We start from the raw sequence: 57,671 nt of genomic DNA, 5'->3' as shown, positions 1-57,671 counted from the left end.
ATTCAGCAAGGGGCGTGTGCCTAATGAAATGCTGGGATCGGAGAGGCGCAGCTAAAGTTAGCACCGCGTCTCGCAAGTGATTGGTCGTAGGACTGCGCGTCAACGCGCGAGCTGACGCCTTAACGACGAAAATCGACGCCCCGCCGCTCGACTGTGCGGACCAGCCCCTCCCATTCCAGCAGCCCGTAGTTACGCGTGTTACGGATCGTCTTCATACGGTGTGCGGCTCTGGCAATGACGGCATCATCCATCAACACCGGCGGCTCGTCCAGCTGGCGAGCGATCAGCTCAAGTTCACACGCGCGCTCAAGCATATAGAGGCGCTGCAGCGCGCCATGAATTGTCGGACCGTGCGTGAGCAAGCCATGGTTGAGGAGCACGACACAACTGCCAGCGGCGCAGGACTTGCCGAGCGCTTCGCATTCATCGTCGCTCGACGGAATTCCGTAGTGGTGGTAGACAACGTCGTCGATAACTTCCATGACATCCTGGCTGATCGGGCGAAGCCCCTTCGCCATCAGGGACACCCCGGCGCCGGCGCGGGTATGGGTGTGCATCACGCAATTGGCGTCCTGACGGGCGTTATAGACGCTGCTATGGATGGCAAAGCCGGCCCGATTGAACTTTCCTCGCTCGCCGACATAATAATCTTGGTCGAACTTCCCAGGCTCGCCGACCATGTCGCCGTCCAGTCTAATCTTAATCAGACTCGATGCGGTGATCTCCTCGAACATTTCGCCGTATCGGTTGATCAGAAACGTACCCGGATCATCCGGCACCCGTGCGCTCATGTGGGTATTAATTGTGTCGGTCCATCCCAGATAGTTGACGACGTGATAGAGCGCCGCGAGGTCGCAGCGCGTCTGCCACTCGGCTTCGGATATGGGTGTCTTGTTCACGTTCAAAGCCGGCGTCATGAGCTCAATTCCGTGTTGGCGCGCGCGCTCCGACAGTTGGACTGTCGCTAGATCAACTGTCACGTTGGCGTCGCGGTAGGATTTAGCCGATCACCGATCATTTAAAGACGCCTAATGCGCAAAGGCTGCAAAAAAATGCCTCCTAAAGGAGAAATTCGGCAACTATCCGGATTTGGTGACTTGATGGCTCGTTGCGCGAGCGCGCTTGAGACGAAGAAACTGCTAGGATCAACTCGGCTGCGCGTCACCCGCCCGGGGAGCTCAGTCATTCATCAATAGCTGCTTTGAAGCGGGCTACCGGTTGTCGAGGTCTTTGAAAACTCTTTGATTGTATCGGAGTTGATTTCGATTCCGAGACCGGGTCCGCTGGGAATCTGGACCCATCCGCTTTCGTGCTCCAAAGGGTGAGTTAGGATCGCTTGCCGGAAGGCGTGTTCGGTCCTGTCGAATTCAAGAAGGGGTTCACAGGGATTAATGCGCGGCGGATTGTCTGGGAGAACAGCCAAAAGTTGCAGCGCCGCTGCCAGACCGATTCCTGTTCCCCAAACATGTGGCACGTAACGAACGCCAAAGGCTGTCGCCATATCCGCGATCTTTTTGCATTCCGACAAGCCACCCGCCGCGCAGGTGTCCGGCTGTAGAATGTCGATGGACCTGCTCGTCAGGGCGTTCAGGAAGCCCCAGCGGGTATACTCACACTCACCCCCGGCGATCGGAATCGGTTGCGCCATCTTGACCTCGCGATAGCTCGCAAGGTCCTCCGGCACAACCGGCTCCTCGAACCATTCTATGTTCTGGTCCGCGATCTGGCGCCCTAGGGCGATCGCTTCGATCGTGTCATAGCCGTGATTGGCATCGATCATCAGCTTCCGGGAAGGACCGATCGCTTGCCGAACGGCCTTTACGAGCTCCGCATCTTCTCTGACATCGCGACCAACCTTGATCTTGATGCCGGAAAAGCCCTGAGCCGCGTACTCCTTGACCTCCCGGATGGTATAGTCGAACGGGTCTCCATGATCCAAGCGGAAGCCACCGCTCGCATATGCTTGCACGCGGGTGCGCAGCGGTCCTCCCATCAGGCGGTAGATAGGGACTCCCTGCGCTTTTCCCCGGATGTCCCAAAGCGCGATGTCGACCCCGCTCAATGCCGCAATGATAATTCCTTTCTGGCCCCTGTCCCTGAACTGATTATAGATGGTCTGCCAGATCGCCTCAGTCGCGCATGGATCGGCGCCAAGGAGATACGTGCCAAATGCGCGCACGGTTGCGGCATTGATTCCGGCGGGACCCAAGCACTCACCCCAACCGATCAGGCCATTGTCAGTCTCTATCTCGACCAAACAGGCTGATCGGGTGGCGCTCGTGCCAAATGAGTGTCCCAGCGATTGGCTGAGCGGCGCTTCTAAAACGTGAGTTCTGACGTCAATGATTTTCATTTCCGTGATCCGCAAATGCAAGTCGCACATTCCGACCTGCGCAGGCTTACCAGCACCGCCACCGCAAGTTCTACGGCGAACCGCTCATGTTCTGGAGTTTGCGTCCATCGTTTCATTGATGGCGCACATTTCACTGAAAAGAGAGCTGCTCCGCCAAGGCCAGAATATTCGCGGCATGCCAGTCATTTTCTGAGCGCGGCGAAACGTCCTTGGGCCGCAAGGCGCCGAACTCTAGGGGACGTTCGATGTAAGCGGTCTGCAGCCCACAAGCGCGGGCGCCCGCGAGGTCCTCGTGATGCGCCGCCACCAGCATCACCTCTCCAGGCTCGACGTCGAAGACGCGAGCTACACCGAGATAGGTGGCGGGATCGGGCTTGTAGGCTCGGAACACCTCAGCGGAAAGTATACAATCCCAAGGCAGTCCCGCGCGCTTAGCCATGTTTGTGAGCAGCCCGACATTGCCGTTGGATAGCGTGCAGATGGTGAAGCGCGATTTCAGCCGCATTAGTCCTGCGACCGAATCGGGCCAAGGATCGAGGCGGTGCCATACACGATTCAGATGCTTCTTTTGGCTCCCGGTCAGATTCACGATACCAAACCGCACGAGTATTTCGTCCAGAATCATCCGGTGCAGGTCATCAAGCAGTGTCCAGCCGAGCTCCCCTGACATGACGCGTTGCATGGCAGGCCCATACTCGGCGCGCCAGGCCAGAGCGAACTCGTCACCGCTTACGCCCAGGTCCATCGCATCGATTTCGCGGACGAGGCTTGTGTGCCAGTCGACGACGGTGCCAAACACGTCAAAAGCCAGAACTTGAGGAAGTGGTGTCATCGTAGCCCACCGGAGAACTGCATCGGTTGATGCATGAAAGACCGCCGCAGTCGAACGTCTATCAAGTAGAGCACCGGATCGTCCTTCTCTCGAAACTATCTCAGAGCATCATCGAAATGGGCTTGGCCCTGAAGAGTGTCGCATCGATACAAGACATTCTTCACGTCCGGCTAGTCAACCGTTCTTGGCTGCGGGCGCTCAGTGCCAACCTCGTATCGACGATGGGATCGGATCGAGTGGAATGCGGTAGACTTCAGCGTTCTCAGCGGTGGTGACCCGAACGGAGCAACCTGTCGTTTTCAGCTCCGGGCGCACAACGCACAGTTCAGCGGCCAGCTGCGCGGCGCGATCATAGGCGAGCTCGAGATCTTCGAGGATGAGACCACCTTGCGTCTCGTACTGTTCCCCAATCACAAGGTCGAAAGAGTAGTAAGGCATTTGGGAGTCTCCATCGCATCCGACGCGACCCGGTCATGCAGGTCACTGAGCCCCGCAAACGCCCGACGGCGTCTAATCAATCGCTGAGTGCGAAGCCATCCCGATTGGTTTCCTTCGCATCAGGCCGAACAACTCTCAGCGTTACTTATCTGCGAGTATTAGCGAGGCAGATGAGCGGAAATCCGCAAAAGTCGCGTCGGCAAGCGAAGAAATGCTGCGCCCGATGGGGGTGAATAGGTCGATCTCATGCGCCCAATCGTCAATTGTGCGCGATCAGCCGATCCGCCTGAGAAGAGATCTATTCGAAGCAATCCGTGTGTGAACGGACCGTTGATCGGCGACATGTATTCGGTCTCAAGTGTGAATAACCCCTCTATCTGGTGGACGTGCGCTACTCCAGTTGCTCGATCGTTCAACAAGTGTGATAGCCCGACGTATCTACCCCCCATCCCGCGGCCTTGATCGCCGCAACACGCGCCGATTTCTATTGCGGGGAAGACCGGGCTTGCTCGAGAACATCGCGAATTGCTGGTAACTCACAGCACCTTGCCCGGGTTCATGATACCGAGCGGGTCAAGCGTCGCCTTGATCTGTCGCATCACCTCGATGGCGATCTTGTCCTTTACAAGAGGTAGTTCGCGGCGCTTGAGCACACCGATCCCGTGTTCAGCGGAGATCGATCCGCTGAGGTCGCGCACGATTTCGAACACCAGTTCGTTGACATCACGCCAGCGCGCCAGGAAGTCTGCGCGGCTAACGCCGATCGGCTGGCTCACATTGTAATGAATGTTGCCGTCCCCGAGATGCCCGAACGGCACCGGGCGCGCGCCAGGAATGAGCTTGCCCACCGCGATATCGGCCCGCGCGATGAACTCTGGCACAGCCGCGACAGGCACCGAGATGTCGTGTTTGATCGACCCGCCTTCCGGCTTCTGCGCTGCCGATATTTCGTCTCGCAGCTTCCAAAATGCGAGCCGCTGGCTTAAATTGGCGGCGATTGCGGCATCATCGACGATTTTGTCCTCAAACGCTTGCGTAAGAATCGCCTCCAGGCTTGTCTGTGCTTCATCGCGAGGCGAGGACAATTCCATCAGCACATACCACGGGTGCTTGCCGGCAAGCGGATCGCGGACGCCGATAGCGTGACGGATTGTGAATTCGACCGCGATCTGCGACAGCAGCTCGAAGCCCGTGAGCAAGCCGGCCGCCTCGCTCCGCGACAGCGCCAACAGCTTGAGCGCCTGCGCCGGCGATGTAAGGCCAACGAACGCCGTCTCGATTTCGCGCGGTTCGGCAAACAACCGTAATGTTGCTGCAGTGATGATGCCGAGCGTACCCTCCGAGCCGATGAAAATGTTACGCAGGTCGTAACCGGTGTTGTCCTTCTTCAACTTCGACAAGAGGTTCAGAACCCGACCATCGGCGAGCACGACCTCCAACCCCAGCGCCAAATCGCGGGCAACGCCATAGGCGAGCGCGGTAGTTCCACCCGCATTCGTCGATAGATTGCCACCGATGGTGCAACTGCCTTCAGCGCCTAGCGAGAGCGGGAAGAGACGATCGACCCCCGCTGCATGCTGCTGCGCGATCTGGAGCACCACGCCTGCTTCGCAGGTCATCGTATTGGAAGCGGTGTCGACCTCGCGAACTTTATTGAGGCGCCGCAGTGAGACGACCACTTCGCCGTGATGTGGTGTCTGGCCGCCGACCAGCCCTGTATTACCGCCCTGCGGCACGAGCGCGACTTTATGTTCAGTGGCAAGCCTACAAATCGCCGAGACTTCCGCGGTGGAGGCTGGTCGCAGAACAAGTGGCGACCGACCATGGAATAGGCCGCGCTCTTCGGAGAGATAAGGCGCAACGTCGCCGTGATCAATCAGCGCATGTTTGTCGCCAACAATCGTCTTGAACTTCGCAAGTAGCTCCGGTGGAAGCTGCTGTCCTTCTGACCGTCCTATACTCATTCTTCTGTCCCGGTCATTTCCGCCGAGCTCCTGCGGGGCTCCGCCCGTCAACGATAGTCTCGCTCAGATTCTTCGCTGGAATGAGCAATAATCTCGTGGCTTGCGGGCCCCATCCCTCGTGCACGCAAAGATGTCCCAAACGGCGGCGCGTCTTGCAAGCGACATGTCCGGGCATTCGATCGCTCGCTGGAAGTGCTGGGCCGATCGCCGACTGGAGAACCAGAGTCGCGTGCCGTGGGCGTTGATTGGATGTTCGCGTGCAATGAGGGGGCGGCATGCATGCCTCGGCCTACCGCCCTGCACCTGTTTCCGACGTCACTTATATCGTTAGATCGGGCACAAGACCCCATTGGACTCGCAGCAGTATCGCCGAGCCCGGGCAATCAGCCCGCGCTGATCATCCGCTCCCCTGCCAAACTCAATATCCGCGTTTCAGATCGACCAAATTGTTCAGTGTTTGCCCCTTGAGAAACCTTCCGATATTCTCTCCGAATATCGAGAAGACCCGCTCTGTATAGTTTGTTGGACTTCCGGCCACGTGGGGTGTCGCAATTACGTTGGGCATTCCCCACAACGGGCTGTCTTGCGGCAGTGGCTCTCGCTCAAACACGTCAAGCATCGCTCCCGCGATTGCGCCTGCCATCAATGTGTTGATGAGTTCGGCTTCAGCGATGACATTGCCGCGAGCGATGTTGATCAAATACGAGTCGCGCCGCATGAGCGACAACTCAGCTGCGCCAAACAGGCCCACTGTTTCGGAGGTTGCGGGCAGCGCGAGGACCACGAAGTCGCAGAGGGGGAGCAAGGCGTGAAGCGCATCGGAGGCGAACAGCTTATCAACGCCTTCGACGGGAGCAGATACGTCGCGCTTGGAGCCGAGGACCCGCATTCCTGTGCTCTTCGCGCGGCGGGCGATGGTTGCACCGATCGAGCCGAGGCCGACAACGCCGAGCGTCTTGTCGGCCAATGGAGCAACGTAGCGCGGGTTCCACTTTCGCTCCGCCTGCTCGCGATCAAACCTGCGAAAATTCCAGTGCAGCATTGTCGCCCCAGCCATCACATAGTCTGCGATGACATCACCATGGATTCCCCGTGCATTGGTTACAGTGATGTGAGCGGCCCTGTCCCGGATCGCGAGAATTGAGTCGACCCCGGCAAGAGTTGATTGAAACCACCGTAGCTTCTTCGCCTGATCGAATAGTTCGACGGGGAAGCGGCTCGCAAGTAGCACGTCCGCTTCCCCGATGTGCCGTCCGAGGCGCTCGGGATCAGGCGCTGCAATTGTTCGGACTTGCGGGAAACGCTCGGCAATGAGTCGCGCATAAGCGTCAGCTGCCGTGTGGTGGAGAACAATTGTCAAGTCGTTGCTTTCAGCGGCCATGTTTATCTCCGTCGGTCTAAATAAGTGGCGAGTGGCGTCGTCGTAGGCCGATACGGCTTGACTAAGCGTTTGAGAAATTTTGCCGGGTTATTGTGTCAGGATGGTTGCATCGTTGGCCGCCCAAGAGGCGACGCAGGCATCGCCGATGCCCGGCATGCAGTCGGCCGAGATGTTGAGCACCTTGGAAGTCAGCTGCAGGCCTGAATCGCTGCGAAATTCCAGGATCGTCGCATCTCCAACGAACATCATGTCGGTGACGCGTCCTCGGACCCCGCCGGAATTCGGACTGATGGCCCGCTCGAGGCGCAAATGTTCTGGCCTTACGCAAAGCGTCGCATCCCCGTCCACGGCAGGACAGTGCGCCGCCGGCAACCGCTCGCCTGCTGGACCCTGTACAACACCGGATGTGAACTTGACGGGAATAAGGTTGACCTCGCCGACGAAGCCCGCGACGAACAAATCGGCTGGCCTGCGATAAATGTCCTGCGGTGCGGAGACCTGCCTAATCCGGCCCTCATGCATTACGGCGACCCGATCGGACATGGCGAGCGCCTCATCCTGATCGTGCGTGACATAAATCATTGTCTTGCCGACCTGCTTATGCAGGGTCTTGATCTCGTTCCTAAGATGGTGGCGCAGCTTCTTGTCTAACGCACCCAGCGGCTCGTCGAGAAGGAGAACGGGCGGATCGAAGGCCAGGGCCCGGGCGATTGCCACTCTCTGCTGCTGACCACCGGACATCTGGTGTGGATAGCGCGAGGCCAAGCTATCGAGATGCACCTGCTCGAGGACGCGACGGACGCGCAATTCGAGCTCCGCCTTTCCCACGCGCCTCATACGAAGTGGATAGGCAACGTTCTCGGCAACGGTCATGTGCGGGAACAAAGCATAGTTCTGGAAAATCACGCCGAGCTCGCGACGGTGCGCCGGCAGGCGCGTGATCTCCTTGTCGTCCAGCAGCACCTGACCGCTGTCCGGCATCTCAAACCCCGCGATCATCATCAGGGTTGTTGTCTTTCCCGATCCGCTGGGCCCCAACAGCGAGATGAACTCCCCGGGTGAGATAGAGAGACTGACATCGTCGACCGCCACTGCGCCGGCATAGCGCTTTCGCAGGTTATGCAGCGCAATTCCGCCGGTCTTCACGTCCGTGCCGCTTGCCCTGGCTTTCATCAACATTGCAGCTCCCTAGAACGAATTGATCTTTGCTTCTCTTTGACCTGGGCTCAGGTCCGGGCCGTCCGGTTTTTCTTTTGTTGGCCTACCAGAGTGCCCGCCACGATGACGAGCGCCGCGAACGCCATCTGCAGCGTCGCCACGGCCGCAATGGTGGGATTAATGTCCTGGTTGATCCCGTCCCACATGCGCATCGGTAGGGTCGTTATCCTTCCGATCCCGAGAAACAGCACGTAGACGACATCGTCGAACGAGGTCAGGAAAGCGAAGAAGGCGGCGACGATCAGGGCCGGCATAACCAGCGGGGCGACGATGGTTCGGAAGGTGGCCAGAGGATTGGCCCCCAGGCTGCGGGCGGCCCGCTCGTATGTCGGGTTAAGATCGCGCAGATTAGCGACTACGATCACTACTACGAACGGAATGGCCTGAACGGTATGGCCAAGCGCCAATCCAAATTCGGTACCCTGAAGACCCACCTGCACCAACAGGAAATAGGTCGCGACCGCCACGACGATGGTCGGCATGATAATAGGTGAGAGCACAAGCGCGACCATTGCTCCGCGACCACGGATATTGCCGCGCGACAACCCGAAGGCAAGCATGCCCCCGAGCAAGGTAGCCAAACCGGTCGTCATCACGGCTACGCGCACGCTGGCAAACGTTGCACGTATCCACAATGAATTGGAAAAATAGCCGTAGTAGTTGCGCAGCGAGTATCCCGGCACGGGGAAGACGAAGTAGGGAGAAGAGCTGAACGACAGATACGCAACGACCAGGACCGGCAGCAAGAGAAGCATTCCCAGTAAGCCGGCCAGGATCGGAATACCCCGGCCGCCAAACGAAGGCAGCCAACGATCAATCGTGTTGGCGGCGGAGCCTACGCGCATAAATAATTGCGTGCCGAGCTGTCGCCGCACCGGCCTGCCCGCTCCGGCCTGTTGATCCGAGAATCCCAGAAGCTGCTCGATGGGGAAGAACCGCGAGCCGATCCACAGCATGAATAGGACGACTGCCAGCAGGACCATGGCCAGTGCGGAACCAAAATTCCAATTAAGCTGGTCTACGATCTGGGAGCTGATCGCCATCGTAATGGTGAGATCGGATACGCCGCCGAGCAAGGCTGGCGTGATGTAGAAGCCTAGACAATAAATAAAGGCGAGCAGCACCCCGGCGACGACACCCGGCAGGCTGAGTGGCAGGAAGACGGTAAGAAAAGCGGCGATCGGGCTCGCCCCGTTGGCCCTTGCCGCACGCAGCAGCTTCTGGTCGATGCCCGACATCACCGTATACATCGGCAGGATCATCAGGGGCATGATGATGTGGGTCATGCCTACGATGACGCCGAAGCGGTTGTAGAGCAAGGCGACCGGTTGGGAGACCCAGCCGAGTTCGAGCAGGAATCCGTTAACGACCCCGTTGCGGCCGAGAAGTAGGATCCAGGCGAAGGTCCGCGCCAGCGCGCTGCTGAAGTACGGCAGCACGACCGCGACGAGCAGGAGCGTGCGCAGTATCGCCCCCCTGGTTGCCAGGGCGTAGGCGATGGGATAGCTGAGGATGAAGGCGAGCGCGGTCACCGAAACGCTGATCTGCACGGTGGTGCGGAACACGGACAGGTAGGCCGGGGTCTCAGCGATACGCAGGAAGTTTGCCAAGGTCCAGTTTGGCATGCCAAAAGCAAGCAATGACAGCCCAACGAGGGGGACCACGAAAAGCGTCAGGAGATAGATGCTTCCGGGCAGCAGCAGCCAGGCCCACGGGGTGGGCCGGGCCGCGGGAGGTGGCAAGGACGAGCGCCCCTCGAGTGTGATTGAGCTCATTGTGTCCGCCATGCCAGCCACCGCTCCTGAACATGATCTGCATTGGTCTTGCCGTCCGCACGCTTGGCCGCAAGCCAGCTAGAGTCCTCAAGAACATACTTGGTGGCATTTTGCGGGTTGATGCTGACAAGCGGGTTCAGCTCCGCCGGCAAATATTTGAGCTGGTTGGTATTCGGGCCGGGATAGCCGGTCCCTTGCGTAAATCCCGCAGCGATCTGGGCGCGGTTTACGAACGCGATCAGCTTTTGCGCGTTTTTGCTGTTCGGGCCGCCTTTGAGAACCGTCCAGTAGTTCTGATTCATATAGGCGCCCTCCCACACAATGCGAACGGGGCCGCCCTGCTGGATGGCGGCGATGGCACGGCCATCGTAGCAGCTCGCCATCGCGTATTCGCGATTGATGAGCTTCTGTGCGGGCTCCCCTCCTGCCGTCCACCACTTCGCCACCTGTGGCTTGATCTGGTCGAGCTTCTTCAGCGCTCGGTCGATCTTGTCGTCTGTCAGCGGCCAGATGTCGTCGTGAGCGAGGCCATCTGCGATCAGCGCAAACAAGATGCTCCGCTTGCCGAGAGGAGCATCGAGCCCCCGCGGCCCCGGGAATGTCTTGACATCCCAAAAGTCCGCCCAGTTCTTCGGACCATCCTTTGGGAACGAGCGCTGATCATAAGCGAGCAGGGTCGCGGTTTGCAGACCAACGACCATATCGTCGTGCCGGGCCGTTTTGGGCGTACCCTGCAGCGACTCCTCGTCCCACAGACTGTAATCAATCGGCAGAAACATGCCGACCTCGTGCATCGCCGGATAGTTGTAAGCCTGGATGAAGGCGGTGTCCCAATCGACCCGTCCGGCCTGGCTCATGGCCCGCACCTGCGGCTCGGAAAAATCCGCGATCACGTCCACAACAGAGATCCCCGTCGCCTTCGTGAACGGCTCATAGACCTGCTTGCGAATACCTTCGGTGAACGACCCGCCATAGCTGAACACGACGACCTCGCCGCTGCCGGCGAGCTTCTCCTGTGCAAAGGCCGCCGTCGCCTTGGCCACGAACGGTACGCTCAACAAGGCCGCCGCCGATTGAAGAACCGAGCGTCGGCTCACCGCTCGTGGACACTCCTCAGAAGCTCGTTTTGTCATGACACCCTCCGGCCAATAGATAAACAAGATCGATCTTAGTGCGCGTCGCCATAGATCAATTAAAAGCTCCCCAAGCTCCGAAATTACGCAAAAATCGGGAGGATCTCGATGAAATACTGCAGCAGCTTAGAAAAGAAGTGTGTTTTTCGCCATCCGCTGGGCTCGCCGGTCCGTAGACACCGCCTTCCGCTGTCCAATCGCCCTCTCGGATTTGTCTGGTCAGCCGCCTCACCGGAAGTGAATAGTCGAAGTGAATGTATCCTCGCCTATTCGGGCTTGATCAGATCGCAATCAGAGAGCCTAGGGTTTTGGATCTGAGTAAACCGAAGCTCACCAGCTGTGGGGTGAGGGAATTCAGCGGGTACCAACGTTTGCAGCACGGAACAGGCACTCCCGATCAGCTCGCCCGGGACGCGTCGCCCTGGCAAATCGGTCAAAGATGATAGCCGCAGTTCGACCGGCAGCCCAATTGCAGAATTTCAGCGGCCGACCGTCATACATCAATGAAATTGAGCTGCAAGCGCCCAGTACGATGACGATCTCGTACTGGGTCGCGCCCGACTCTCGAGATACGAGATCCGATGGAGCCATGACAATGATGATCAGCAAAGGACCACAGGCATTCCCGCGATCAGAATACCTGCGAAGGCTTGCTGCAGTGAAATCAGAAATGTCACGGCGCGGAATCGATGCAGTCGTCCTGAGCAACTCGCGCAGTATCACATACCTGACTGGCTATACAGCCAGATCAGCTTACGTCCCGCAAGCTTTGGTCGTGTCGAATCAAAAAGAGGAACCCACGTTTATCTTGCGTCGCATGGACGCGCCAGCAGCAATCCATCAGTCATTTCTCGCGCGTGAGAACGTGGTTGGCTATCCAGAAAATCTTGTCGGTAACGGCGACGTGGATGGGTTCGACATGGTGATCGACTTCCTCCATGAACTTGGTGTGACCAACCGTGGCTTGGGGCTCGAGCTGGGCGACCTTTCGGCTCGGGCAGCAGAAAAGTTCAAAGTACGGCTGCCAAAAGCGATCCTGGTGGATTGCACGAAAACTGTAGCCTGGATTCGAACTGTTAAGTCCGATCTCGAGATATCGGTCATGCGGGAGGCTGCAGCTATTGCGGACGCAGCAATCATGCGTGCGACAGAAGTCATTCGGCCGGGCGTGAGGGAGGCGGACGCCATGGCCGAGATCGCCGCGACACTTGCGCGCGGTGCCAATGGCAACCCAGGCACGGATTTTGCCAACATGTTCTTCTGCTCTTCGCCCCGCACAGGTACGTGCCACATTCGCTGGAGTGAAGACGTCATTCGTCACGGGTCACAGGTCAACCTTGAACTCGGCGGCGTGCGCCACGGCTATGTTGCCGCCATCATGCGTACCTTCTCCGTAGGCGCACCATCTGATCGCCTGCCTGATCGCCTGCGCCGCTTGCATGAGGCAGAGCTCTCCGGCCTGGAAGCCGCGCTTAATATCGTCCGACCTGGCGCTACCTGCAGCGACGTAGCCAACGCGTTCTACCGCACGATCGAAAAGCACGGCTTCAGGAAGCAGTCGCGATGTGGCTACGCCATCGGGATTGATTGGCTGGAGTCAACCGCGAGCCTTATGGATGGCGACATGACGGAGTTAAAGCCGAACATGACCTTCCACCTGATGCTGGGTAACTGGATTGATGAGGACTTCGGTTATGTCATTAGCGAGACATTTCGAGTTACTGAATCAGGTTCCGAAGCATTGACCCGTGCACCACGGGAGCTTTTTGAAGTCAGCTAAGTTGCCGAGTTCGAATTGCCGAAAGTGTTGGCTCGCAGCGGTCGCGGCCGCTTGTGACAGACGCAGCAGTTCGTAGCGCCCCAACAGCGACGTCGCCGTGCCTCTCGAGCTGGCGCATCAGGCCGGTCAAGCGATTTTCGAGAGCTTGCTAAGCACACGCAATCGCCTGTTTGTGATTCCAGGCGTGGCCGCCTGATCTACTCTAATCAGTGGCACTCGACTGAATGGGACTACAGCGGTTGCTCACTGTCAATTCGGCACCCACTGTGCCGCAGAATTACAATGAGCTTATGGGGCTTCTGTTCGGGAAGGAGGGGCAACTGCCGCATCTGGCGCGGTAGTTGCTCACGCTCGCCACACTCAAGATTTGGCTGCGCGCTCACCAGCGGCACTCAACACCTCTGTAGTCTTGGAATACGCCGCTCGTGCCAGGCGTCAGCTCGGCGATCCGGCTGATGAGCCCGCGTGCGCATTCATCTGCCGAGATATAAGCGACTTGGCCAGCAACCATGTCTGTTTGGACCCAGCCCGGGTTGAGTAGCGCGACAAGGATTCCGTCACCCGCCCAGTCGCGCGATAGCCCGCGGAAGCCATTGTTCAGCGCCGCCTTGGATGCACGATAGGCGTAATTGCCGCCGCCTGCCGCCGCAGTTGATGCCATGATGCTGGTGATCGCGACGAGCTTCTTTTCAGCGCTACCCTTCAAGTTTTCGCGAAAGGTTTGGGCGATGAACATGGGCGCGAACGCGTTGACGTGCATCGTTGCGAGCCAGCTTTCAGCTTCGATCTGGTCGACAGACAGACCTTTTTGCCGAGGGCCATTGATACCGGCGTTATTGATGAGAATATCGATCGGCTCAGCACCGAGGATATCACTGAGGGCGGCGATCGAAGCTTCGTGAGCTACGTCGAGAAGCATGACCCGCACGCGCCCGCTAGTCGAGTTTGCTAGTTTCTGGAGCTCCTCGGCCTTGGCTGGATCGCGGCAGGCCGCGAATACCTTGGCTCCAGCGGCAGCATATTGCTGGGCGAGAGCGAGACCGATGCCCCTGTTGGCACCGGTAATAAGAACCGTTGTCATCTAAAATCGCCTTCTCTTCTCGTAGACTGTCCGATGTCCCTGATCACCGCCTTGGCCGCTACTCGAAGTAGACGAAGAAACGACATTCGACGCTCTTGCGAGGGTTGGCCTTGGGAAAGGCAAGACGGTTGTCGAAGGAGACGTGAGCAGATCGCGGATTACAATCAACCTTGCTGTCGTACCCTTTAAACAGGATGAATTCGCCAGGCTTCATATCTGAGAAATAGTACCAGTGATGAAGAGGGCTGTAGTGGACCCGCCACATACCATGCCTGATTCCATGTCTGTCGTGGTGGGTATGGACAAGATCAGTATCCATGACTGTGGTGCCATCGCACAAGGTCAGCGGGAAGTCCTGCGGAGGTTGCGAGAGGGCATGCCAGGTCTGAATGACCATCAGACGAGAATACGGTTGGATCGGAATATTCTGAAGCTGGTTCTCGCGCGCAGCCATCATCGGAGCAGCGATTGCCGAGTAGTCCACGTGAGTAAAGCCGGAAACCTCATTCGTGACGAGGGCGCGCTCCTCGTTCATACCTGTAGGTTGTTCACCGCGGGCGCGTATAATGACGGCGTCTTTTTTCGGCACGACCCATGATGCCTTGAAATAGTCCTTGATGAACGGAACCATTTCTTCCAGATATTTGTCGCGCATGACATCCGAATTCTGCTCGTTCGCGCACGACAAATTGTGCTGGACGAGTGTGAACCCTTCTTTGTCAAGGCTGAGCTCATTTACGATCGAGCGCGCATCCCGAATCGTGACATCGTACGTGACCGCAGGTATCTCGCTTCGCGAATAGCTGTGTTCAGGAGCCTTTTCCTCGGGTGAGCGACGAGCAAAGGCCAGCGTGCCTTTTACCGTCTTGAGCTGATCCCGGCTGGTCCGAGTCAGAGGCAATGCTTCAGTGCCGGTTCCCATTTGTTTGCTCCCGCATTCTGTTTCGACTACAGGAGACCATCTTAAGTTGGTTCGGCGCATGATAGCTCCGAAAACCAGCGGATGACTGCGGAAATTCTGCAAGCGGACAGTGCGCGGTGACAGCTTTCGACACACTGCGCACCATTGGCTATCGTGGAAGTTTCCAAATTGATGATCCGCAATGTGCCGGGATGCGGCAGATGATGCGTGAAACGTGCGCGAAAAGCCGCAGCTCGCATTATTCTTTCGATAGCCATAGGATTCTGCAGCTTTCGTCCCTCGATCAGACCTTAGACTTCCGTTGTTACGTTCGGGCCTGTCCGCGCATCGGACAACAACCCCCTCGAGATGGATCGAAACAATGAGCGAGTTTTCATTTCCTGGCACTAATCGCCGAGTGGCTTCTCTTAAACCGGGGCAGTCGTTCTATGGCGCTCCAGTCGGCATCTTGCAGCTGCAGCGGGTCGATCGCCCTGGCATTCGTCCCTTCATTCCAGGAAGTGTCGGCAATGCCTCCACCTGGACGGTGCCGGTGCGCTATAAGACGATCCCCGAACTCACCTTCGAGCGCCTTCTCGGAGCACCCGATGTCGAAATGAAAGCAGCGGTCGCCCAGGCGGCGATTGAGCTCGAGCGCGACGGCGCACAACTGATCACCTCCAATTGTGGCTTCATGGTGCGCTATCAGGATGTCGTCCGCGCCGCCGTCGAGGTGCCCGTGCTTCTTTCGAGTCTTCTTCTTGGTCCATTCCTGGAAAGAATGCTTCCTCGAGAGAAAGCTCTTGGGATCATTACTGCGAATGCGTCTTCGCTAAGCGCGGACCTGTTGGACGCAGCCGGATTATCAGCCATTTCGAAGCGTGTTGTCGTCGCCGGGCTTGAGGACGCTCCCGCATTCGCCGCCGCTTTCGTGAGACCGAGCGGCGACCTTGACGTCCGATCAGTCGAACGTGAAACAGTTGATGCGACGGTCACTCTGCTCAAGCGAAGGCCCGACATTGGAATGTTGCTGTTCGAATGCTCCGAGCTTCCACCGTACGCTGCGGCGGTCCAGCAAGTCACAGGCATTCCGGTGTTTGACTTTACCTCGATGGTCGAGTTTTTTGTAGCTGGGTTGATCCGGAGACCATTCATTGGGTTAAGCTAGGCCAATCGCGACGTCGGTGAAGGCGGCCGCGTGTTCCCTCGAGGTTCGGCATTCGTCATAGCTCTTGCAGCAGCTACGAGCGGCCAGTTTTTATGCACGAAAGCCACGGCCTATCCGCGTGAGACAAACCTCAAATTGGTCATCGCCGTCATATTGGCTGCGGTATTCCGAACGCCAGAAGATTCGGATGAGCTAGGAGAGATGGAAGTGAGATCGCGCTATTGGACGCTTTCGGATAAGCCCCTCGGGGCCTGGCCAAAGTTGGACACGTTCGAACTGCGGGAAGCGCCGGTTCCGATTCCAGCGAAAGGGCAGGCGCTCACGCGGACGATCTATGTGTCACTTGATCCGTACCAGTGGCGGTACAAGGCCCGGGGCATCGACGTGCCTGGCGAGCCCTGCCACGCCCGGACTGTCTCGCAGGTCATCGAAAGCTGCATCAAAGGACTTTCGCCCGGCGACTTCGTGTTCAACACCAACGGCTGGGCAGAATACGGTTTGATGGGCGAAGGCGTTGCGCGGCCGAGCTACATGGTGCCGCGCAAAATCGATCCGGCGCAAGGCAAAATCTCCTACGCACTGGGTGTGCTCGGAATGCTGGGACTCACCGCTTACGCCGGGGTGATCCTCCAGTGCGAGCCCCGCCCCGGTGAAACGGCTGTCATCTCGGCTGCATCTGGCGGTGTGGGTCAGCTCGCCGGCCAATTCGCGCGTCAGCGCGGCGCGCATGTGGTCGGGATCGCCGGCCGTGAGGAGAAGTGCGCTTACGTCACGCGTGAACTTGGCTTTAACGCTTGTGTATCTCACCTGTCCGCCACTTTCGCGCAGGATCTCGCGGCGGCGTGCCCAGGCGGTGTAGACCTCTATTTCGAGAATGTTGGCGGTCACGTGTTCGATGGTGTCTTGCCGCTGTTCAACCAAGGCGCGCGGATGACCATTTGCGGTCTGATCGCCCACTATGGCGAGGATATCTCTCTGAATCCTGCGGCGCAGGAGAAGGCACGAGCCGAGGCGAGAGGTGTCCGCGTGCAAGATCTTTCCGTGGCGGATTATGTAGAAGGCTGGCACGACACTTTCCTGCGCGAAGTTGAGCCCTGGGTAACTTCCGGTGAGGTGCGCTATCGCGAAGACATCCGCGAAGGCATTGAGGTCATTCCGGCTGCCTTCACCGATATGCTGAAGGGTGAAAACTTCGGGAAATCGTTGGTCCGGGTCGGCTATGATCCGACTCTCTGATGCAGAACGCTCCACTTAGCGACGCTTAACGAACCGCCTGCACGACGGCGGGCCAAGCGAACCGAGTGAAAACGCGTAGAAGCCTTCGGTGCCAAAGAGAAAGCTCCTGTCCGGCCGGGAATTTGCTGCTTTTGTGCGGAGAATCCGCGCAATGCGCTGGTTTCCTTCGCATTCGATGGAATAGTTTGAGCTTACGAGTTTTTGAGGGAGCCGTTCCCCAGGAGGGCTTGGTCGTATTGACGCAAGCGCCGCGCGGGAACGCCCCACCCTGATGCCTTGGCGAAGTCACACGTCACTCCGAAATACAGAGGGAAACGCGCATGCCACGTCGAATGATGATCTTGGGGGCGTCAATCAAAGGGCTCGGCTACAATGCGTCGGCTTGGCGGCACCCAGAGGTTGACCCAACACTTCAAGAATCGATTGAATTCTATATCGATTTGGCGAGGAAGTCCGAAGCAGCCAAGCTCGACTTCGTATTTTTGGCAGACAACCTCGCGGCGCTTTCGATGTCGGATCAGCCCGTCGGAGCGATTGGTCGCGGGCACGACAATATTTTCCTCGAACCTCTCACGGCCATGGCGGCCATCGCGGTTTCCACCCGCAAAATCGGCCTGGTTGCGACGTGCTCCACCAGTTACCATGAACCCTACAGCGTCGCACGCATGTTCGCCTCACTGGACCACATCAGTCACGGCCGTGCTGCTTGGAACGTGGTCCCTTCTTATCGGCCTACCGAGGCGGCAAACTTTGGTTTGAGTACGCCCCTCTCACACGCGGATAGATATGGCCGCGCCCATGAATTTGTGACTGTTCTCCTGGGTCTGTGGAAAAGTTGGGACAAGGACGCGTTTTTGTTCGCAAAGGAATCTGGGCTGTTCTTCGATCCCGACAAAGTTTGCGCTCTCAATCATCGGGGTAAATTTTTCCGAGTTGCGGGTCCTCTCACAGCCAGCCCTTCACCTCAAGGTAGGCCCTTGCTGTTTCAGGCTGGAGAATCAGGCGCGGGGATCGAATTTGCCGGCGAGTTCGCAGACGCCGTCTACACAGTTCCGCTCGAGATGGATGCCGCTATCCAGCAAAGGCAGCTGGTTCGTGAAGCCGCCAAGCGATACGGTCGCGATGAAAATGCCGTGAAAGTCATTCCGGGAATCCAGCCGATCGTCGGAAAGACAAAAGGCGAGGTTCACGATAAGCTGGACTTGCTTCGCAAGATCGCGGATCCCATCAAGGAAATGGGCCGGGTCACGTTGCAATTCGGGGAAATAGCGAAATACGACCTCGATGATGTCGTCCCCAGCGATCTCAAGGAAATGGCTACGACAAGCTCGGTGAAAGCAATGGCCGATAGGGCGGTCGCGTCGAAATGGACCATTCGACGGCTCTGCCAGGAAATGGCGCTAGGACAACATCGGATTGTCGCCGGCACCCCCGAGGAAATCGCTAGAGACCTGGAGGCGTGGTTCAATGCCGGCGCTGGGGACGGCTTCAACATTCAACCTTCGTACATGCCGGGCGGTCTCGACGACTTCTTGGAAGGCGTCGTTCCGATTCTACAGGAGCGCGGTCTGTTTCGATCGGAATACTCTGGCTCCACATTACGCGAAAACCTCGAGCTCGCGTGATCAGATCGAAGCAATGGATGGCCGAACTAACTATCTGCGATCTGGTGCGGCCCGATCATCCCGCGCGGAGAACATGATGTCGAATATGGACGTTAAGGCGTTGAGAAAGGCGTTGGGGAACTTCCTTACGGGGGTGACCGTTGTTACCGCCCTTGACCCCCTAAATGAGCCAAGAGGCTTTACAGCCAATTCATTTACGTCCGTATCGCTGGACCCTGCGCTCATCCTAGTCTGCATGTCGAAAACTGCTTCGAGCGTTGGAGCATTCTTTTGCGGATCAAAGTTTATCGTGAACATTCTGTCGGACCAGCAGCGAAATCTGTCAAATCTGTTCGCCTCCAAGTCAAAGGAGAAGTTTAAGGACGACCATTGGACACCGTCCCCGGAGGGCTGCCCAATCATAAGGGAGAGTTTGGTCGTCCTTCATTGTTCAACCGATCGGCTGATCGATGCCGGCGACCACCTGATCATACTTGGCGAGGTCAGTGACTTCACCGTGAACACGGGCAACCCGCTTGGTTTCTGCAGAGGCTCATACGTGTTTCCCACGTTGACCCATGAGGCGATTGAACTGGTCGGCAAGGCGCCGCGCATTGGCGCGCTGCTGGAATGGAACAACTCCATTCTTCTTTTCGGAGACAAAGACGAGGAGCTACGATTTCCGGCGGGATTTTCGGTTGGTGACGCGTCCGACAAAGGCAGCTTGGTTGGGTCGCTGGCATCGCTTGACATAAGCGCGTCAGTTGATTTCCTGTTCGGAGTTTTCGAGGACGAGAAGTCACACAATCACATCATTTATCGCGGGAGTTTCGTACCCGGTCCGGCTGCGCCGGCCGAAGCCATCTACCAAGTCGACGATATCCCGTGGTCTCGGCTTTCTGAGCGGAACGCCCGCATGGTGCGCCGCTTCATCGAGGAGAAGCGGCGGGACATTGCCGGCCTTTTTGTTGGTAGCCATAAGGGCGGATCCATCTATGCATTCTCTGAGTCCCAAAAGTGGTCCCCTCGCGCCAAAGACTGACGGCGCGAACGAACGGTATCCATACATCGACCTGATGCAGGCCGGCTACTCGGTGGCGTTTCAAAGCGAGTGCGCCCTAAGCGTCAGTTCAGGCGAGTCCTATCACAGCTTAACTCCAAGCGGACGAAAGCGTGAGAGCAAAGACGCTCGCGAACCCGCCAAGCGCCGGACGCGCCAACCCGTGCACCGCCTTAGCTGTTCGGGCCGCGGTCCATGCTGACGGGCTGCCAGCGGCGGAGCGCGGTGTCTTGCAGCACCGACGGATTGACGCAGCTTACCGGCCACATGCCTTGAAGCACCAGTGACAATTCGTAGCCCACCCGGCGCTTGCGCGCCTCGTCGAACCGTGCCGAGGCCGAGGCGACGTGAGCGGTCAAGGTGACGTTCTCCATCCCGAGGATGGGATTGTTGTGCGAGGGCGGTTCCTTCTCCAGCACGTCGAGCGCGGCGTGCGCGATCCAGCCCTCTTGCAGCGCCTTGATCAGACTCTCCTCGTCCACTGTGGCGCCGCTGCCGGTGTTGATGGAGACCGAGCCCTTCTTCATCTGCCGAAAGTGCTTCTCGGTCAGCATGTGATGCACTTCGGGCCGCGCGGGCGCGTGCATCGACACGAAGTCGGACTGCGACAGCACCTCGTTCAACGTCGCCGGAATCACGCCGTGGTCGGACATCAGCGTTTCCTAGATGAAGGGATCGTAGGCCATCATGCGCAAGCCGAAGGGGGCGGCACGCTTTGCCACCGCACGCGCGACGCGGCCGAACGAAATGAAGCCGAGCGTCTGGCCCATCAGCCGGGGGATTTTCAGGAGTGCCGGCCGGCCCTCTGCCCAGCGACCGCTGCGCACCATCTTGTCCTGCTCGACCAGCCGGCGAAAGCCGGCGAGCAGCAGCATCATGGCGTGGTCGGCGACTTCCTCGATGAACGTATCCGGGATGTTGGTGACGGGGATGCCGCGGGCGGTCGCGGCCTTGATGTCCACACTGTCGACGCCGACCGAGCCGAGCGTAATGACCTTGCAGTTCTCCAGCGCGTCGATGATGGTCCTGGTGATCGGGATGCCCTTGGCGTAGATGGCGTCCGCTGTCTTCGCGGCGGCGATGAACCCGGCCTCGTCGGCCGGCGCCTCGACGATCTCGGCGTCGATCGGATCGAGCGCCTCGCGCTCGTAGGAATAGTCGCCGCCCGCGACCGTGAAGCTCGCGCCCTTCGGCGTCACCACCCTGAATTGAGACACTTTCGGCTCCGATTTCGTCAGTCGATTGTTGTTGCTGCCCGATACCGATCGGGCCAGTACTGGTGCAGCGAATATTCGACTTCGCGTTGCGAGCTGCACAACTCGCGGCTGTCAAATGGTCATCCAGCTTGCAGCTGGCGAGAGTAATCGGAAATGATTTCGGCACCCGTCTCTGTCACGACTACCAATGCGCTAGCTCCAACGCTCGCACTTGGCTCGGGGAAAAGCACCGGTACGATATGGAAAACCATGCCGGGTTCGAGCACGCGCGAATCTCCCTCCTTTAGATCCATAATCGCGCCCTCGCCCCAGCCCGGACAGATTCCGACCCCCACGGAGTAGCCGGTTCGATGGACGAATGCGTGCGAGAGACCCGCGCGAGCCACGGCGCTCCGACAGGCCGCATCGACGTCGCCGCTGGTTGAACCCGGTCTGATCGCAGCGATCGCCGCGTCGAGCGCGGCTTCGGATGCGTCGGCCGCCCTCCGAATATCATCACTTGGCTTGCCCATGGACCAGGTTCGCATGAGCGACGCGCTGTAGCGCCTCCAATTAGCCGATCCCTCGACCTGGACGAGGTCACCCTTCTCGATTCGTCGACCAGCCCAAGTTCCATGCGGCAGGGCGGTGCGTGGACCGGATACAATATACGGTGGGCCGGCCATATACTCACTCCCGGCGGAGATCGCCGCGTGATGGAATGCCGCCGCTACGTCATTCTCGGTTCGGCCAGGATGTGCGGCTTGCTGCGCGGCCTTAAAACCTACGTTCCGCGCTTCAGCTGCGCGACGAATGTAAGCAATCTCTTGCGGGGACTTGATGGCGCGCCCCCCCATGGCTCCCGATCCATTGACGAACTTGGCTTCGGGCAAGGCGGTGCGCAACGTTTCATATGCGCTCACCGGAAAAAAGACCGAGTTTGCATCCACACCGATGGTTTTCCCCGCCGTACCCAAATCAGACAGCGTCGGCGCAAGCACCTCCGCCGGAACATCGGTGTCCTGCCAAATCGCGGCACCTCCATAGTAGGAAAGCCGCTCGACGTTGACTTTTTCGTAGCGACGAACCACCAGAACCGGCTCACTGGGGTGCGTTACGACCAGCGCCTGGAAAACGTAGTATCCCCGGGTGATGAACCCCGAAAGATAATAGATGTTTTCGGGCGAGTTGAGGACGAGGTAGTCGATCTCGCGCTCCCGCATTGCCGCCCGGCAAGCCGCAAGACGCCCATCGTATTCCGCTGGGGTGAAGGGTAGCTGGTCGATTAGGTCGAGCGACAGAAGATCAGTATGTCCTGTCATAATTTCTCTCGTATCAATCCAAGTGTTATGTCCGAGGCTGGAAGACCATTCCAAGAGCGACTAGCGCGGTCTCGACTTTCGTCGCTAAGAAGCGCACAGGCAGACCGGTTGATGTTTCTCAGACGCTACCCTGACTCTCGCGCAGTATTTTGCCAGGCTTGTGGCCGCATGGCAAAGTTTCAGCGCGGCCACTCGCCTTTGAGCAGTTTTGATGCGTGACGATTATCGCGCGACGGGCTCGCCTTCAATTAGCCATCGGCTCTGGGAAGCCCACTCGCCGGAGCGGGAGGCTGGGCTCGAGGCTTTTCCGCCGATCATGGGTTGCTTAGCATGGAGAGGCCGACGACGATGCCGCCGCTCTGTGCTAGATGGCAAGGATCGTCTGCGAGGGCTCCCTGTCGGACAGCCAGCTTTGCACCCGAGCAGGGCCGGAGACAAAGTTGTAGCGATCAATCTCGCTTTGCAGTGATAGCTTGCGGCCGCTAACGGGCTCGCCAAGCCAACCACCTGTCCTGGATATAATCCGCATTCGACTTGCCATCGGGACGCTTGGCGGCGAGCCAAGCGGAATCCTCGACCGCCAATTTCGATGAATTCTCCTCGTTAATGCTAAGCAACGGAGCCAGATCCGGCGGCAGATGCAGAAGCTGGTTAATATTTGGACCTGGATAGCCAAGGGCGAGTGTTGAGGCGGCGGCGATCTTCGCCCGATTCACAAATGCAATCAGCTTTTGCGCGTTTTGGTTATTGGGGCCGCCTTTGAGCACCGTCCAATAGTTATAGGTTATCGGTGCTCCGTCCCACACGATGCGAATAGGCGCGCCTTGGCGAATAGCGGTAATAGCCCGGCCATCATAACAGTTGGTCATCACGTATTCGCGGTTCAGAAGCAGCTGGGGCGGTTCTCCGCCTGCCGTCCACCATTTCGCCACGTGCGGTCTGATCTCGTCCAATTTCTTGAATGCTCTGTCCAGCTTCTCACCCGTCAGCGGCCACCGATCTGAAACCGGAACGCCGTCGGCCGCAAGCGCAGCTTGGATGTTGCTCCTTGCGTTAGCGCCGAGAAGGCCCCGAGGCCCAGGGAAGTCCTTAACATTCCAGAAATCTGCCCAGTTCTTCGGTCCGCTCTTCGGAAAGACCCGTTCATCGTACGCAAGCAGCGTCGCCGTTCCATATGAGACGACCGCGTCCGTGAGACGCGCCTTCTCTGGCGTCCCCTTGAGTGCTTCATCGTCCCACAACCCATACTCAATGGGCACGAACATCCCAGCTTTGTGCATGTCAGGATAGTTGTATGCCTGAACAATTGCGGTGTCCCAATCGACGCGTCCAGCTTGGTTCATTGCTCGCACTTGCGGCTCGGAAAAATCGGCTGTCACGTCGACGACCGAGATTCCTGTCGCTTTTGTGAAGGGATCATAGACGTATTTGCGCAGTCCTTCCGTGTATGAACCGCCGAACGAGAACACAACGACCTGTCCAGCACCGGCGAGCTTTTCCTGTGCCCATGCGGTCGTACTTTTGGCGACAAAGGGAACGCTGAGTAGACCGGCGGTTGACTTTAGCAACGAGCGCCGGCTCAGGCCACGAACTAGATCGACACACGATACGTGTTTGGTCATGACGTTCCCCTTGAACTAAGATTACATGGTCAGTCGCATCTCTAGTGAAGTGTCCTCAAGATCATCAGACAATGGAGTCTCATTTTTCGCAAACATCGCCTGGTCAGCTACACAGGAACAATCAAATCACTTCAGGCAACGATCGGAGCTAAGCGGCACGTCCCACCATTGCATCCTTGCAAGTAGTCTTTGTGAATACCGTAGGTGGAAGCTGCTCGGGTCCGCCGTCGGTTAGGCAAGCAGTCGACCGCCGGTTTGAGGTTCAGGCAAGCCCGCTGCAATCGAGCGCCACGCCAGCGCGGCCGCGCTCGTGCAGTCAGAAACGGCGGTTAAGGCCCGCGTACGCTCTCGGCAACAGTCGTAGAGCGGGAGGACGGCATGTCGCTTAGTCGTAGTAGACGAAGAAGCGACCTTCGACGCTCCTGCGGGGCTTTGCATTGGGGTAGGCGCGACGATTGTCAAAGGCCGAGTGTGCCCCCCTCGGATTGCACCTGTCTTCAGAGTCATAGCCTTTAAACAGGATGAACTCGTCTGGCGTCATTTCAGGGAAGTAATACCAGCGGTGAAGAGGACTGTAGTGGACGTGCCAGGTCTTATGCTTGATGCCAAAGCCCTCGTAGACCGTCTCAACGAGATCAGTATCCAACACAGTACTGCCATCGCACATCGCGAGCGGGAAGTCCTGGGGAGCCGGCGACAGAGCATGCCAAGCTTGAATAATCAGCATGCGAGAGTAGGCCCGGATTGGAATGCCCTGAATTTGATCTTCGCGCGCAGCAATCACAGGCCCAGCGATTGGTGAATAGTCCACGTGAGCAAAGCCGGCGGCGCTATTTCTTACCAGAGCGCGATGCCCCTCTCCAGCCGGAAGCGGCGCGCCCGGCGTGCGAACAATAACCGCATCTTTCTTGGGAACTACCCAGGATGCATTGAAGTAGTCCTTGATGAAAGGGACCATGTCTTCCAGATACTTGTCGCGCATAACATCCGGGTCGGACTCGTTCGCCCAAGGGGCCTTGCGCTGAATGAGAGTGAAGCCTTCCCGATCAAGACAGAGCTCATCCACGATCGGGCGCGCATTCCGGATTTGCACGTCATAACTGCCGTAACCCAGGGGAACGTTGTAATTCGGTACGACGACCTCGGGAGCCTTGTCGTCCGGGGAGCGGCGGACAAAAGCGATTGCCCCCTGGACGGTCGGCAGCTGATCGCGGTTCACTGGGCTTGACGATGACGCTCGTGCTGCATTTGCCATGGCGCTTTCCCTAGTTCTAGATTGATGAGTGTGGGTCAATTGTAAGCGGGTCGCAACGCAGGATTTTTGCGCAAAAGGCCGATAACCTGCATGAATTCGGAAAAGATTGCTGAACCGCCGCGTGTTTCTGACCGGTATGCGTGGACGCGCTCCTTCAACGGCCCTTTAACTCTCCTGAACGCGGCGACCGGGCCTAAAGCTATCCGAATTCCCGCACCCGCCCTCACGCGGATGCCGGGTGCCAATCCCTGTCCGGAGTTCGGCTTGCGGGGACCGGTCCCGCTTTGCTTCGGGATCGCCCTTTCGCTGCGCTCGGGGCGCGTTGCAAGTCGACTGGGTGACGGGGGTCTAATGTGTGTGAGCTCGCCAATCACACGGTGCGAAGGGTGATCGGCGAGCATCCACGTTTGTCAACATCCCAGCTCCCGCGAAGGCGGGACTTTCGGGAACTCGCTCACATCACCTGTCCACTCACTTCACATTAGTGAGTTCATCCATCACCTGCTTGGTCGCCCGATACGCGAGATCGACGATCTCATCGATTTCGCTTTCGGAAACGACCAAAGGTGGTGCGAAGCCAAGAATGTCTCCGTGCGGCATGGCACGTGCAATCAACCCGAGATCCCGAGCAGCCTTCGAGATGCGAGCGCCCACCTTGAGCTCTGGATCAAATCGCCGTTTGGTCTGGCGATCGGCGACGAACTCAATGGCTCCAAGCAGGCCGACGCCTCGCACTTCTCCAACGATTTCCAGCTGGGCAAACCGCTCGTTAAGCCGCTTTTGGAAGTGCGCACCCACCGTCCTTGCGCGGTCGCTCAATCGCTCCTTTTCGACAATATCAAGAACTGCGTTGGCAGCAGCGGCCGCGATCGGATGGCCGGAGTACGTGTACCCGTGGGAGAACGCACCGATCCGATCGGCGGCTTCTTCCATGACGGCGTATACCTTCTCGCCAACGATCGCTCCGGACAGCGGTACGTAACCGGAAGTCAGACCCTTTGCGACCGTGACCAGATCTGGCTCCATGTCGTAGAGAGTGCTGCCAAAATCCGCGCCCGTCCGGCCGAATCCGCAGATTACCTCGTCGGCGATTAGCAGAACGTCGTACCGCCTGAGCACGGCCTGAATTTCTCGCCAGTAACCGGCAGGAGGCGGGGTAATACCTCCGGTACCCAGCACCGGCTCAGCAATGAAGGCACCAATTGTCTCTGGTCCCTCCCGTACGATCAGCGTCTCAAGCTCAGCTGCGCGGCGCCGAGAAAATAATTCCTCCGTCTCGCCCGGTTCGGCGCCCCAATAGTGGTGTGGTGTGCCAGTGTGCAAAATGCCCGGAAACGGAAGGTCCATGTGATCATGGTAGAAGGACATGCCGGTCATCGAACCTGAAATAACCGAGCATCCATGGTAACCTCGCTCGCGCGAGATAATCTTCTTCTTCTTGGGCTGGCCACGTAGATTATTGTAGTACCAAACGAGCTTCGCCTGAGTTTCGTTGGCGTCTGAGCCCGACAGTCCAAAGAATACCTTGCTGGGATTACCGGGCGCCATCTTAACGAGACGATCCGACAAGATCGCCAACTCCTCGGTCGTATGCGCCGCATAAGTATGATAATAGGCCAGCTTGTACGCTTGCCGCGCGATCGCCTCGGCGACTTCAGTCCGTCCGTATCCGATATTAACGCAGTACAGGCCCGCAAAGCCATCGATGTAAGTGCGTCCCTGCGCGTCTTCGATTCGGATGCCGTTGCCGCCAGTGATAATCGTGGGATCACCGGCCTTGCCGCTGGCGAAATCCTTCAGCTGGGTGAAAGGGTGCAGAACGCTGGCGCGATCGAGCGCGGCGATGGTTTTAATGTCAGTCATTTGGAATTCTCCTAAGCCGCCAGATCGCCGAAGCAGACATACTTCAGTTCCATGTATTCTTGGATCCCGTGTCGCGAGCCTTCGCGACCGAGACCTGATTGCTTCCACCCTCCGAACGGGATCGGTGGCCCGGTGAAAGAAGCCGTATTGATGCCGACCATGCCGTACTCGATGCTCTCCGAAAGACGGAGCGCCCGGCGCAAGCTGTCCGTATAGACGTACGCCGCCAAACCCATCTCGCTTGCATTTGCGCGCGCCAGCACCTCTCTTTCGGTGTCGAATGGAAGCACAGCAGCCACCGGACCAAACGTCTCTTCCCGGGCAATCAACATATCGTCCGTGACGTCACTCAACAGCGTTGGCACAACGAAGTTTGGACCAAGACCTTCGCCATTGCCTGTAGAGAAGATACGCGCCCCCTTTGTGACTGCATCGGCAATATGAGCCCTGCACTTCTCCGCCACAGACGCCTTCGTCATAGGCCCGATATCTGTTGTCGGCTCCAGTCCGTGACCGACCTTGAGTTCTGCCATTGCCGCAGCAAGCGCGTCCACGAACGCACCATAGATGCCCCTTTGAACGTAGATCCGGTTAGCCGCCAAACAATCTTGCCCCGATGTCGCGAATTTTGCGGCCATGGCTCCCGTGACAGCCTTGCCGATATCGACGTCGTCAAAGATAAGAAAGGGCGCATGCCCCCCCAGCTCAAGCGACACCTTCTTTACTGTTGTGGCTGCTCCCTCCAAGAGTAGATGCCCCACCTGGGTCGAGCCCGTGAACGAAAGCGCCCTGACTCTGGTATCGCGCAGCAGCGGCGCGGAAAGTTCAATAGAGTTTCCCACAACCACCTGAAGCACGCCGCGTGGAACGCCAGCCTCTTCGGCCAACCTGGCCAAAGCCAGAGCCGAAAGTGGCGTCTCTGGAGCCGGCTTCACAATGATTGGACAACCGGCAGCAAGAGCTGCTCCCGCCTTGCGCGTAATCATCGCGACAGGGAAATTCCAGGGCGTAATTGCTGCCGCGACGCCGATCGGCTGCATTCGCACCTGCAGCAGACTTGCGGGCTTATGGCTGGGAATCGTTTCGCCATATGCGCGCTCTGCCTCTGCAGCAAACCAGTCGAGAAATCCCGCGCCGTACACAACTTCGTACCGCGCCTCGGCTAGGGGCTTGCCCTGCTCGCTCGTGATAAGGATGGCAAGCTCTTCCGCATGCTCGCGCATCAGAGAGGCCCAAGACCTAAGGATCAGCCCACGGCTCGCGGGCAATAGCTCTCGCCACGAGGCGAAACTTTGCGCCGCCGCTCCGATCGCTCTCTCCATGTCCGCCGCACTACAACGAGCAACTTCCGCAATCTCCTCTCCAGTCGCCGGATCGATGACGGCATCCCTTTCCGCTGCTGCGATCCAGCGACCGTCGATCAAGGCGTCTCCCACGACAAAGTCACGGCGACGCAGGACATGCAACTGCTTCGCAGCAAGTCCAGCCAAAGCCGGACTTCTGTGTTGCCGAACATTTTTTAAGACCATTTGTGAAGTCCCGGCGGCCTTTGGTTGAAATCTACTCGACAATCAGGATACTAATGTCGCCAAAGGATTTGCGTCGCATTTCACCAGCGTCATGACGGTTTCCTGCGCGGTGTTGGCGTTTTGCGGCGGAATTCACCTGGAGCGCAATGATGCAATACGACCGAACCGATGCTCGGATCCTGGAGATCGTGCAAAAGAATAACCGTCTGACTTCTGAGGTCATTGGCGAACTTGCCGGACTTTCAGCTACGGCGTGTCAGCGACGACTAAAGAGGCTACGGTCGGACGGAATTATCGAGGCCGATGTCTCGATCGTTTCGGCGAAGGCAGTCGGAAGACCTATTCAGATGCTTGTCCTCGTGAGCCTGGAGCGCGAACGTGCAGACATTATCGACCGCTTCAAGAAAGCCATCAAAGCGTCTGCAGAAGTTGTCAATGGATTCTACGTCACGGGTGATGCGGACTTTGTCCTCTATCTGACTGCACGCACGATGGAAGATTACGAGCAATTCACGCGGCGATTCTTTTACGAGAACCCGGACATCAAGGGCTTCAAGACAATGGTCGTCATGGACCGCGTGAAATCGGGGTTCGCCATTCCAATTGAGACTCCGCCAGAGGATTAGGTTTTACGCGTCTCGCCGCAACGCGATCGGTTTGCGAGCGTTTTCATCGCTCACCTGCATAGAACGCAATAAATCCGCACCACGCGTCCGCTATTTTGCCATTTGTGGAGTTGCACCGAAGAGCGTTCTCTTCAGTGTTCAAAGGAGTTGGACCCAATTCCGAGAGCTTCTCGCGCCAACGCGCAAATGGAGAGCAAAAATGGGCAAGACGCGCCGGGAAGTCGACAGTCTAGGAGAGTTAGAGGTCCCGAACGAGGCCTACTATGGCGCTCAGACTGTCAGAGCGATCGACAATTTTGCAATTTCAGGCATTCAGATTGGCCATCTTTCACAGCTTATCGAGGCGCTCGGGATCGTAAAAAAGGCGTCGGTGCAGGCCAATGCCAAACTTGGTGATATTTCAGCCGATAAAGCTAGCGCAATTGCTGCCGCCTGTGACGACGTCATCGATGGTAAAATGGCCGCCGAGTTTCCCATTGATGTGTTTCAAGGTGGTGCCGGCACTTCCACCAATATGAATATCAACGAGGTCATTGCAAACAGAGCGCTCGAGCGCATGGGATTGTCTCGTGGCCGCTATGACGTCATCCATCCAAACGACGACGTCAACCTGTCTCAGTCGACGAATGACGTCTATCCAACTGCAATCCGACTTGCCATCTTGTCGGCCCATCAGTCCCTGGATCAGCAGCTTCGTCACCTGGCTGACGAACTGGACCGGAAGGGGACCGAATTCGCCAGCGTTCTGAAGTTGGGCCGCACGCAGCTGCAGGACGCAGTTCCAATGACCCTTGGCCAAGAGTTTTCGGCCTTTGCCGTGACAATGCGGGAGGACGTCATGAGGCTGCAGGAACTCGTCGCTCTGTTCAGGGAAGTTAATCTTGGTGGCACCGCGATCGGAACCGGAATTAACACGAAGCGTGACTATGCCGGCCTCGTCGTGCAGGAGCTTTCTCAACTGACAGGACAGCGATTCGTCTTGGCAACCAACTTGATCGAAGCATGCTGGGACACGGGAGCGTTTGTTTTGTTTTCCGGCATGCTCAAGCGCACCGCGACAAAGCTCTCCAAGATCTCGAATGATCTACGTTTACTTTCAAGCGGACCGCGAGGCGGTTTGGCCGAAATCAATCTCCCGCCTCTGCAGCCAGGCTCTTCCATTATGCCGGGCAAGGTCAACCCGGTAATTCCGGAAGTGGTAAATCAGGTCGCCTTCCAAGTTATCGGTGCCGACCTGACAATAACGTTGGCCGCCGAGGCGGGCCAGCTCCAGCTTAACGTCATGGAGCCGATCATCGCCTATAGCATGCTGCAATCTATCTCTCTTCTTACGAACGCCGCCCGGGTATTGCGCGAGAAATGCATTGTTGGAATCACAGCCAACGAGGAACGTTGCCGGGAGCATTTGGAGGCAAGCACGGCCGTGGTAACAGCTCTGACCCCGCTGATCGGGTATGAGCGCGCGTCAAGCGTTGCGAAAGCAACACTCAAGAGTGGCCAAAACGTTTGGGACGTACTCCAAGCAGAGCTACGTCTTACGCCCGAGTTTCTGAGCCAACTGCGTGATCCATCCACTCTGACGAAACCGTGGAAAGCGCAGAAACTTGCGGCTTCAACGTGCTCAGCTGAGCCAGGCGGCAAAATAGGTTTGGATGCCCGCTAGTGTGGGGCTCGAGCTCACGGCCGCACCGGCATACGTCGATCATCGGGCAATGCGCCTGCCACCCAGAAAGCGGAATAGGGATGGAGTGACTAGGCCGCGGTCTTGAATATCGGGCTCGCTCCTATGAGATGAGAGACGCTTGGTACGCTTGCGCTCCGCGCAGCGCGCTGCAACCAAGGTCATTTAGGGCACCAACAGGCCACATCATTCCTTCGCAAGCGAACCGCGCCACACAAGCTGTCTCAAACGCGCACTTTCCCCGCGCTGGCATGGCATCACTTTCCGAAAAGTCACTTGTAACCTCCAGAGTGTTACCATTGGCGAGGAGTCAGGGACCAAAATGAGCCATCCGTGCAAGGTCGAGACGCTCAGCGTCGAGGGCATCACCGCGCCGCTGCGTTATCCCTTTTTCCGGCGCATCTGGCTGGCGAGCTTGTTTTCCAATCTGGGTATCCTGATCCAGGGCGTCGGCGCAGCCTGGTCAATGACGGAGATGACATCCTCAGCTGACAAGGTTGCGTCGGTGCAAACAGCCTTGATGCTGCCAGTGATGTTGATCGCGATGCCTGCTGGAGCCATTGCAGACATGTATGATCGCCGAATTGTTGCGCTTGTTGCGCTATCGATTGCGCTTTGCGGCGCGACCGTGCTGACGGCTCTGGATTGGTGTGGGCTTACGACGCCGAATGTTCTGCTGTTGTTTTGCTTCGTCGGTGGCGGCGGCATGGCGTTGCTCGGTCCGGCCTGGGCATCCTCTGTGAACGAGCAAGTACCCGCCGAAGATCTGCCGTCAGCGGTTGCGCTCAATGGGATCAGCTACAACATAGCGCGCAGCTTCGGTCCTGCGATCGGTGGTGTTGTAGTCGCGAGCCTGGGGGCTGTCGCGGCGTTTGGGCTCAACGCGGTTCTGTATTTGCCCCTTATGCTGGCGTTGTTCCTGTGGAAGCGAGTCGCGACGCCGTCGAGACTGCCGCCTGAACAGTTGAGCCGCGCTATCGTCACAGGCGTTCGGTACATAATCAATTCGCCGTCCAACAAGATCGTTCTATCTCGCACCATGGCGACGGGTGTGATCGGCGGCTCGGTCACTGCATTGCTGCCGCTCGTCGCCCGCGACCTCTTGCATGGTGGCGCCCAGACCTACGGTATTATGCTCGGCGCGCTAGGACTGGGCTCGGTGATTGGCGCGCTTAACATAGGCAAGATGCGCAAGCGCATGAACGGCGAGGCCGCGGTGCGTGCCTGCACCTTGTCCATGGCTGGCGCGATCGCGGCGGTCGCACTCAGCCGCGAGCCGGTTATCACAGCCGTGGCCCTGGTCTTAACCGGCGCCGTGTGGACCATCGTGTGGACACTGTTCAACATTGGCGTGCAGCTCTCAGCGCCGCGCTGGGTTGCGGGCCGATCGCTCGCGGCCTGGCAGGCGGCCTTTTCCGGCGGTGTTGCCATCGGTAGCTGGGGGTGGGGCCGCATCACAGACGTGGCCGGCGTCGAGACAGCACTCCTCATATCCGCCGCACTCATGCTACTGCTGCCGCTGCTCGGGTTGTGGTTGCCCATGCCGCGGATCAGCGCGCGGAGCGACGACGGTGAGGCACTCGCTGATCCGGATGTCCGGCTCGCGCTGACCTATCGCAGCGGTCCCCTGATCGTTGAGATCGAATATCGCGTTGCGCAAGAGAACGCGCGGCGTTTTCACAATGTGATGCAAGAAATACAATCGTATCGGCAACGCAATGGAGCGTATGGCTGGTCTATTGCGCGCGACATCGCGGACCCAGAACTATGGACCGAGCGTTACCACTGCCCGACATGGCTGGATTATCTGCGCCAACGCAACCGCTCGACACAATCCGAGCGCGCACTCGATCGGCAAGCGGGGGCATTCCACGTTGGCCCCGAACCCATTCGCGTTCGGCGCATGCTGGAACGTCCGTTTGGATCGGTGCGCTGGGCTGACGATGTGCCAGATCGCGCTCCGGCTGATCTCTTGCCTGGCGATTCGAATGCGCCGGGATACGGTGGCACTGCGCTGTTAATATCCAGGAGAACCAAGGCGCCCAATTGAACGGAGCGTTGTGGACAGCGTCGCCAGAGATCGGCCCGGCTCATCAAGGCTGCGTGACCATGACGAACAGGTTGCGTGCGGTAGACTCTTTTTAAGGTCCTGCCGGGCGGCGCTGCCAACGTCTTGATGCCTTCGCGACCGTGGTGTTGAGCCGTGGGGCGGTCGCAAGCTTTGCTGCACTGCGTAACGATGTAGTGAAAAGGGCCACCTCGAGGAGTGGCCCTTAGCGCGAGTGAGGAAATCTTGCCGAAGCCACCTCTGGGATTAGGCCGCGGCCTGATCGACTGGTGAGAAAGGCAGCCCGAGGCTCTCGGCCACCGCCTTATAGGTGAGACGGCCGTGATAGACATTCAGGCCGGCGCGCAGATGTGGATTTTCAAGCACAGCCGCAAATCCCTTGTTGGCCAGCGCCAAGCCGAATGGAAGCGTAGCGTTGTTCAATGCCTGGCTAGACGTCAAGGGGACCGCTCCGGGCATGTTTGCAACGCAATAGTGGATAACGCCGTCCAATTCGTAAGTTGGGTCTGCGTGCGTTGTTGCGCGCGAGGTCTCGAAGCATCCACCCTGATCGATAGCGACGTCCACGATCACGGACCCCTTGCGCATCGCACTCAACATGCTGCGGCTGACAAGTTTTGGCGCACTCGCACCGGGCACGAGAACGGCGCCGATGACAACATCCGCCGCGAAGACCTCCTCTTCAACGGAGTCTATCGTTGAGAATCTGGTACGAATTCGTCCTTGGAATATCTCATCCAGCTCGCGAAGCCGGGGAATGGAACGATCTAGGATTGTGACCTCGGCGCCCAGGCCTGCTGCCATTCGGGCAGCGTGGGTGCCGACGACGCCTCCTCCGATCACCACGATGCGAGCGGGTTGCACACCGGGCACGCCGCCGATCAGCAATCCCCGCCCCCCAGCGTACCGCTTGAGCGCAGCACCTGCCGCCTCGATAGCAAGTCTTCCCGCAACCTCACTCATTGGTGCAAGCAGCGGAAGGCCGCCATTCGCGTCAGTCACGGTTTCATAGGCAATGGCGGTGCAACCGGACTTGATGAGGCCCTTGGCTTGCTCCGGATCCGGCGCCAGATGCAGATAGGTGAACAGGATCTGGTTTTCGCGTAGCCGGGTCCACTCCGAGGGCTGTGGTTCTTTGACCTTGACGATCATCTCGCTCGACGCGAAAACCTCGCGCCCTGAGGCCGCAATCGCCGCGCCGGCCTTGCGGTAGCTGTCATCCGTCGCGCCAATCCCAGCGCCTGCGTTGGTCTCCACCAATACGCTATGGCCAGCGCCCACGTATTCGCGGACGGCCCCAGGCGTAAGCCCGACGCGGTATTCGTGCGTCTTGATTTCCTTGGGAACACCGACCTTCATTTGCAATCTCCTTGTGAGAGGCTCTTTGTAATCGGAGGAGCGGTACAAACCTGCAACCCGGAACGCCAAATGGCGCCTTAATCCGGCAATCTTCTGCGTCCGCTCGCAGGATTTCGAACGACGACCGGAGATCCCCGAGTTGGGCAGGCATCATACCACAGAGGGGCACAAGCAAATCGGCTGGACCCGATCGGCCTCAAAGCAATCAAGGTCCCTCGCGACTAAGATTGATATATGCCGGGATGCATCGACTTCTTCGTTGTTTTGCCCCATTCGCAGCGATGCTCCATTCGATGATACCATTTACGAGGGAGACCCGCGGGTTCATCAACGATGGATCGCGTTTTTCAAACCTTTGCTGAGCGATTGACCGAGAGCACACATCGAGACGCAGTTCAGCAGAGCATGGCCGAAGTAACCGCTGCGCTGAAATTGTCTTGCTTCGCCTATCTTGCTCTTCCCGGCAGGCCCGGCTGTGCTCCAAACCTAATCTCGACGTATCCATCCTCGTGGACCACCCTTTATTTGCAGCGCGGCTACGAATCAATCGATCCGGTGGTACGTCGGGCGATCCGCCAGGCTGATCCCTTCCGATGGGGGCTTGGATTCGAACCGAGAGGTCGGTCGGAATCAGAACGCGCGCTGTTCGAGGAAGCCGGAAAATTCGGGATTCGCTGCGGATTTACATTCCCAATTCACGATGACAAGGGCGCGATCGCCGCGTTGAGCTTTGCGACCGACGAGCGTCGAACTTCTTTCGAGCGCTCGCTCGTCGAGCACGCCCAGAGCCTGCGGCTAATCGCAGCGTTCTTCCATGCACGTGCAAAACGCTTCTGGACGATTGACCGCATGGTCGGTGGGGTGATGCTGTCTCCTCGCGAGTACCAGTGTCTCGAATGGTCCGCGCGCGGCAAATCAGCTGGGGAGATCGGGATCATTCTTGGCATCAAAGAGCGAACCGCGGGATATCACCTGGATAACGCGCGCGCGAAGCTCGGCGTCAGCTCCCTTCGTCAAGCGATCGTGCTGTTGACCGAATCGAAATCTCGAAAATAGATCAACCGCAAGCTGCAAGCACCTGTGCAACTCCACAGGATGTGCTTTCCTGCCTTCTCTGCTTGCTTGCCTGAAGCAAGGCAAGGAGGCAAGAATGATGCAGCTCATCACGCCGGAGTACTACGGCGAATTCGTCGACGATCTCACCGAGATGCACCGGCTGCGGTATCGAGTTTTCAAACAGCGCCTGGACTGGAACGTCGAGGTCAGCGGCGAGATGGAAGTCGACGAGTTTGATGTCCTTCGACCCGTGCACCTCCTGAACCGCTCGAACGCTGGACGTCTTCAGGGTTGCGTCCGACTTCTGCCTTCGACCGGCCCAACCATGCTGAGAGACACCTTCCCGATCCTTCTGGACGGCCAGCCGCCGCCACGAAGCGACCGGATATGGGAGAGCAGTCGTTTCGCGCTCGATGTTCCTCCGGATGCGCCAAAGGCAAGTGGTAGACTTGCTGCTGCTACTTACGAGCTGTTTGCGGGCATGATCGAATTCGGCCTTTCGATTGAATTGACCGAAATCGTTACCGTCACTGACGCCCGGATGGAACGCATTCTTCGCCGCGCGGGCTGGCCGCTCCGCCCGATCGGAAAAGCTCGTCCTCTCGGAAACACCACGGCCATTGCTGGATACCTGGAGGTCTCGCCCGATGCGTTGCATCGCATCCGCAAAGCGGGACACATCTCAGGTCCGGTGCTTTGGGCTCCGGTCATCCAAGCGGCCGCCTAGGATCTGAAGCAAGTACAATCCGGGGCATCGCTGCGCAATGGAGCGGAAAGTTCATCTGCTTAAGACTTACGATGCACAAACCACGTCGATCAACACCGTCCCTTCAAGCCAGCAAGGCAATCGAACTGAAACACCTGCAATCGGTCGTGGCCGCGGCTGATTGTGGCAGCCTCCGTCGAGCGGCGGAATTGCTGAGAACCCAACAATCGAGTCTCAGCCGAAGAATCAGCGAGATCGAATATCACCTGGGAATTGCGGTTTTTGAGCGCTTCAGCGGTGGTGTGCGCCCGACGCAGGCAGGCCGCAGTGTTCTTCGCCTGGCAAGGACAATTCTGGATGAGTTCGATGCTCTCATCGCGACGGCGAAGGCCGTACGGAACAGCGAGGCTGGCCGGCTGAGTGTCGGGCTCTGCACCTCACTTTCCATTGGCAACCTGCAGACGTCCTTGCTGGATTTCAAGCAGCGATTCCCGCAAATCGAGCTTGTGACGATCGAGAAATCACGAACACGCCTTGCGACGGCACTTCGCAACGGCGTTCTCGATATCCTGATCGTCACAGGGAACCTGCCGTTACTCGACAATCGAGTGATGCCGCTGTGGAGCGAACGTGTTCTGGTCGCCTTACCCCATGATCATCCCCTCACCGCGCGCGCAACAGTCTGTTGGACTGACCTGCGCGGCGAGACGGTCCTGCTGAGCCATTACGATCCGGGAAAAGAGTTTGAAGATCTTCTGATTTCCAAGCTCGTGTCGCCTGAGGACCGTCCTAAACTCGAGCGCCACGACGTCAGCCGCGGTATCATCAAGAGCCTGATCAGGATGAACACAGGAATCAGCCTGGTGCTGGAATCCGACATGGGCATCAACTATGCAGGCCTCGTCTACCGCGAGTTGCGCGATGGAGCCGGTCCGAGCCGATTCGACTTTTCGGCATACTGGCGAGACGACAACGAAAACCCTGCGTTGGCTGCCTTCTTGAACTTGCTTTCTGAGCGCTATCCCTCGCCTCCGCTCGGATGTTGACGGGCCCGTCGAGCCTTCCGAAAACTTCTGTCCGCTGCCATGAACCGTGCCAACATGGGAGCGATAAGCTTGGCCGGCTCCCCGATCGGCTGTCCGCTCTCTTGTGCAAGGATTTCGGCGTACGCTACGAGATCCCGGTGCACACTCGCCGGGAGTTCATGCGTAATCTTGATCGGCTTATCGTCTTCGAGCGCTCCAAGTTTAAGCTTAGCCATCGTACCTCACCCTTTATACGGTTCGAGCACCAAGTCACGATTGACGATCACCCGCACCGGAAATCCCGGACGAATCGTCAAGGTCGGCTGGATGTTGAGATTGCGGCGGACCACCTGCTGGCCCGTCTGGTTCATCGAGTCCCCCGCCCCGCGGCGGAGCGCAGCGATGAGGTTGCTGTTGGTGCTGCCCGTATCTGATCCCGAATTCACCTCGGTGCCGACGGCGAGCAGCGTCGAAAGCGCAGCGGCCCCCAACAGCTCCTTCCAATGGTTGTCGACCTCATCCTCAAGCCCAGAGTAGCCCGCGGCATCTGCGCCCGGCTGCCGCTCCAGCACGATCGACCGCCCATTTGGCATGATGAGGCGCGTCCACACCAGGAGTACGCGCGATTGGCCAAATGCGACTTGGCTATCATACGTCCCGATCAACCGGGCTCCTTGCGGGATAAGGCGAGCTCTCCCGGTAGGGGAATCATATACCGCTTCTGTGACTTGGGCCGTGATCTGCCCAGGCAGGTCGGACCGAATCCCCGTGATAAGAGCAGCCGGAATGACCGTTCCCGCCTGGACCACAAAGGGAGAGACCGGTCTTGCCAGGCGATCGGGACTGGTGGTTCGACGGTCAACGGAAGCACTGACGAACGCAAGTTTTCGATCCTGGCCATTCTGGGAAAATGCTTCGTCGGATGATGGCGCTGCATTTGATGGGGCTTCACTTGGCGATGTGACAGGGGCCTGTACGCGGACGTTCGTGCTGGCAAACACCTTGCTGGTGCGTGCCGCCTCGCTCTCCTGATTGACGCGCTGCTGTTCGGCGTCAATACCGAGCGGGCTGGCCGTCGAAGAGCCCTGTGCTGCAACGATCGGCCGGCCAAGATCGCCGGGTAAAGGTGGTCCAAGGCGCGGCACCTCCTTCGGGATCTCAGCATAATCCTTCGGCAAGGTTGCAAGCTGATCGGCGACATTGTGGTGGTCGGTCGCGTAAAGCTCCTCGGCGGCCGGCGTGCGCGATCGCTTCTCCTGCAGAGCCCAGAAGACCGCACCAGAGATGAGCACCAGCAAGAGGGCGCTGCCACCCGCAAGCACCTTGCGCGATAGGCGCGTAACTTGCGGCCGATCTGGCCGGAGCCGAAGGGTTTCGGCGATATTTTCCGGCGGGTTGACCCGAGGAGCGTCCTTGGGTGTGTCATTCGGCTGGCCGGTCTCTGTCACAGCGACCTCCCGTCGGTTCGGATGATCCTGACCTTCTGCTGGTGCTCCTCGCCCAACCTCAGTTCCGCCGCCGCGAACAGCCGGTCGACGATCAGCACATTGCCGTAAGCGCGATAGTTGACGAGCTCGGTCTTGCCATCAGGCCCGATCACGAACAGCGGCGGCATCTCGCCCTGGCCGATGCCGGGCGAAAACTCGATGTAGACCTTGCGCCCATCGTCATAGGCATTGACAGGACGCCAAGGTGGGCTGTCTCCCTCGATGGCGTAGCGGTAACGGCGCTGCGCTTGGTCCGGGATGACGGGTGTGGGCGGCAGAGCTCGACCACGCGCGGTCCGCTCCTCCGGATAGAACCACGCGACCTGTGGCATGTAGGGCCTTTCCCGCGAGCGGAGCTCGATCAGGTAAGTGCGCCGGTCCGTGTTGACGACGAGATTGGTCTCGATCGCCGGACGTGTCGGCTTCACCATGATGTGGACACGACGCGTGTCGCCGCTGCCGCTTTCGGTGTCACCGACCACCCAGCGCACGGTGTCACCCGCGGCAACCGGTCCCGAGCCGATCAGCTGCTCGCCGGGCTCCAAGGCGATGTCGGTGATCTGCCCCGGCGCGGCATAGATCTGATAGAGAGCGCCCGGACTATACGAAAACACCTGCACCGCATTGAAGTAGCCGGCTTTCCGAGGCTGCACGCGTGCCGCGTCATTCGCGGTCTCAATCCGCTCGACGGGCTCCTTGGCTTCCGCGTTCTTGCCGCCGCGCGCCGCCTTCCAGGCCGGTGGCACATGCAGCGGCCGCGGCCGATCGTCGGCAAGCGCCGGCAGATCTGGAGCCGGCGGGACATCGCTATCGTAACTGATTTGCGGCGGCTTGAACGTGGTGCATCCGCCAAGGGTGGACACACCAATAACGAGAGCCAGAGCCAGGCTCGGGCGGACCCTCTGTGACGCAATAACGAGACCTGACAGCATGACTAGCCCAGCTCCTTCGACCAGTTGATGGCGTTGACATAGATGCCAAGCGGATTCTTGCGGAGGCGATCGAGATCGCGCGGCATCTCCACGACGATGCTGACGATCGCGCTCCACCGCTCCGTTGCGGCAAGCTGACCATTGTCGTAGCGCCGCTCGACCCAGGCGAGGCGAAAGCTCTCAGGCGAAGCCCGGATGACGCTCGAGACCTCGATCGCAATTTGCGTCTTGCCGAGCTTGGCGAATGGATCGTTGTTGCGGGCGTAGTCATTCAGTGCGGCCGCGCCGCGATCGGTTGTAAAGTCGTAGGCGCGGAGCCAGTTTTCGCGAAGGACGATGGCGTCCATCGGCAGGCCGCGCACATGCTCGATGAAGCGCGCCAGGTGAAAGGCTACTTGCGGGTCGGTCGGTTGATAGCTGGCGTTTGCCGGAGCAACTGCCTTGGCTTCCCCCAACTGATCGACCTCAACCACCCAGGGCGTGATCGTCCCGTGAGCGGATTGCCAGACCAGGGCGCCGGCAAAGCCGGCAGATAAGAAGAGGCAGCCAAAGGCCATCAGGCGCCAGTTCTTGGCCTGCACGCGCGCAGACCCAATGCGATCATCCCAGACCTGGGCTGCGCGTTGATAGGGAGTGACGGCTTCTGGCGTGCGGCCATAGTGAACAGCCGATCGTTTGAACATTGTTTGACCTCAAGTGACGGGTGCGAAAACGGAATTGGCCGATCAGAAGTCTCAGCGATCCTCTTGCGAGAGGTCGACAGATCCGCCGCCGCCGCCGTGATCACCTGAGCGGATCGCGTGGGTTGCCGCTGATGCGCCATGGCTGATCGTCTGCGCTCGCTTCATGCGCCGAACCCAGGCGGGCGCACTGTCGGAAGCTCTCGAGGCGTCCCCTTCGCCGTTACCGGCATCGCTCGCCGCTCCACCAAGACCAGATGCGACCGAACGCAAGGGACTTGCGGCCCCGGATGCGCTCGCCTCGGAGCCGGACTGACTCCCCGCCCGAAACACGCTCATGGTGCCGCTTGCAATCGCGCTTCCACCGCGTGCGGCACCTGCAATCGCTCCGCCGGCGAGGCCGGCAGCGCCGGCCGCAAGGCCAGCGCCAGCCGCAACGATTCCACCGGCGGCAAGTCCCGTCCCGACGGCGCTGCCTGCACCGAGCTGCGGACCTCCGGAGACGATGCCGTTGGCAATCCCGGGTCCGAAAATGCCGAGGCCCAACAGGGCGAGCGCGCCGAGCACCAGCGCCATCGCGTTCTCGATGGTCGGCTGATTGCCGCCGAAACCTGCCGTGAACTGCGAGAATAAGGTCGATCCGATGCCGACGATGACGGCGAGGACCAAAACCTTGATGCCGGAGGAGATGACGTTGCCCAGCACCCGTTCGGCCGCAAAGGCGGTCTTGCCGAACAGACCGAAGGGGATCAGGACGAAACCAGCAAGCGTCGTCAGCTTGAACTCGATCAGCGTGACGAAGAGCTGGATGGCGAGAATGAAGAAAGCCAGAAGCACCACGATCCAGGCGAACAGCAGGACCGCGATCTGGACGAAATTTTCGAAAAAGCTGACATACCCCATCAGGCCCGAGATGGAGTCCAGGATCGGACGGCCGGCATCGAGCCCCACCTGCGCGATCCGACCTGGCCGCAAGAAATCCGCCGATGACAGGCTCGTGCCCGAGGCTTTGAGTCCAAGACCTGCAAAGCTCTCGAAAACGATGCGGGCAAGATTATTCCAGTTTCCAATCAGGTAGGCAAAGACACCGACAAACAAGGTTTTCTTGACGAGCCGGGCAAGAATCTCCTCTTCACTTCCGAGGGACCAGAACAGGCCCGCAAGCGTGAGGTCGATTGCAGCTAACGTCGTGGCGAGATATCCAACTTCGCCCCCGACCAGGCCGAAACCGGAATCGATATAGCGGGTGAAGATTTCCAGGAACTGGTCGATGACGGAGGTGCCGCCCATTGCTCACTCGCTTTGGCTTGGAATGGAGGGAGAGCCGGACGGGAGGCGGCTTTCGTCCTTGCGCGGCACAGGCGAGGAAAATGGCGCCGTGCCCGCCTCGCTATCCGAACCGTTTACCGATCCGCTTTTCCCCAAGAACTGGCTGCGCCGTTCCGCCCAGATCCTCTGGCATTCGAGCAGAGCTTCTTTCTGCTCGTAGGTGACGGTGCGGCATTTCTCGAGCTTTGCCGCCGCCGGATCGAGCTTCGCAGCGAGCGAGGCGGAAGCTTGACTCGCGCTGTCGTCGCCGCGCAGGCGAATGGCGCAGGCACCGACGACCAGGACTGTGAGGCTAACTGCCACCGCCATCGGCAGCCGTTCAAATCTGTTCTTCATCATCAGTGGAACATCTGCACGGTTGTCGGTTGATAGCCCTGCCCCTGGGTCAGAAAGCGCCGCATTTGCTCCCTGCCCTGATCCTGGGCACTTGCTCTTTGCGCGGCTTCGAGCGATTGCGCACGCCCTTGCGCGGCAACGGTGGCCGTGAGGTCCGCAAGCTGCTGAGCTTGCAGCGCAAGGAGCTGGTTGCCGGCCTGACTTGCCTGCAGAGCACCTGACGCGCCCTGGCTCGCCGCGACCAGGGCCGACATCTGGGTGCGGTTGGTATCGAGATTGCCGACGACGGTTGCCTGCACCCGCATGGCGTCCTGCAGGCCGGCAACCGCATTCTGCCAGCGTGTCTGGGCGTTGGCGACGAGGAGCCCATTGGACATGCTCCCGGATGCCGGCGCATAAGTTGTCGAGAACGCGCGATCGATCTGCTGGACATCGTAGGCAATGCGCTGCGCTTGACTGAGCAGCTGCTGGGTGCGCTGAATCGATTGCTCGAGCTGCTGCAAGGACGAGTACGGCAGGCTCGCCAGGTTCTTCGCCTGATTGATCAACATCTGCGCTTCGTTTTGCAGCGAAGTGATCTGGTTGTTAATCTGCTGAAGCTCGCGTGCGGCGGTCAGCACATTTTGCACGTAGTTGTTGGGATCGAACACGATCCACTGTGCCTTTCCTTCCCGGGGCCCTTGGGTCAGGCTAATTGCGACGATACTTGCTGCTAGAAGCGGACGGATTCGTTTCATGACAAGCCACCTTCCTTGGCAAGCTGCGGAATGAGATTGCAGGCCCAGCCGAGGTCGCGCGCCTTGAGCCAGCCGGTGACGAAATCGTCTCGTCCGTGCTCCTCAAGAACACGCTCGATGAGAGCCTGGTCGGTCTTGGACGACGCGGCCGCAAAAGCCAGCGCGATTTCGCCAAGACCAAGCTCGAACAGGCGGTTGCCCCGGCGCGACTGGCAGTAGTAGTCGCGCTTTGGCGTCGCGCGGGCGAGGATCTCGATCTGCCGGTCATTCAGTCCAAAGCGCCGGTAGACCGCCATGATTTGTGGCTCGATCGCGCGGTCATTGGGAAGCAGGATCCGGGTCGGGCAGCTCTCGATAATTGCGGGCGCAATTGCGGAGCCATCGATATCGGCCAGCGACTGGGTCGCAAACACGACGGAGGCGTTCTTCTTGCGCAGCGTCTTCAGCCATTCGCGGAGCTTGCCGGCAAAATCGGCATCGTCCAGCGCAAGCCAGCCCTCATCGATGATGAGAAGGGTCGGACGGCCGTCGAAGCGATCCTCAATCCGGTGGAACAAATAGGAGAGAACCGCCGGCGCGACACCGGTCCCGATCAACCCGTCAGTCTCAAACACCTGGACGGAGGTCTCTCCCAGCCGTTCACCTTCGCCATCCAGCAGCCGCTCAAATGGACCGCCGAGGCAATAGGGTTGCAGCGCGCGCTTCAAGGCATTGGATTGCAGAAGAACGGACAAGCCCGTCAGCGTCCGCTCCCGAACTGGCGCCGAGGCGAGCGAGGTCAAGGCCGACCAGACATGATCCTTGGTCTCGGGCGTGACCTCGATGCGCTCGCGCGCAAGAATCGATGCGATCCAATCGGCTGCCCAACCGCGCTCCGCGACATCGTCGATGCGCGCAAGCGGCTGGAGCGCCACGAATTCTGCCGAGTCTCCACCAACCGCGCCGCCGAGGTCATGCCAGTCGCCTCCCATAGCTATCGCCGCCGCGCGGATCGACCCGCCGAAGTCAAAGGCAAAGATCTGAGCGGCCGGATATCGCCGGAACTGCAGTGCCATCAGTGCGAGCAGCACCGATTTGCCGGCGCCGGTCGGTCCAACGATCAGAGTGTGTCCGACATCGCCGACATGGAGCGAGAAGCGGAAAGGGGTCGATCCTTCCGTCTTGCCGAAGAACAGTGGAGGCGCCTTGAGATGATGGTCCCTCACCTCTCCCGCCCAGACCGCAGAGAGCGGGATCATGTGGGCGAGATTCAGCGTCGACACCGGCGGCTGGCGCACGTTTGCATACACCTGACCCGGCAGGCTGCCGAGCCAGGCCTCAACGGCATTCACCGTCTCGGTCATGGAGGTAAAGTCCCGGCCCTGGATCACCTTTTCAACGAGGCGGAGCTTTTCGTCCGCCGCGTGCGCATCCCTGTCCCAGACCGTGACGGTTGCCGTCACAAAGGCCTCTCCAATCTGATCCGAGCCGAGCTCCTGGAGTGCGTTATCTGCATCCATCGCCTTGTTGTGGGCATCGGTATCCAGAAGCGTGGACGCCTCGTTCGTCATCACCTCCTTCAGGATCGCGGCAATCGACTTGCGCTTGGCAAACCATTGCCGCCTGATCCTGGTCAGGAGCTTTAGAGCATCGGTCTTGTCCAGCATGATCGCTCGCGTCGACCAGCGGTACGGGAATGCGAGGCGGTTGAGATCATCGAGGATCCCGGGCGTCGTCGTCGTGGGAAACCCCACAACCGTCAGGACACGCAGATGCGCGTCACCCAGCATCGGCTCAAGCCCGCCTGTCAGCGGCTGATCGGCAAGCAGCGCATCGAGATACATCGGGATTTCCGGCACCCGAACACGATGCCGCTTGGTCGAGACAGTCGAGTGCAGGTAGGTGAGCGTTGCCTCGTCATCGAGCCAGCCGCATTCCGGCATAAAGCCCTCAACGAGCTGCAGCACGCGGTTGGTCCGGTCGACGAAGCCACTCAGCACCTCGCGCGCATCCGCTCCCGCGCTGCGATGGCCGCCCTCGTACAGGAGACGCTCTGCCACAGCTGCACTCTCTGCAGGCGGCAGATAAAGGAAGGTCAGGTAGTAGCTCGATTCATAATGGCTGCCGGCCTCCTCGAATTGCGCTTTCCGCTCCGCATCCACCAGGGCGGATGCGACATCCGGGAATGTGTCGGGCGGATAGCGCCCTGCCGAATGCCGTTGCGCCTCGACGAAAACCGCCCAGCCCGATCCGAGACGCCGGAGCGCATTGTTCAGCCGGCTTGCGACCGCAACAAGCTCAGCCGGCACGGAACTGTCGAGGTCCGGTCCCCTGAACCGCGCCGTCCGCTGAAGTGAGCCGTCCTTGTTCAATACAATTCCCTCGTCGACCAGAGCAGCCCAGGGCAGGAAATCAGCAAGGCGCGTGTTTGAATGGCGGTATTCGGCAAGATTCATCATGGGATTAATTCTCAAGCGCTGAGGTGACCGGGAACACGAACGTGCCGGCGCACGACTTCGACGAACTCCGGATCGCGTTTTGCGGCCCAGACCGCGGCCATGTGGCCGATGAACGCCAGCAGAAGGCCGGCCAGCCACAAGCGCAGACCGAGGCCGAGTGCTGCAGCCAATGTGCCGTTGAGAATGGCAACCGATCGCGGTGCCCCGCCCATCAGGATCGGCTCGGTCAGCGCACGGTGGACAGGGGCGACAAAGCCCGGGACTGGCTCATCCATCAGATCACCACCCCGCCGCCGAACGAGAAGAACGACAGGAAGAAGCTCGAGGCGGCAAATGCGATCGACAGACCAAACACGATCTGGATCAGCCGCCGGAAGCCGCCCGAGGTGTCGCCGAATGCGAGCGAAAGACCGGTCACGATGATGATGATGACCGCGATGATCTTGGCCACGGGTCCTTCGACCGACTGCAGGATCTGGTTGAGCGGCTGCTCCCAGGGCATGTTCGAGCCGGCGGCCCAGGCCGGGCTACTCACCAGGTACAGACAAGCGAATGCCGCAACTGATGCGAAACCTCGCCCGAGAGATGATCGTACGTTCATGACTGATCTCCGATTTTCGACAGGGTGTAGTCGCCTGATGACCCAAGCCCGGTGACAGAAGCGAGTTCGCTCAAACGCCGTTCGGCACCGCGGCCAGAGAGCACGGCGATGACGTTGATGGTCTCGGCGATCAGCGCGCGCGGGACCGTCACGACGGCCTCCTGGATGAGCTGCTCGAGCCGGCGGAGCGCGCCAAGCGCGGTGCCGGCGTGGATCGTGCCGATTCCGCCGGGATGTCCAGTCCCCCAGGCTTTGAGCAGATCGAGCGCCTCGGCTCCGCGCACCTCGCCAATCGGGATACGATCAGGGCGCAGGCGAAGCGACGAGCGCACAAGTTCGGACAGCGAGACCACGCCATCCTTGGTCCGCAGCGCCACGAGGTTCGGCGCCGCGCACTGAAGCTCCCGCGTATCTTCGATGAGAACGACGCGATCCGAACCCTTGGCCACCTCCGCCAGAAGCGCGTTCGTCAGCGTCGTCTTGCCCGTCGATGTGCCGCCCGCGACCAGGATGTTCTTGCGTGTAGCGACCGCATCGCGGAGCGCGTTCGCCTGCTCCAAGTTCAGGATGCCGGCAGCGACATAGTCGTGCAGGCTGAAGACAGCGACCGCGGGCTTGCGGATCGCGAAAGCCGGCGCGGCGACGACCGGCGGCAGCAGGCCTTCGAACCGTTCTCCCGTTTCCGGCAGCTCAGCCGAGATTCGGGGCGAGCCGGCGTGAACCTCAGCGCCCACATAGTGCGCGACCAGCCGGACAATTCGCTCGCCGTCGGCAGCTGATAGACTCGCGCCGGTATCGGTAAGGCCGCTCGACAGCCGATCGATCCACAGCCGGCCATCGGGGTTCAGCATCACCTCAACGATCGACGGATCTTCCAGAAAACCTGCGATGGCCGAGCCCAGCGCCGTGCGGAGCATGCGCGCTCCGCGCAACTCGGCTTCCGAATGAAATGAATGGATCGCCACGACTGCCCCCAAGTTGACTGAGGCAGCTAGCGTCTAGCGGCCTCACATGAGGACAACTAGAAAAAGCAGAACCTGCGCGACAGCAACAATGAGACCATGTCAATCGTAGTCTGGCGTAGAAGAAGAAAGATTAGGGACGATCGCTTCTGACGCGCCGAACATCATGACCCCTGACATCAGCGCGGCGACATGCGGGCTTCACCACTCCGCATGATCATCCGCCTCCAGGATGGCGAGCTCGGCTGGTGGAATAACGACCTCAACCGAGTTCCAGCCGCCTGCCGGCTGAGCTGTGACCGAAGCGCCAGCCGTCCGTTTCCGCCGCTCGAGCCACGGGACGGCGGCGAACCAGACCAGCGCTGCCACCTGTAGCAAAACGTTCACACCGAAGGCGGTCTGATAGCCCGGTAAAGGATAATGCCCCGCCTCTAGAGGCCATTGCTCCAGAATCAGTCCCGTCCCGTACTGCACGACGAAAGCCCAGCCAAACTGCAGGACATTCAGACCGCCATTGGCGCGCGCAACCAGCTCGGCCGGGAAATAATCCGCTATGATGGCGTAGGTCAGAGCAGTGGCTGATCCGGCCATCGACAGCACGCACCACGGCAGGAGTGACGGCCAGGGCGGATGCAGGATCAGCACAAGCTCCGCCACAATCAACATCGCCGCGACCAAGCCAAACAGAGCCTCGCTCTTCTTAGCCCGGCGGCGCACCCAGTTGGCAAGGACGCCCAAGACCAGAGCGCCGAGACTCAGAGCGACCGCCATGACGAACAATTCGTTGACGAGCCTCGTTCGATCCAGCCGCTCCACATCGGAAAGCCAGGGCGCCGCCCATAAGGATTGCAGTGCCCAAGCGGACCCGATGCAGGTCGCCGATAAGGGCGCCATTCTCCAGAACCGCGCATCCGAGTAGACGGTTTTCAGAGTGGCGGGCGTCCTGGTGCCCTGTGGCCAAGTGGTTCGGTCGGGAACCACTTGATAGATCAAAATGGCAGCAAGCGCGCTTGCGGCCGCCAGCACGCCGAATAGACCCCGCCATCCGATCCAGTCCAGCAGCGATTCGGCAGGAGCCGTTGCGGTGACCGCGCCCAATGAGCCCAGCATAATCATGTAGCCATTGATCAGCGCCAAACGTTCTCTTGGAAACCAGAGGACAATGATTTTCAGCCCGGACATCAGGGCTGCTGCACTCCCAAGTCCGACAATCGCGCGAGCAAAAAGAAGCGACAGGAATCCCGTCGATAGCCCAAAGAGCGCGGCACCCCCTGCAGCAACAGCCAAGAGCACGCTCTGGACCCGGCGCGGCCCGAAGCGATCAAGTAACATGCCGATCGGAATCTGGGCCGCCATAACGACCAGGAAATAGATTGACGTGAGCAGCCCGATATCGGCAGCGCCAAGCCCGAGATCAGTGGCGAGGCGCCCAGCGATGAGCGTATTGATGGTCCGGAACAGGTACGAAAGGTAGTACCCGGCCGCGAAGGGAAGAAACACGCACGCGATGAGCCGCCACACCGGAACTGGCTCAACTCGTGCCACCGGCAATATTTGCGACCCAAGCTCCTTCCGCACGCTTCTCGCGGCCGGCCTAACAAAAGGAGTTCGGCAGGTTTCGAAAGTTCGGATTGCTGCCGCCCTCCACGGCGGCGGCGCTCGGCTCGGAGTTTCCATCCGCCGCGACTGCGGTCAGACCTTCCTTTCTCGGCTGTTCTTCTGCCGCGCGCTGTGACGCGCCGCCAAGAGCTTCACCGGCAGGTCGACCGCGCCTGCCCAGCCGATCGATCGTCTCCTGGATCAATGGCTGACCGAGCCGTACCCGCCGTTCGACCTGCTCCGCCAATACCTTGAAACGCTGCTGCCCGAGCAAGCACGCCTCCCGCTGGCCGGATGGCAGCATGGGCGGCGTCACGGTGAGGTGATAGCGCGCATGCAGGGCTACGATCTCGGCGATGATCGCGATCTCGTGCTCGAGCCTGGCCATCTGGCCACTTATCCGGTCCAAAGCCTCATGAACGCGCCCCTCGGGCGGTGCAGGATTCAGGAATCGTTCAAGCGCTGTCTCGACGACCATGCTCTTGCCGAGCCCCGGGCGTTCGGTCGCAACTTCAAGCCGCTGAAACATGCTCTCGGAGAGCTGAACGGTAACCTTCTTGGTTCGCGCTCCTTCGTTTGGGCTCGGCTGCGCATCGCTGTCGGCTTGATTCACAATCGAGCTGGGCTGGCCTCCAAGCTCTCCATCGACTTGCACTGCTTGTTCACTCCCAATTTGCGGCCGCGACCTGCCCGCGCACAGCGGCACGCGCGGCGTCGATTTCGGAATCGAAACGGCTGAATCGTCCCCAGCGATGATGGACTTGACACAAGGGCCAATCCGAACGTCACTTCAACTGCACCGAAATCTGCGTCGTAGTCTGGCGTAGCCAAAGAAAGACAAGGCGGTCTCAAGAAGAGCGGGATTTGTAAGCCTGTGTCATTCGCGGGCAGCCAACGACCTGTTGCAGCGGGGCCGGGCGCCTTGAGTGACGAGCCCATCGCTTGTTGCTTCGTGGCGTACTGCCGACCTGCAGTCTGCTTATCTGATTCAGCGCCGCACCCATCGCCAGGAGCTGCCAGGCGCATTGGGGCGCCCGTACTGATTACTCCGGCTTCTCAGAGGCGTGCATGTCGATGCTCACCTCTTTCAGGACGGTGGATCCGGTTGCAAGCCGCCGTCCGAGCGCCTCAACAAAGCGATCGTAACGTTCCGCGCCCTTGGCGCGCGCGGCCGGCGTCGAATGTTCGGGGAGCGCCGGCGTTGAGGTCAGCCAGAAACGGATGAAGAGCGCGATGGTCTCAAGCGTGATGCCATCATTGCGCTCCAGGCGTTCGAGCACGCGCGCGATCCGGTCCAGACGCTTGGCGATCGCCGCCTCGCGCCGATCGGAATCATCGGGAGAAAGAAACGCGCCGATTGCGGCCTCGGCGACCAGCGACTTGGGCTGACCCCGGCGTTGTGCGAAGGCCTCAAGGGTTTTGAAGGTTTCCGGATCGAGATAGATACTGAGCTGAATCTTTTTCACGCTGCCCCGCTCACAGATCCATCCCATCGTCCGCGTCGAGGCTGACGGTCCGCGCGACGCCCTGCATCGAGCGGCTCAGAGCTTGTGCCTGGACGGCATCGGCATCACCCTCATCGAGGTCGGTGTCGAACTCGTGTTCGCCGAGCGGCGCCTTGACCTCGATCTCCTCATGTTCCGGCAATTCCGGCTCGCGACGCAAACCACCGTTCGCCTCGTCGCTCCTGCGCTTGCGTCTGGTCAGTAGCGCGACTGATGGCGGAATTGGAGCGCCGGCCGACCAGTCATCCGGTCCCGCGGACAAGTTACGCGGTTCGAAGCGGGGCGGCTTCAACACACGTCTCTGGAACTGCGGATCCTCGTAGTAGCGCACTTTCGTGGCGCGGACCGGGTGCACCCCGGAAATCATCACGACTGCATCTTTCGGCGAAAGTTGCATGACCTCGCCTGGCGTCAGCAACGGCCGGGAGGTCTCCTGACGGCTCACCATGAGATGTCCAAGCCAGGGGCTTAAACGGTGCCCGGCATAGTTCTTCATGGCGCGCAACTCGGTCGCGGTTCCGAGCGCGTCGGATACGCGCTTGGCAGTACGCTCATCATTGGTCGAGAAGGCGATCCGGACGTGGCAATTGTCGAGGATGGCATGGTTCGGCCCATAGGCGCGTTCGAGCTGATTGAGACTCTGGGTGATCAGAAAGCTGCGGATGCCATAGCCTGCCATGAACGCGAGCTGGCTCTCGAAGAAGTCGAGCCGGCCGAGCGCTGCAAATTCATCGAGCATCAGAAGGAGTTTTTGCCGGCGCCGGTCTAGATCCAGGCTTTCGGTCAACCGCCGCCCGATCTGGTTGAGGATGAGCCGCATCAACGGTTTGGTGCGAACGATGTCGGATGGAGGGACCACGAGATAGAGTGAGACGGGCTCGGCGCCGTCGACGAGATCGCGGATGCGCCAATCGCTTCGCGCGGTGATCTTGGCAACCACCGGATCGCGATAGAGCCCCAGGAAACTCATCGCGGTCGAGAGCACGCCGGAGCGCTCGTTCTCGCTCTTGTTGAGAAGCTCGCGCGCGGCCGAAGCGACAACGGGATGAACGCTACCTCCAAGATGCGGGGTTGCGAGCATGGCGTTGAGCGTAGCGTCGATCGGGCGGGAGGGATCGGACAGGAAATTGGCGACGCCTGCGAGGGTTTTGTCGGCTTCGGCGTACAGGACATGCAGGATTGCGCCGACAAGGAGAGAGTGGCTGGTCTTTTCCCAGTGGTTGCGGCGTTCGAGTGCCCCTTCCGGGTCGACAAGGATATCGGCGATGTTTTGGGCATCTCGCACCTCGCAATCACCACGACGGATCTCGAGAAGCGGGTTGTAGGCGGCGCTGGCCGGATTGGTCGGGTCGAATAGGAGCACTGGCCCAAATCGCGCGCGCCAGCCGGCAGTCAACTGGAAGTTCTCGCCCTTGATGTCATGAACGATCGTGGAGGCCGGCCAGGTCAGAAGAGTCGGGATGACAAGGCCCACGCCCTTGCCCGAGCGCGTCGGAGCAAAGCAGAGCACATGCTCCGGTCCGTCATGCCGGAGATAGCGCCCCTCAAAGCGTCCGAGCACGACGCCATCAGGCCCCAACAGCCCTGCGCGCCTGACCTCGCGCGAATCGGCCCAGCGCGCTGAGCCGTAGGTGGTGACGTCCCTCGCCTCATGGGCCCGCAACACCGAGAGCATCATTGCCAGTGCGATTGCGGCAATTCCGCCGCTTGCGGCGATGGAGCCGCCCTCAAGGAAGATCACAGGCGCGTAAGCATCGAATTTGAACCACCAAGCGAAGAAGGCAGCCGGCTGATAGATCGGCCAACCCTCGAGACTGAACCAGGCGGGTCCAAGCTGCGGCTGGAAGGCAAGCCGCCAAGCGGTCCATTCGGTCGCCGCCCACATGAAGGCGAGCACGACCAGACAGACCAGGATGACCTGATGCCAAATGATCTTTGTCGCGGACATGTGGAGATCTGGACGGCATCCATGAGCTGAGCGCAACCACAGCGCCGGGATGTCGCAGTCCCGCGCATAAAACTGTAGCCTTCGGCGGGTCGGGGTGAAGCGTGTTCGGAGCTGAGCTCCGGGCGAGCGACTGGGAGGACACAAGTCCAGACGAGGAGCTAAGAAACGTGATCGAGCGGCCAGAGTCTGCAAGGACATCATTCCGTTGCACGATGCCCAGACCTGGACCGCCGCGATGATACGGGGCTTCCTGCGTTACCTGCATGGCCAGGGCTATCGGGTTGTGCATTTTGGCACCGGCGGCCTCGGCCGGGACGAACGCCGAGATGGTCCATCGTGGTCTCGGGTCGCGGTGGCGGGCACACAGCGCCACAGGATTAGCGCGTCAAAGTGAAAGGCCGCTCTTGCCTGAGCTGGCGATCGCCACACGATCGCTTGTCGATCTTGGTGTCCTCGCTGGACGCGACGACGGCTCTCACTCTGGTGGTGGGAGAAGCATCGGCTCCAGCCGACTTTCCTGGTGCGCCCTTTGTGCCGCAGCAGGAGTGGCCCGCATCTTGCTTCGACCGCATATGAAACGGGACTCGTGAAGGCGACCACCGAACCCAAGTGCATGTCTTGCAGCACGGAGACAAAGGGAATGAACGATGCAATGGCCGATCTGTTGTTTTTCGCCGCGTCGAGCGGAGACGAGGTGTCAAACCCGGTTCCGGACAAAAATCTGAATCGTCTTGCTGCCAAGGAGCGCGCGTTGAGGAAAGGCTGGGTCGTGCTCAAGGGCAAGATGAGAGATCCGGCTTGTGGTGGGCAGGTCGAGGTCTTCCGCGTGACCGACGCCGGCAGAGCGCGCCTGGAGGAGCTTGGTGCTCGCAGTGGTACCGTCGAGCGCTTCAAAGCGATTTTAAACTGAGCGATTGGCCGCCAGATCACGGATCCCCGCAGAGATCGGCGGATCAAATTGAAAGTCCACGCTTCCGACCAAAGCTCCAGTCCACCCCTCCGGGACCAGCAATACCGTTCACCTGGCGACCCAGTTCGTGCTCTAGCTTGGGTACCCAGGGCACGAGCTGAAAGCCGAGGCCGTTGTCGATCATGGCAAAGCGGCCCGACGCAAGCGATAACCTCCGGCGATAGATTCCCGAAACGCATTCGCCTGCCTCCGCAGGCAAGTGCGCCAGCCCCGTCTCGGAGGCCAAACGCCGGCCTGCCCCATCGAGTTCGCGGCGGCGGAGTGTCTCGATCAAGTTGCGGCCGAGCGTCACCTTGTCTCCCGCCCGGCGTGCCAGCCCCTGTCCTGCCAGCACGTCGATGCGCCGATCAAGCGCATGCCGCACCTCGGCACCAAAACCGGCGCGCGAGAAATCGGCAGATTGGCGCGCCACAAGCTGCCGGTCGAGCCACGTCGCGCCTTCCGCTGCGACCTGCTGGTCAATGGCGAGTTCGGAGCGTACCGCGAGCGCGATCCGCGTTCGGCCACGCGCGTCCTCGAACCGCCGGAGCTCCACAATCCCACCGATCGGCCCGTCGCCGGCCGCCTCGATCTCCGAAAGCTTCAGATGATGCACGCGACCGTCGACACCGTCGACGATGGCAAACGCTGAGCCCTTCAGCTCGTCATCGTGGCCGCGTGCGAGGAGACGGCCGACAATGGGCTCGCCGTGGCGTTCGGCTTCGAGCGCCCAGGATGATGTTGCGCGCGCGGCGCCGTCTTTCGCGAGGCTCTTGTGAAGCCGCTTGATGATATCGCCGCGCTCGCCCAGGTTACGCAAACGCGGTTCCATGTCCCCGGGGAGTACCCAGCGTGCAGGCCCCGCAGGCTCCGCCAAGCCTAGCCGCTCAAGTGTCCGCAACCGCCCGATCCGAATCTCCCGTAACGGGTCGCCCCCGGCATCCCGGTCTGGCCTCAAATCAATCACTCCGTGCGCTGCGCCAGCTTCCCGAGCCAGCGCCCGGTCAAGCCTGGTCCAGCGTTCGGCCGTCACCTCCGCTTCAAGGATTTGGCGGATCTCGAGCTCCGATCGCGGGCCAAGCTCGCGCGTGACGAGATCGCCAGCGCGGGCGCGCAAGCCGGTTGCGATATAGTCGCGGCTGATAACGAGGTCTTCTCCATCATCGGCCCGGCCGCGCACGAGAATATGGATGTGCGGATGCTCAGTGTTCCAATGATCGACCGCAACCCAATCAAGGCCAGTACCGAGGTCGCGAGAGGCCTGATCCATGAGCTCACGCGTGAAGCTGCGCAAATTGGCGAGTTCGCCCGCATCGTCGGGCGAGACGATGAACCGGAAGTGATGCCGGTCGCCCTCGCAGCGCTCGGCGAACGCGCGGCCATCGGCGTCATCGCCCGCTGCATCAAAGAGCTTGCCCGGTGTCCCATCGCGGGTGACCCCGTCGCGTTGGAGATAACCGATATGCGCGCGGAGCGCGCCCGGCGAACGCATCCGGCGCACGACCGGCGCCTTGACCATGGCGGATCGCGCACGGTTGTTGAGGAGCCGCGTCGCGGCAAGGCTCGCCGCGCGGCCGCGCCCAAACTTGCTGCCACGGCTGCGGCTGCCCCGCGACAGACCGCCGGCCTTCTGAGCAGCCTTGAGCGCCTGCGCCAAGAAAGGCTTTCTCCGAGGCGCGCGCGTCGAACGGATGCGGCCTGGGCGGATGCGGAAATCGTCGTTACCGGTCATCTTGCTCCACGGAACGTGTCGAAAATCGAGCCCCCACGGGGAGTTGCTGCCGACCACTCTCAACGTTGCGACTAGCTTCGACATCATGCGACGAAATGCGATTGCGATCATCGGGACTGCACCTCGCCTGATCGCCGCACAAACAGGCCCGTCGCGCGAGGGACGAGTGCAGTTGCACCCGCCCTTGGCGTTGCTTTCGACGGATTCATCGTGCGGACACCGGATGCCGAGTTGGTGTCAGCCGATAAGCTCTTGGACCGCTCAACAACGAGTGGCGCTTGCTGCCACGCGGCGAAGCGTCTGGAAGCCGAACCACTGCTGTTGCGCTGCTCAATACCGATCAATGGTGCGAGTGTAGCGATGTAGATCTGTGTTTCATCCGGAAGCGCTCGACCGGTGGCCAGGTGGTCCTCGTACCGTTTTGGTCCAGCATTGTAGGCTGCGAGAAACCCTGCCGATCCGAAACGATCGAGCATCTCGCGAAGGTACGCTGTCCCAGCCATAATATTGTCGTGAGGATCAAATGGATCGATACCGAGATTGTAACGAACGCTCAGCTCGACCCAGGTCGCGGGCATGATTTGCATCAACCCGAGCGCTCCCCGAGGTGACATAGAGTGCGCATCACCACCGCTTTCGGCGTGCATGACAGCACGGATCCAACGCTCCGGGGTGTCGAACCTATGTGAGGCTTCGGTCACGAACGCGGCGTATGCACGGCCTGGAAGCAGGTTTGAGGAGCGCGCAGCTTGTGCGCGCGATCCAACCTCCGCGCTGCCGGCCGATGGCGCTGCGCACGTCAGCAGAATTCCCAAAAAGCAAGCAGCGGCTCGAGATAGCAATGTGCGGACAGCCGTCAAGGACAGAGCTCTTCCCGGCCGGCAGTGAGCCGGCGCGAGACGGCCGCGACGCGCGCCGATTGCCGACAATTCAGCCGGGATGGAGGAATGACAGTGCGATCGGTCGACTAGAGAGACCGCAAGCCATCGGAGCAATGCCGGCATTTGTCAGTCCTCCATGGTCCACACCGGTACCGCTTGCCCGATGACGGCCGATATCGGGAGCGGTCCGAAATATCTGCCGTCCAAGGACTCGTCCGACTGCCAGTTCATGAGAAACACTTGGTCCTCAGCGACGACCCGGCAGCCCTGCCAGGCCGGCAACGGCCTGCCACGGCGGTCGCGCTCACGTGCCTGGCCCATTTCGATGCCGTCGACGACGATTGTGTGCCCCTTTCTGCAGACGGTTTGTCCGGGCAACGCCAGCACGCGCTTGAGCATCGGAAGACCGCTCGGCAAATAGCCGTTGAAGTCGAGGAAGCTCGCAAGCGGCTCTGGTGGCCGAACGGCCACGAGCTCAGTGATGTGCAATCGTGCGGTCCCTTGCAAACGGTAGAGGCCGATCGGCACACTTTCGGAAGCGTTCCAGATGTACGACAGTGAGGTGTCGGTGACCGGCCAAAGCGCGAGCGTTGTGGTCCCACATATCGCAAGGATGATCCTTAGCCGTCCCATCAGAACACCATCCTGCGCCGGCGGAGCCACGCCTGGTGGCGCGCACGCGTATAAGGTCGTGGCGTTTCGTTGACGGAAAGACGGTTGTGGACATGATGCCAGTATTCGGGGGCTGCATCGGCAGGATCGATGCCGAGTGACTCCACGGCTTCGATCAACTGGAGAACGCGCTCGACCTTTTGCCAGCCAGCTAGCCGCAGCAGGCTTTCGCCGCCGGGGCCGACCCAAGGCACGGTCGAATACCGCTGCCCCGGCGTGATCACGCGCAGAATGTCGATGCGAGACAGGATGGTTCCGAAGTCATTGGACGTCCAGCGCACGAACGCAAAGATGCTGCCGGGCACAAACGAGAGAATGCGCCGGTGCTGGTCAATGATCTTCTCCGATACAGGCTTGCCGAACCGGATTCGGTTCTCGATCCGCTTCTCGAGCCACAAGAGTTCAACAGTCGTGAGGTCGCTCACCTGGCCACTCCATAGTCATGAGATGAATTTTGGACATGCCAACGGGTGCGCTGTCGCCTGCGCATCGAAGTCTGAGCCTTGGTTTCGGCAGAATGGTCGTGATGAAGCGTCGATGATCGACGTTGCCGAAGCGATGCAGCGCTCCTGCTGCTGCCAAGGATCGCAGCCGAGTGGCTCCAATTTGTCAGAAGGATTCCGAAGGATTTGACGCCGATCCGGACGCGATCGAACTGTCGGAAGCGTTGTCGTTCAGCACCTGGCTGTTCACGGCGCTTGCCGAAAAGGCCCTCCCGATGATCTGCATCAAGAACCGGCACGCAAAGGCGGTGATGAACGCGATGCTGAAACAGTCCGCCCGCAACGACGCGAAAGACATTGCGCAGATGATGCGCACTGGCTGGTTCCGCGCGGTGCATGTCAAGTCGGAGAGTGCACAGACGTTGCGCGCGCTGCTGGTCGCGCGCAAGGCGATGCTCGGCAAGGTGCTGGACATAGAGAACTTGATTCGCGGCCTGTTGCGACCGTTCCGCCTCAAAGCTGGCGAGATCTCGGTCGGCCGTTTCGACGCGCGGGTGCGCGACCTCTTGGCCTGGAAGAAGGAATTGGAAGCGATCGTCGCGCCGCTGTTGAACGCCCGCAGCGCCATGCGGCAGCAGTTGGCAAAACTGCACCGCGTGGCGCTGACGTTTCGCGCCACCGTCGATGACCCTGCGCGATTCAAGAAGCCGACCAACGTCGGCGCCCGTTTCGGGCTGACGCCGCGGCGCTATCAATCCGGCCAGAGCGGCCGGATTGGCAGCATCTCCAAATGCGGCGATGAGCTGACGCGAGCGATGCTGTACGAGGCGGCGATAGCGCTCTTCACCCGCATTCCGAAGAATCTTAAGCTGCGGCTGTGGGGCCTGCGGCTGGCGAGGAAAAAGGTTCTTAAGCGCGCGGCGACCGCAGTGGCGCGCGCGCGCGCCGTGCTGCTGCACAAGATCTGGACCAGTGGCACCACCTTCCGGTTGGCCGCCGGCGGCAAGCGCGGCCGGGTCGCTGCGGCGGCTTAAGGGCCTCCGCGACCGCGCCGCTTCCACGCGCGCCTTCTCCTTCCGCCACAGCGGAGCAGCGTCTCCCGCGACGGGGATGTGGGTGAGATCGCAACTTTTCTTGCTGGCGGCTTCATGGACACCTTTGAAGCCATCAAGCACGGCGCTGGTTAGCCTGACCGCCCATTCTCCAGA

49 protein-coding genes and 1 pseudogene are annotated in these 57,671 nt (G+C 59.8%); 13 read left to right on the top strand and 37 right to left on the bottom strand.

The window, feature by feature from the left end; all coding sequences use genetic code 11:
* Positions 1-119: 119 nt before the first annotated feature.
* The 9 genes from ABIB66_RS39835 to ABIB66_RS39795 all read right to left on the bottom strand — a co-directional run bounded on the left by ABIB66_RS39835 (position 120) and on the right by ABIB66_RS39795 (position 11,094).
* Positions 120-917, bottom strand: a complete 798-nt coding sequence (locus tag ABIB66_RS39835) for a class II aldolase/adducin family protein (RefSeq protein WP_354258989.1) — start codon at positions 915-917, stop codon at positions 120-122.
* Positions 918-1,189: 272 nt separating this feature from the next.
* Positions 1,190-2,353, bottom strand: a complete 1,164-nt coding sequence (locus ABIB66_RS39830) for a mandelate racemase/muconate lactonizing enzyme family protein (RefSeq protein ID WP_354258987.1) — start codon at positions 2,351-2,353, stop codon at positions 1,190-1,192.
* A gap of 130 nt (positions 2,354-2,483) precedes the next feature.
* Complete coding sequence (locus tag ABIB66_RS39825) at positions 2,484-3,185, bottom strand: haloacid dehalogenase type II (RefSeq protein WP_354258984.1); 702 nt, start codon at positions 3,183-3,185, stop codon at positions 2,484-2,486.
* A gap of 198 nt (positions 3,186-3,383) precedes the next feature.
* Positions 3,384-3,623: a DUF6894 family protein gene (locus ABIB66_RS39820; RefSeq protein ID WP_354258981.1), complete on the bottom strand. Its 240-nt coding sequence runs from the start codon at positions 3,621-3,623 to the stop codon at positions 3,384-3,386.
* 536 nt (positions 3,624-4,159) lie between these two features.
* A complete protein-coding gene (locus ABIB66_RS39815; RefSeq protein ID WP_354258978.1) occupies positions 4,160-5,587 on the bottom strand; it encodes an FAD-binding oxidoreductase in 1,428 nt (475 codons plus the stop codon).
* A gap of 418 nt (positions 5,588-6,005) precedes the next feature.
* Positions 6,006-6,968, bottom strand: a complete 963-nt coding sequence (locus tag ABIB66_RS39810) for a D-2-hydroxyacid dehydrogenase (protein WP_354258975.1) — start codon at positions 6,966-6,968, stop codon at positions 6,006-6,008.
* An 87-nt stretch (positions 6,969-7,055) separates the two neighbouring features.
* Positions 7,056-8,147: an ABC transporter ATP-binding protein gene (locus tag ABIB66_RS39805; protein WP_354258971.1), complete on the bottom strand. Its 1,092-nt coding sequence runs from the start codon at positions 8,145-8,147 to the stop codon at positions 7,056-7,058.
* 47 nt (positions 8,148-8,194) lie between these two features.
* Positions 8,195-9,961 (bottom strand): ABC transporter permease subunit, encoded by a 1,767-nt coding sequence (locus ABIB66_RS39800; RefSeq protein WP_354258968.1) that lies wholly within the window; start codon positions 9,959-9,961, stop codon positions 8,195-8,197.
* A complete protein-coding gene (locus ABIB66_RS39795; protein ID WP_354258965.1) occupies positions 9,958-11,094 on the bottom strand; it encodes an ABC transporter substrate-binding protein in 1,137 nt (378 codons plus the stop codon). Before ABIB66_RS39795 ends, ABIB66_RS39800 begins: the two co-directional genes overlap by 4 nt.
* 595 nt (positions 11,095-11,689) lie before the next feature.
* Here ABIB66_RS39795 and ABIB66_RS39790 point away from each other — a divergent pair.
* Entirely contained in the window at positions 11,690-12,874 is a 1,185-nt protein-coding gene (locus ABIB66_RS39790; protein ID WP_354258961.1) for a M24 family metallopeptidase, read from the top strand.
* Positions 12,875-13,253: 379 nt separating this feature from the next.
* Here ABIB66_RS39790 and ABIB66_RS39785 read toward each other — a convergent pair whose 3' ends face one another.
* Positions 13,254-13,955 (bottom strand): SDR family oxidoreductase, encoded by a 702-nt coding sequence (locus ABIB66_RS39785; protein ID WP_354258958.1) that lies wholly within the window; start codon positions 13,953-13,955, stop codon positions 13,254-13,256.
* A gap of 58 nt (positions 13,956-14,013) precedes the next feature.
* Positions 14,014-14,877, bottom strand: coding sequence for a CmcJ/NvfI family oxidoreductase (locus tag ABIB66_RS39780; RefSeq protein WP_354258955.1), 864 nt, complete (start codon positions 14,875-14,877; stop codon positions 14,014-14,016).
* 361 nt (positions 14,878-15,238) lie between these two features.
* Between ABIB66_RS39780 and ABIB66_RS39775 the strand changes: the two genes are divergently transcribed.
* From ABIB66_RS39775 to ABIB66_RS39760, 4 genes are all read left to right on the top strand, one after another.
* Positions 15,239-16,024 (top strand): aspartate/glutamate racemase family protein, encoded by a 786-nt coding sequence (locus ABIB66_RS39775; protein WP_354258953.1) that lies wholly within the window; start codon positions 15,239-15,241, stop codon positions 16,022-16,024.
* Between the two features lie 135 nt (positions 16,025-16,159).
* Positions 16,160-17,260 carry an NADP-dependent oxidoreductase gene (locus ABIB66_RS39770; RefSeq protein ID WP_354258950.1) on the top strand — a complete coding sequence of 367 codons (1,101 nt, stop codon included), beginning with the start codon at positions 16,160-16,162 and terminating at the stop codon, positions 17,258-17,260.
* A 320-nt stretch (positions 17,261-17,580) separates the two neighbouring features.
* Positions 17,581-18,885, top strand: coding sequence for an LLM class flavin-dependent oxidoreductase (locus ABIB66_RS39765; protein WP_354258947.1), 1,305 nt, complete (start codon positions 17,581-17,583; stop codon positions 18,883-18,885).
* Positions 18,886-18,961: 76 nt separating this feature from the next.
* Positions 18,962-19,906: a flavin reductase gene (locus tag ABIB66_RS39760; RefSeq protein ID WP_354258945.1), complete on the top strand. Its 945-nt coding sequence runs from the start codon at positions 18,962-18,964 to the stop codon at positions 19,904-19,906.
* 191 nt (positions 19,907-20,097) lie between these two features.
* Here the strand turns inward: ABIB66_RS39760 and ABIB66_RS39755 are convergent.
* From ABIB66_RS39755 to ABIB66_RS39730, 6 genes and pseudogenes are all read right to left on the bottom strand, one after another.
* Positions 20,098-21,141, bottom strand: a pseudogene (locus ABIB66_RS39755) (C-terminal binding protein).
* Between the two features lie 119 nt (positions 21,142-21,260).
* Complete coding sequence (locus ABIB66_RS39750; protein WP_354258942.1) at positions 21,261-22,442, bottom strand: M24 family metallopeptidase; 1,182 nt, start codon at positions 22,440-22,442, stop codon at positions 21,261-21,263.
* A 482-nt stretch (positions 22,443-22,924) separates the two neighbouring features.
* Complete coding sequence (locus ABIB66_RS39745) at positions 22,925-24,064, bottom strand: ABC transporter substrate-binding protein (protein ID WP_354258939.1); 1,140 nt, start codon at positions 24,062-24,064, stop codon at positions 22,925-22,927.
* 385 nt (positions 24,065-24,449) lie between these two features.
* Positions 24,450-25,319, bottom strand: a complete 870-nt coding sequence (locus ABIB66_RS39740) for a CmcJ/NvfI family oxidoreductase (RefSeq protein WP_354258936.1) — start codon at positions 25,317-25,319, stop codon at positions 24,450-24,452.
* Between the two features lie 471 nt (positions 25,320-25,790).
* A complete protein-coding gene (locus tag ABIB66_RS39735) occupies positions 25,791-27,182 on the bottom strand; it encodes an aminotransferase (RefSeq protein ID WP_354258933.1) in 1,392 nt (463 codons plus the stop codon).
* A gap of 11 nt (positions 27,183-27,193) precedes the next feature.
* Positions 27,194-28,672 (bottom strand): NAD-dependent succinate-semialdehyde dehydrogenase, encoded by a 1,479-nt coding sequence (locus ABIB66_RS39730; RefSeq protein WP_354258930.1) that lies wholly within the window; start codon positions 28,670-28,672, stop codon positions 27,194-27,196.
* A 188-nt stretch (positions 28,673-28,860) separates the two neighbouring features.
* Between ABIB66_RS39730 and ABIB66_RS39725 the strand changes: the two genes are divergently transcribed.
* The 3 genes from ABIB66_RS39725 (at position 28,861) to ABIB66_RS39715 (ending at position 33,068) form a co-directional block, all read left to right on the top strand.
* Positions 28,861-29,337, top strand: coding sequence for an Lrp/AsnC family transcriptional regulator (locus ABIB66_RS39725; protein ID WP_354259046.1), 477 nt, complete (start codon positions 28,861-28,863; stop codon positions 29,335-29,337).
* A gap of 199 nt (positions 29,338-29,536) precedes the next feature.
* A complete protein-coding gene (locus ABIB66_RS39720) occupies positions 29,537-31,000 on the top strand; it encodes an aspartate ammonia-lyase (protein WP_354258927.1) in 1,464 nt (487 codons plus the stop codon).
* Between the two features lie 340 nt (positions 31,001-31,340).
* Positions 31,341-33,068 (top strand): MFS transporter, encoded by a 1,728-nt coding sequence (locus ABIB66_RS39715; protein ID WP_354258924.1) that lies wholly within the window; start codon positions 31,341-31,343, stop codon positions 33,066-33,068.
* Between the two features lie 264 nt (positions 33,069-33,332).
* Here the strand turns inward: ABIB66_RS39715 and ald are convergent, their stop codons facing one another.
* The gene (gene ald / locus ABIB66_RS39710) at positions 33,333-34,445 is read right to left on the bottom strand and encodes an alanine dehydrogenase (RefSeq protein ID WP_354258921.1); all 1,113 of its coding nucleotides are present in this window, start codon (positions 34,443-34,445) and stop codon (positions 33,333-33,335) included.
* 333 nt (positions 34,446-34,778) lie between these two features.
* Between ald and ABIB66_RS39705 the strand changes: the two genes are divergently transcribed.
* The 3 genes from ABIB66_RS39705 (at position 34,779) to ABIB66_RS39695 (ending at position 37,253) form a co-directional block, all read left to right on the top strand.
* On the top strand, positions 34,779-35,501 hold the full coding sequence (locus tag ABIB66_RS39705) for a helix-turn-helix transcriptional regulator (protein ID WP_354258918.1): 723 nt from the start codon (positions 34,779-34,781) through the stop codon (positions 35,499-35,501).
* A gap of 94 nt (positions 35,502-35,595) precedes the next feature.
* A complete protein-coding gene (locus ABIB66_RS39700; protein WP_354258915.1) occupies positions 35,596-36,228 on the top strand; it encodes an acyl-homoserine-lactone synthase in 633 nt (210 codons plus the stop codon).
* Between the two features lie 71 nt (positions 36,229-36,299).
* A complete protein-coding gene (locus ABIB66_RS39695) occupies positions 36,300-37,253 on the top strand; it encodes a LysR family transcriptional regulator (RefSeq protein WP_354258912.1) in 954 nt (317 codons plus the stop codon).
* On the opposite strand, the gene ABIB66_RS39690 is transcribed toward ABIB66_RS39695, so the two are convergent.
* The 15 genes from ABIB66_RS39690 to ABIB66_RS39620 form a co-directional block, all read right to left on the bottom strand.
* Positions 37,226-37,468: a DUF2274 domain-containing protein gene (locus ABIB66_RS39690; RefSeq protein WP_354128298.1), complete on the bottom strand. Its 243-nt coding sequence runs from the start codon at positions 37,466-37,468 to the stop codon at positions 37,226-37,228. The two genes, ABIB66_RS39695 and ABIB66_RS39690, sit on opposite strands and share 28 nt — an antisense overlap.
* Positions 37,469-37,474: 6 nt before the next feature.
* Complete coding sequence (locus tag ABIB66_RS39685; RefSeq protein WP_354258908.1) at positions 37,475-38,680, bottom strand: TraB/TrbI/VirB10 family type IV secretion system protein; 1,206 nt, start codon at positions 38,678-38,680, stop codon at positions 37,475-37,477.
* Positions 38,677-39,651 (bottom strand): P-type conjugative transfer protein TrbG, encoded by a 975-nt coding sequence (gene trbG, locus ABIB66_RS39680; protein ID WP_354258905.1) that lies wholly within the window; start codon positions 39,649-39,651, stop codon positions 38,677-38,679. The genes ABIB66_RS39685 and trbG overlap by 4 nt, the downstream gene beginning before the upstream one ends.
* A gap of 2 nt (positions 39,652-39,653) precedes the next feature.
* Positions 39,654-40,334 carry a conjugal transfer protein TrbF gene (gene trbF, locus ABIB66_RS39675; protein WP_354258902.1) on the bottom strand — a complete coding sequence of 227 codons (681 nt, stop codon included), beginning with the start codon at positions 40,332-40,334 and terminating at the stop codon, positions 39,654-39,656.
* Positions 40,335-40,385: 51 nt separating this feature from the next.
* Positions 40,386-41,621: a P-type conjugative transfer protein TrbL gene (trbL, locus tag ABIB66_RS39670; protein ID WP_354258899.1), complete on the bottom strand. Its 1,236-nt coding sequence runs from the start codon at positions 41,619-41,621 to the stop codon at positions 40,386-40,388.
* Between the two features lie 3 nt (positions 41,622-41,624).
* Positions 41,625-41,999 carry a putative entry exclusion protein TrbK-alt gene (gene trbK-alt, locus ABIB66_RS39665; RefSeq protein ID WP_354258896.1) on the bottom strand — a complete coding sequence of 125 codons (375 nt, stop codon included), beginning with the start codon at positions 41,997-41,999 and terminating at the stop codon, positions 41,625-41,627.
* Positions 41,999-42,733: a P-type conjugative transfer protein TrbJ gene (gene trbJ, locus ABIB66_RS39660; RefSeq protein ID WP_354258893.1), complete on the bottom strand. Its 735-nt coding sequence runs from the start codon at positions 42,731-42,733 to the stop codon at positions 41,999-42,001. Before trbJ ends, trbK-alt begins: the two co-directional genes overlap by 1 nt.
* Positions 42,730-45,171: a conjugal transfer protein TrbE gene (gene trbE, locus ABIB66_RS39655; protein WP_354258891.1), complete on the bottom strand. Its 2,442-nt coding sequence runs from the start codon at positions 45,169-45,171 to the stop codon at positions 42,730-42,732. The genes trbJ and trbE overlap by 4 nt, the downstream gene beginning before the upstream one ends.
* 11 nt (positions 45,172-45,182) lie before the next feature.
* Positions 45,183-45,446, bottom strand: coding sequence for a VirB3 family type IV secretion system protein (locus ABIB66_RS39650; RefSeq protein ID WP_007600323.1), 264 nt, complete (start codon positions 45,444-45,446; stop codon positions 45,183-45,185).
* Positions 45,446-45,772 carry a TrbC/VirB2 family type IV secretion system protein gene (locus ABIB66_RS39645; RefSeq protein WP_283018292.1) on the bottom strand — a complete coding sequence of 109 codons (327 nt, stop codon included), beginning with the start codon at positions 45,770-45,772 and terminating at the stop codon, positions 45,446-45,448. The genes ABIB66_RS39650 and ABIB66_RS39645 overlap by 1 nt, the downstream gene beginning before the upstream one ends.
* Positions 45,769-46,689 carry a P-type conjugative transfer ATPase TrbB gene (gene trbB, locus ABIB66_RS39640; protein WP_354258888.1) on the bottom strand — a complete coding sequence of 307 codons (921 nt, stop codon included), beginning with the start codon at positions 46,687-46,689 and terminating at the stop codon, positions 45,769-45,771. The genes ABIB66_RS39645 and trbB overlap by 4 nt, the downstream gene beginning before the upstream one ends.
* Positions 46,690-46,935: 246 nt before the next feature.
* Positions 46,936-48,255 carry an MFS transporter gene (locus ABIB66_RS39635; RefSeq protein WP_354258886.1) on the bottom strand — a complete coding sequence of 440 codons (1,320 nt, stop codon included), beginning with the start codon at positions 48,253-48,255 and terminating at the stop codon, positions 46,936-46,938.
* Positions 48,256-48,328: 73 nt separating this feature from the next.
* Positions 48,329-48,988 carry a ribbon-helix-helix domain-containing protein gene (locus ABIB66_RS39630; RefSeq protein WP_354258884.1) on the bottom strand — a complete coding sequence of 220 codons (660 nt, stop codon included), beginning with the start codon at positions 48,986-48,988 and terminating at the stop codon, positions 48,329-48,331.
* A gap of 388 nt (positions 48,989-49,376) precedes the next feature.
* Positions 49,377-49,799 (bottom strand): CopG family transcriptional regulator, encoded by a 423-nt coding sequence (locus ABIB66_RS39625; protein ID WP_354258882.1) that lies wholly within the window; start codon positions 49,797-49,799, stop codon positions 49,377-49,379.
* A 10-nt stretch (positions 49,800-49,809) separates the two neighbouring features.
* A complete protein-coding gene (locus tag ABIB66_RS39620; RefSeq protein WP_354258880.1) occupies positions 49,810-51,786 on the bottom strand; it encodes a conjugal transfer protein TraG in 1,977 nt (658 codons plus the stop codon).
* A 640-nt stretch (positions 51,787-52,426) separates the two neighbouring features.
* Between ABIB66_RS39620 and ABIB66_RS39615 the strand changes: the two genes are divergently transcribed.
* Positions 52,427-52,696 (top strand): hypothetical protein, encoded by a 270-nt coding sequence (locus tag ABIB66_RS39615; protein WP_354258878.1) that lies wholly within the window; start codon positions 52,427-52,429, stop codon positions 52,694-52,696.
* 43 nt (positions 52,697-52,739) lie between these two features.
* Here ABIB66_RS39615 and ABIB66_RS39610 read toward each other — a convergent pair whose 3' ends face one another.
* From ABIB66_RS39610 to ABIB66_RS39595, 4 genes are all read right to left on the bottom strand, one after another.
* Positions 52,740-54,467: a relaxase/mobilization nuclease domain-containing protein gene (locus ABIB66_RS39610; RefSeq protein ID WP_354258876.1), complete on the bottom strand. Its 1,728-nt coding sequence runs from the start codon at positions 54,465-54,467 to the stop codon at positions 52,740-52,742.
* A 107-nt stretch (positions 54,468-54,574) separates the two neighbouring features.
* Positions 54,575-55,471 carry a lytic transglycosylase domain-containing protein gene (locus ABIB66_RS39605; protein ID WP_354258873.1) on the bottom strand — a complete coding sequence of 299 codons (897 nt, stop codon included), beginning with the start codon at positions 55,469-55,471 and terminating at the stop codon, positions 54,575-54,577.
* A gap of 3 nt (positions 55,472-55,474) precedes the next feature.
* The gene (locus ABIB66_RS39600) at positions 55,475-55,981 is read right to left on the bottom strand and encodes a S26 family signal peptidase (RefSeq protein ID WP_354258870.1); all 507 of its coding nucleotides are present in this window, start codon (positions 55,979-55,981) and stop codon (positions 55,475-55,477) included.
* A complete protein-coding gene (locus ABIB66_RS39595) occupies positions 55,981-56,445 on the bottom strand; it encodes a DUF2840 domain-containing protein (protein WP_354258867.1) in 465 nt (154 codons plus the stop codon). The genes ABIB66_RS39600 and ABIB66_RS39595 overlap by 1 nt, the downstream gene beginning before the upstream one ends.
* 170 nt (positions 56,446-56,615) lie before the next feature.
* On the opposite strand from ABIB66_RS39595, the gene ABIB66_RS39590 reads away from it, so the two are divergent.
* On the top strand, positions 56,616-57,497 hold the full coding sequence (locus tag ABIB66_RS39590; RefSeq protein WP_354258864.1) for a transposase: 882 nt from the start codon (positions 56,616-56,618) through the stop codon (positions 57,495-57,497).
* The last annotated feature ends 174 nt before the right edge of the window (positions 57,498-57,671 follow it).

This window comes from Bradyrhizobium sp. F1.13.3 (genome assembly GCF_040548265.1).
Taxonomy (GTDB): Bacteria; Pseudomonadota; Alphaproteobacteria; order Rhizobiales; family Xanthobacteraceae; genus Bradyrhizobium.
Note: the sequence above shows the minus strand (reverse complement) of the source record. Positions and strands in the feature narration are given on the sequence as shown.

Excerpts from the sequence above, each read along its gene's own strand:
- ABIB66_RS39790 (WP_354258961.1), top strand. The coding sequence starts at position 11,690 with ATGATGATCAGCAAAGGACCACAGGCATTCCCGCGATCAGAATACCTG.
- ABIB66_RS39830 (WP_354258987.1), bottom strand. The coding sequence starts at position 2,353 with ATGAAAATCATTGACGTCAGAACTCACGTTTTAGAAGCGCCGCTCAGC.
- ABIB66_RS39810 (WP_354258975.1), bottom strand. The coding sequence starts at position 6,968 with ATGGCCGCTGAAAGCAACGACTTGACAATTGTTCTCCACCACACGGCA.
- ABIB66_RS39605 (WP_354258873.1), bottom strand. The coding sequence starts at position 55,471 with ATGCCGGCATTGCTCCGATGGCTTGCGGTCTCTCTAGTCGACCGATCG.
- ABIB66_RS39620 (WP_354258880.1), bottom strand. The coding sequence starts at position 51,786 with ATGTCCGCGACAAAGATCATTTGGCATCAGGTCATCCTGGTCTGTCTG.
- ABIB66_RS39690 (WP_354128298.1), bottom strand. The coding sequence starts at position 37,468 with ATGGCTAAGCTTAAACTTGGAGCGCTCGAAGACGATAAGCCGATCAAG.
- trbE (WP_354258891.1), bottom strand. The coding sequence starts at position 45,171 with ATGATGAATCTTGCCGAATACCGCCATTCAAACACGCGCCTTGCTGAT.
- ABIB66_RS39800 (WP_354258968.1), bottom strand. The coding sequence starts at position 9,961 with ATGAGCTCAATCACACTCGAGGGGCGCTCGTCCTTGCCACCTCCCGCG.
- ABIB66_RS39765 (WP_354258947.1), top strand. The coding sequence starts at position 17,581 with ATGCCACGTCGAATGATGATCTTGGGGGCGTCAATCAAAGGGCTCGGC.
- ABIB66_RS39650 (WP_007600323.1), bottom strand. The coding sequence starts at position 45,446 with ATGGATGAGCCAGTCCCGGGCTTTGTCGCCCCTGTCCACCGTGCGCTG.
- ABIB66_RS39700 (WP_354258915.1), top strand. The coding sequence starts at position 35,596 with ATGATGCAGCTCATCACGCCGGAGTACTACGGCGAATTCGTCGACGAT.
- ald (WP_354258921.1), bottom strand. The coding sequence starts at position 34,445 with ATGAAGGTCGGTGTTCCCAAGGAAATCAAGACGCACGAATACCGCGTC.
- ABIB66_RS39645 (WP_283018292.1), bottom strand. The coding sequence starts at position 45,772 with ATGAACGTACGATCATCTCTCGGGCGAGGTTTCGCATCAGTTGCGGCA.
- ABIB66_RS39740 (WP_354258936.1), bottom strand. The coding sequence starts at position 25,319 with ATGGCAAATGCAGCACGAGCGTCATCGTCAAGCCCAGTGAACCGCGAT.
- ABIB66_RS39815 (WP_354258978.1), bottom strand. The coding sequence starts at position 5,587 with ATGAGTATAGGACGGTCAGAAGGACAGCAGCTTCCACCGGAGCTACTT.
- ABIB66_RS39785 (WP_354258958.1), bottom strand. The coding sequence starts at position 13,955 with ATGACAACGGTTCTTATTACCGGTGCCAACAGGGGCATCGGTCTCGCT.
- trbJ (WP_354258893.1), bottom strand. The coding sequence starts at position 42,733 with ATGAAACGAATCCGTCCGCTTCTAGCAGCAAGTATCGTCGCAATTAGC.
- trbG (WP_354258905.1), bottom strand. The coding sequence starts at position 39,651 with ATGCTGTCAGGTCTCGTTATTGCGTCACAGAGGGTCCGCCCGAGCCTG.
- ABIB66_RS39795 (WP_354258965.1), bottom strand. The coding sequence starts at position 11,094 with ATGACAAAACGAGCTTCTGAGGAGTGTCCACGAGCGGTGAGCCGACGC.
- trbL (WP_354258899.1), bottom strand. The coding sequence starts at position 41,621 with ATGGGCGGCACCTCCGTCATCGACCAGTTCCTGGAAATCTTCACCCGC.
- ABIB66_RS39780 (WP_354258955.1), bottom strand. The coding sequence starts at position 14,877 with ATGGGAACCGGCACTGAAGCATTGCCTCTGACTCGGACCAGCCGGGAT.
- ABIB66_RS39615 (WP_354258878.1), top strand. The coding sequence starts at position 52,427 with ATGAACGATGCAATGGCCGATCTGTTGTTTTTCGCCGCGTCGAGCGGA.
- trbF (WP_354258902.1), bottom strand. The coding sequence starts at position 40,334 with ATGTTCAAACGATCGGCTGTTCACTATGGCCGCACGCCAGAAGCCGTC.
- ABIB66_RS39715 (WP_354258924.1), top strand. The coding sequence starts at position 31,341 with ATGAGCCATCCGTGCAAGGTCGAGACGCTCAGCGTCGAGGGCATCACC.
- trbK-alt (WP_354258896.1), bottom strand. The coding sequence starts at position 41,999 with ATGATGAAGAACAGATTTGAACGGCTGCCGATGGCGGTGGCAGTTAGC.
- ABIB66_RS39745 (WP_354258939.1), bottom strand. The coding sequence starts at position 24,064 with ATGACCAAACACGTATCGTGTGTCGATCTAGTTCGTGGCCTGAGCCGG.
- ABIB66_RS39705 (WP_354258918.1), top strand. The coding sequence starts at position 34,779 with ATGGATCGCGTTTTTCAAACCTTTGCTGAGCGATTGACCGAGAGCACA.
- ABIB66_RS39750 (WP_354258942.1), bottom strand. The coding sequence starts at position 22,442 with ATGACAGGACATACTGATCTTCTGTCGCTCGACCTAATCGACCAGCTA.
- ABIB66_RS39825 (WP_354258984.1), bottom strand. The coding sequence starts at position 3,185 with ATGACACCACTTCCTCAAGTTCTGGCTTTTGACGTGTTTGGCACCGTC.
- ABIB66_RS39805 (WP_354258971.1), bottom strand. The coding sequence starts at position 8,147 with ATGTTGATGAAAGCCAGGGCAAGCGGCACGGACGTGAAGACCGGCGGA.
- ABIB66_RS39775 (WP_354258953.1), top strand. The coding sequence starts at position 15,239 with ATGAGCGAGTTTTCATTTCCTGGCACTAATCGCCGAGTGGCTTCTCTT.
- ABIB66_RS39820 (WP_354258981.1), bottom strand. The coding sequence starts at position 3,623 with ATGCCTTACTACTCTTTCGACCTTGTGATTGGGGAACAGTACGAGACG.
- ABIB66_RS39725 (WP_354259046.1), top strand. The coding sequence starts at position 28,861 with ATGCAATACGACCGAACCGATGCTCGGATCCTGGAGATCGTGCAAAAG.
- ABIB66_RS39720 (WP_354258927.1), top strand. The coding sequence starts at position 29,537 with ATGGGCAAGACGCGCCGGGAAGTCGACAGTCTAGGAGAGTTAGAGGTC.
- ABIB66_RS39735 (WP_354258933.1), bottom strand. The coding sequence starts at position 27,182 with ATGACTGACATTAAAACCATCGCCGCGCTCGATCGCGCCAGCGTTCTG.
- ABIB66_RS39600 (WP_354258870.1), bottom strand. The coding sequence starts at position 55,981 with ATGGGACGGCTAAGGATCATCCTTGCGATATGTGGGACCACAACGCTC.
- ABIB66_RS39835 (WP_354258989.1), bottom strand. The coding sequence starts at position 917 with ATGACGCCGGCTTTGAACGTGAACAAGACACCCATATCCGAAGCCGAG.
- ABIB66_RS39760 (WP_354258945.1), top strand. The coding sequence starts at position 18,962 with ATGTCGAATATGGACGTTAAGGCGTTGAGAAAGGCGTTGGGGAACTTC.
- trbB (WP_354258888.1), bottom strand. The coding sequence starts at position 46,689 with ATGCTCCGCACGGCGCTGGGCTCGGCCATCGCAGGTTTTCTGGAAGAT.
- ABIB66_RS39610 (WP_354258876.1), bottom strand. The coding sequence starts at position 54,467 with ATGACCGGTAACGACGATTTCCGCATCCGCCCAGGCCGCATCCGTTCG.
- ABIB66_RS39695 (WP_354258912.1), top strand. The coding sequence starts at position 36,300 with ATGCACAAACCACGTCGATCAACACCGTCCCTTCAAGCCAGCAAGGCA.